A 57,671-nucleotide genomic window follows, 5' to 3' on the forward strand; every position below is an offset into this window, starting at 1 on the left:
ATAATATATGAAAGAGTATACCATATAAACAGACATTACCCCTATATTTGCAATTATATAAGAATAACCTCTAACTTCATTTTTTGATCTTTCCCAATCTTTTTTTAACATAAGTACCAGATATTCTAATAAAGTATTTTTATTATTTTCAAACTCGATTTCTGTTTTTGACTCACTTAGTTTTTTTATTTTATCCCATATGTGCCCATCTCTTATATAATCCTTTCTGTCATTTTTTCCATATGGATTAATATTTACTTCTAATTGAATCAAATACTTATTTACACTTTTATTACCTTTTCCTGCATATTTAACGCTCTCAATTCCAATTATAATTTCTCTAATTTTATCTCTCCATTTCCTTCTTTCATCAGTTATATAATTCAAAGAATAGGATTTTCTATTTGTAAACCAAGTAAATAAAAAAGTGATAACTGCACCAAATGCAGAAGAACCTATTATAGCGATAATTGTATTCATACTCTATTCCCCCCCAATTTATCTCTTCTTCTATTTTACAGCTCTATCTCTTCTTACTCAATAAAATTTTCCATATTTTGCTACATTTCTATAAATAAATGTTCTTATTCTAAGTTTATCTCCGTAAAAAAAGACCTCATACAAAATTAAATCTGCACAAGGTCTTTAAAAATATAATTATATTCTTTTTTAAGTCTCTCTGTGAACGAGTTGATTGCTTTTTAAAGAAATTTCAAATTACCGAAAGGATGTCAGTCTAATTTATTTAAAATAATTTACTCCCGATTCAAAAACCTTCATATCCTGTTCCCCATAAATATTCATGGCAACGCCGTCTCCCCGACGCTCGGAATGTGCCATCTTTCCGAGGATTCTTCCGTCAGGGCTTGTAATTCCTTCAATTGCCATATAAGAGCCGTTTGGATTCCATTCCTCAGCCATGGTGGAGCAGCCGGCATCATCTACATACTGGGTTGCCACCTGTCCGTTTTGCATCAGTTTCTCCAGCCATTCCTCATTGGCAACAAACCGTCCCTCACCATGAGAAGCAGGATTGCAGTAAACGCCGCCTAATTGTGCGCCGGAAAGCCATGGAGACTTGTTGGAAACCACTTTTGTATATACCATCTTGGAAATATGGCGTCCGATGGTATTCATGGCAAGAGTAGGCGAATCCTCTCTCTGCTTTGTAACAGCGCCTTCCGGTACCAGCCCCAGCTTAATCAGTGCCTGGAAACCGTTGCAGATGCCTAACATCAGACCGTCTCTTTCTTCCATCAGCTTTGTGATCTCTTCCTTAATGGCTGCATTTCTGAATACTGCAGCAAAGAACTTGGCAGATCCGTCCGGTTCATCACCAGCTGAGAATCCTCCCGGGAACATGACGATCTGGGATTTGCTGATCTCTGTTTTGTAGCACTCAATGGATTCCCGGATGTCAGCCGCGGTTATATTTCTAAATACACGGGTAACCACGTTGGCACCTGCTTTTTCAAAGGCTCTGGTGCTGTCATATTCGCAGTTTGTTCCCGGGAATACCGGAATGAATACGGTAGGCCTTGCAACCTTATTCCTGCAGACATAGAGCTTTGATGTCTCATATATCTTCTCAGCCACAGCTTCCTCTTTTGCGCCTGAACTGGTGGGAAATACCTCCTCAAGAGTCTTTGTCCATGCGTGGATTGCCTCTTCTATGGAGATTTTTACAGTTCCATATTCAAATAATTCCTGATCTGTCACGGTACCGATTACGGTATGGGGAATCAAAAGCTCTGCCGCCTTACCATCTGCAATCTCACATACAAGATTTCCCCAGCCTGCCTCAAAAATCTGCTCCGGCTTCATTGTTTCATCAAGCTTAACTCCCAGCTTGTTTCCAAAGGCCATCTTGCTCACTGCTTCGCAAATACCATTTCCCTCTACTGCATAGGCGGAAATCACTCGCCGGGCCTTTATATCCTCAAACAATTTTCCGTAAATGTCCATGACCTGTTCATAAACCGGAAGATCATACTCGTCCTTTTGAATTTCAACCAGAACCAGTCTGCTTCCCGGCTGTTTGAGTTCAGGAGTGATAATGTGCTTATGGCTGGCAATATCTACTGCAAAGGAAACAAGGGTTGGCGGAACATCCACATCCTGGAAGGTACCCGACATACTGTCCTTACCTCCAATGGACGGCAGACCAAAGCCCATCTGGGCATGGTAAGCTCCTAAAAGAGCTGCAAACGGCTGGCTCCAGCGCGCAGGATCCTCTGACATGCGACGGAAATATTCCTGGAAGGTGAAACGGATCTTTTTATAATCACCGCCTGCTGCCACGATTTTCGCTACCGATGACAAAACTGCATAGACAGCTCCATGATAAGGACTCCAGCTTGATAAATAAGGATCAAAGCCATAGCTCATCATGGTAACCGTATCAGTAGTGCCCTGTTCCAGAGGAAGTTTCGCTACCATGGACTGTGTTTCTGTAAGCTGATATCTGCCTCCATAAGGCATAAAGACACTTCCTGCACCGATGGAGCCGTCAAACATCTCCACCAGTCCCTTCTGGGAGCATACATTTAAACCGGAAAGCATGCTGAGCCAGGTACTCTTTACATCTGTGACATCCTTCTTACCAAAAGCACTGCCGTCTTTTGAAGGAACTTCCACGATGACCGATGCCTCCTGATGAGCTCCGTTGGTATCTAAAAATCCACGGCTGATATCAACAATGGTTTTCCCTCTCCAGCTCATCACAAGTCTTGGTTCTTCCGTCACCACTGCAACTGCAACCGCCTCTAAGTTCTCCTCTGCTGCATAGGAAAGGAACTGATCCACCTCTTTTGGATCAATCACCACTGCCATACGCTCCTGGGACTCGGAAATAGCGATTTCCGTTCCGTCAAGTCCGGCATATTTTTTCGGAACCTTGTCCAGGTCGATTTTAAGTCCCTCTGCCAGCTCACCGATTGCTACGGAAACACCGCCTGCGCCGAAGTCATTGCACTTTTTAATGATGCGGCTGACTTCTGCCCTGCGGAATAATCTCTGGATCTTTCTTTCGGTAGGAGCATTTCCTTTCTGAACCTCTGCACCGCAGGTTTCAATGGAATCTTCCGTATGAACTTTAGAGGAGCCGGTAGCGCCTCCGCAGCCGTCACGTCCGGTTCTTCCGCCCAGAAGGATAATAATATCACCTGGATCAGACGTTTCCCGGATCACATTTTTCCTGGGTGCTGCGCCCATAACCGCTCCGATTTCCATTCTCTTCGCTACATAGTCCGGGTGATAGATTTCCTTAACATAGCCGGTTGCAAGACCGATCTGATTTCCGTAAGAACTGTATCCCCTGGCTGCTCCTGTCACGATCTTTCTCTGAGGCAGCTTTCCCTTTAACGTCTCCTTTAAAGGCCTGGTGGGATCAGCGGCACCGGTCACACGCATGGCCTGATAAACATAGGTACGTCCGGAAAGGGGATCTCTGATGGCTCCGCCAAGACAGGTTGCCGCACCTCCGAAAGGCTCGATTTCCGTTGGATGGTTGTGGGTTTCATTTTTGAAATTTACAAGCCATTCCTCTTCTTTTCCGTCAATCTCCACCGGAACTACAATGCTGCACGCATTGATTTCATCAGATACTTCCAGATCCTCAAGTTTTCCTTCCAGGCGCAGCTTCTTCATGGCCATCAGGGCCAGATCCATGAGGCAGACAAACTTTCCGCTCTTCCCCTTCAGTACTTCCTCCCTGTCAGTAAGATAGCGGCTGTACGTGTCCTCCATGGGCTTTTTATAGTCCCCGTCTGTAAATTCCACTTCCTTTAACTCGGTCTGGAATGTGGTATGACGGCAATGATCCGACCAGTAAGTATCAAGCACCCGGATTTCCGTCATGGATGGATCTCTGTGTTCTTCATCCCTGTAATAGTTCTGAATATGGAGGAAATCCTGAAACGTCATGGCAAGATTTAAGGAATTATATAAATCCTTTAACTTAGTTTCTTCCAGATTCTGAAATCCGTCAAAAATAATAACATCTTCCGGAATGTCAAATACAGTAACAAGGGTCTGGGGTTTTGTCTCTTCTGCCTGTCTGGAATCCACCGGATTGATACAAAAGGACTTGACTTCCTCTGCCTGAGCGTTTGTGAGAGCGCCGGAAATGACATAGGTGGTTGCAGATTTAATCACCGGTTCCTCATCTTCCCTGAGAATCTTCACACACTGCTCGGCAGAATCCGCTCTCTGGTCAAACTGTCCCGGAAGATATTCCACTGTAAAAACGGTATCCCCTTCTTTTACCGGAACTTCTTCCTCATAAACCAGGTCAACGGCAGGTTCTGAAAAAACGGTAGTAAGAGCCAGTTTATAGGTCTCCTCAGATAAATTTTCCACATCGTACCGGATCAGAACCCGCACATCAGTCACTGTGCCGATTCCCAGATAATTTGCGATCTCCTCTTTCAGTTCTCCTGCTTTTACGGCATAAGCTGCTTTTTTCTCAACGTATACTCTTCTTACACTCATAATTTCCTCCTTGTAAAGAATCCTTATGATCCATCAGGTCAGACTTCCCTGTTATTATCGTACAATTATCATACCATAAAACATATCAATTAGAGAAATTAATATATCTTATGTCATTAATCACTTTAATTAATAAACGGTGCCGAACTTAATCCGTTTCGGCACCGTTTATTTATTCATTAGTATGATCTTTGCAATACAGATGTCTTGGAAGGCCATCCGTCATGATGGGAGTCAGTTCCGCCTGAATTAACGGGCGGATATAACTGATAAACTCTTCTGTCACATAATCACCCGCTTTATTGATCCATTCTCTTGGAACCTTTTTCTCAATGTTTGCAATCTTATGGACATCATATATATCTGTTACGCAGATATAGGGATCATCAGAGATTCTCTTTAGAATTACCATCTTTCCTGTTTCCCCCTCAAAAGCCGCCTTCACAGCAGCTCCTCCTACCTGGTAGGCCTCTGTAATATCCACTCTGGAAACCATATGGGAAGCACATCTTTGAAGGGAACTGAACTCAATGGCTCTCGTCTTGCAGCCGGTTTCCCTTGCGATACGGCCTGCAAGGAATCTGGCCGCTCCGGTAAGCTGCCGGTGTCCGAAGGCATCCACATAATCCACATTATCCGTCAGTTCACAGACATATCTGCCGTCTTCCACCCGGATTCCTTCAGAAATGGCAACCACCACTGATTTTTTCCGTTTGTGAAGCTCCGCAACCTTTTTCATAAAATTTTCTATATCAAAAGAAATCTCCGGAAGGAAAATCATATCCGGCCCTTCACAGTCCTCACACTTTGCCAGCGCCGCGGCTCCGGTAAGCCAGCCTGCATTCCGTCCCATAATCTCAATCAGGGTTACATTCTGCTGATCGTACACAAGGCCATCCCGGATTACTTCTTTTGTAATGGAACCGATGTACTTTGCAGCACTTCCATATCCGGGCGTATGATCCGTGGCAGCCAGATCATTGTCAATGGTTTTTGGAACTCCCATAAAGCGTATCCTGCTGCCGTTTAAAATAGAATAATCGGATAACTTCTTAATGGTATCCATGGAATCATTTCCGCCTATATAGAAGAAATATTCAATCTCCATGTCTTCTAATATTTTAAATATTTTTCTGTAAATCTCCTGATCTTCATGAATTTCCGGCAGCTTATATCTGCAGGAGCCAAGATAAGACGATGGCGTCCGCTTTAACAGCTCGATATCCAGATCACTCTTAATGTGTTCGGACAAGTCCACCACACGGTTCTCAAGCAGCCCCTGAATCCCATGAAGCATTCCATATACGATTTTCGCCCCTCTGTCTTTTGCCGTTTTATACACTCCCACAAGGCTGGAATTAATCACTGCGGTTGGTCCTCCCGACTGGCCCACGATCACATTACCCCTGATTTCCTTCATATTGACAGCTTCCTCCCTGATGCTTTTTTGTAAGTACTTACAATTTTCTGTTAATGCTATCATAATATAGAGAGAACAGAAAATCAACCCTAGATAAATGATTCACAATTTTTCATTGTCTTACAATAAGAACAGGATTGGTCCGTTTGTTCTAAAGAATTACAAATCGACTTATTTTGACATATCTCTTCATCTTTTATAACACCGCTTGAAAAAAAAAAGATTTTACAATATAGTAGTAAAGGATTTTTTTATGAAGGAGCGTTAATTGAATGGAACTTGATCAGCAGTTAAAAGATTTATCCCAGAAATATTTATTTGAAAGCACACAGTATCAGACAGATGAGCAGATTCCCAGTCTGGAGGTCTGCCTGCAGCTTAGGGAAAGCCATATTGATACCTTTATTCAGAAGGCCGGACAGCTTAATTCCATCGTGGAATCCTGCGCCAATATGGTGGGCATATTCGATACCTCCGCCTCCAAAGAGGATATGCTTAAAACGACCATCCGCTGCAGCGGACGTGACAGGCTGTTTATCCGCACCACCCCTTCCATGATGAAGATTCTGGTTGAAACATTGTTTGATTAAAGATCAGGGAAAGCTTTAAAAGGCTTTCCCTTTTTTATATGGCAGACGCTATAAAGATGTCATATGGGATGTATCATTCTTTTCCACTACTGTAAAAATTTCAGTCAGAGGGCTGTAATGAACCGTAGTGATGCTGGCATTCTCTACAATAATGCTTTCATCTTCCACATCCGGTCCCAGCATGACGGAAACCAGCCAGGCAAGAGTCGCTCCATGGGAGACCACTGCGATATCTTCCCTTCCGCCGGTTTGTTTTATTATCTCATTTAATGCCGCCTTGCAGCGGTTTATAATCTCTTTCTGGCTTTCTCCGCCAGGAGGTGCAGCCTGGGCAGGATCGGTTACCCAGTGTCTGTATTCTTTGGGATAAGCTTTTTCAATCTCTTCCCATGTCAGCCCTTCCCACTTTCCGAACTCCACTTCTATGAGCTGGGGCATTGGGATGATTTCTGCCTCCTGCCTGCTTCCAAGAGCTTCTGCCGTTTTCATTGCCCTTTTAAGCGTACTGGAAAATATTTTTTTAACCGGTCTGGACTCCATACCTGCGGCCAGCTTCTCCGCCTGCATAAGTCCAGTTTCATTCAAAGGGATGTCGTGGCTCCCCTGAATCTTTCCCTGTATGTTCCAATCTGTCTGTCCATGGCGTATCAGATATATCCTCATCTTTTTTCTCCTGGTATTTAAACTTCGTAGTCGTAATCTTCCTCATCGGATTCGGTAATTTCCAGATCACTGACCTCTGCCAATGATTCTAAATCCGCATTTTCTGCGTTCAGACTCACCGCGTCCATTGCCATCTTCATAATTCCCTGAATTTCATCCACGCTCATTTTCATCTTATCCGCAAGCTCCTCCACAGTAGCCTCCCGTCCAAGCTCTGCCGCAAGAGTCTGGGAGATCTGGGAAAGAACATTGACTCTGGCCGCCAGTTCCTCTCCTGTCCGGTCTGCAGACAGTTCCTCTTCCACAGCCAGTTCCAAGGCTTTCTTTATTTTCTGGCCCACATAGCTGTCAAATCCGGTTTCTCCGCCTGCTTTTGCATATTCTTCCACTGCCATTAAAAGAGCCATGTTGGCCTCCTGTACCAGGTCAGACAAAAGCACGCCCTTTCCGTCATATTCTTTGGCATATTCCAGAGCAACTCTTAAGTTTCCTTCTACAAGTCTCTTTTTCGCATCCTGATTTCCGCCTCTAAAATCCGCAATCAGCTTTAACTGTTCTTCTCCTGTACAGGGAGTGATTTCTCCCATCTCATCCAAATACATCTGGTAAAAATTATCATGCATATTTTTTCACTCCTTTTTTTATAGTCACCTGATTCCTGTGCCCGTTACTATACCTCAGTCCAACAAATTTGTCAATTTCCTTTACAAATCAATCAATATTGTGATAGAATATCCTTATATTTATAAGGAGGGCTAATGATGGATATTAATTATGAACTGTACAAAGTTTTTTATCATGTTGCCGCTACACTTAGTTTTTCGGAGGCCTCCAAACAGCTCTTCATTTCCCAGTCTGCAGTCAGCCAGTCAGTGAAGGTACTGGAGAAGAAATTAAACCAGACACTCTTTATCAGAAGCACCAAAAAGGTCCAGCTCACTCCGGAAGGGGAGATCCTTCTAAAACACATCGAGCCTGCCATTAACCTCATCCAAAAAGGGGAAAACCAGCTTCTGGAAGCTAATACCTTAAACGGAGGCCAGCTGCGCATCGGAGCCAGTGATACCATCTGCCGCTATTATCTGGTCCCCTATTTAAACAAATTCCATAAATCCTACCCGAATGTGCATATCAAGGTGACCAATCAGACCTCCATTGAATGCGCCCATTTACTGGAGAACGGTCAGGTGGATTTCATCATCACCAACTATCCCAATTCAGGCCTTTTAAGTTCCCAGAAGATTCGGGTGATTAATGAATTCGCAGACGTGTTTGTGGCGAATCAGGAATATTTTCCATTAAAAGGGGCGACAGTTAACCTTCAGAAGCTTCAGACCTACCCCATTCTCATGCTGGACCGAAAAAGCACCACCAGTGAATTTCTCCACCATATGTTCCAGAAGGAGCAGCTGGACTTAGTTCCTGAAATTGAACTCAGCAGCAACGATCTTTTAATCGATCTGGCACGCATCGGGCTTGGAATCGCCTTTGTTCCGGATTTTTGCATCCCGAATAATGATAGAGATTTATTCCAGGTGAGGCTGACAGAAAAACTGCCCACCCGCCAGATGGTTGTGGTCTATAATGAAAATATACCCGTTTCTCAGGCTTCCAGACAATTTATGGACATGCTCTGACCGTAATCCCGCTGCCGGATCATTCTTTCGGCAGCGTTTTTATTCTCATTCTCCATAAACCATAAGGTAGTTCCCCCATTGTTCCTCTTCATAGGCAAAATCTTCTTTTTTAAACTGTTCCTCTTTAAATCCAGCTTTCTCATAGCACCGTTTGGCTCCCGGATTGCAGTCAAATACATTTAACGTGATCCGTTCCATTCCCAGAAATTCCTTCCCGTAGCGGACTGCCAGTGAAACCATCCGTTCTCCAAGTCCCTGTCCCCGCAGGCTCTGGTCAATGACAATAAAACCGAGGTGAACGCTTTTATTCTCATAATCCACTCCGGTCATTCGAAAGCTTCCTACCGGAACTCCCCTCTCATTTAACGCAGTAAATCCAAAGGCATAAGGGTCATTTTCCAACTCTTTGTAATACCGGTCCAGCTGACCGGCTGACAATGGAAATATAAAATACTCTCTGCACCACATCCCAAGCATACGCCGGTCCGTGAGCCAGTTTAACAAATACGTTCCATCCTCTCTTTTATACGGTCGCAATCTCAGTATCTGCTCCATCACCTTTCTCCTCCTCATGCCTGCTGTCCCAGAAATGTCTGGCAACCTCTTTCGCATTCTTTAATTTCACTTCATAAAAGCTGTCCCACTCCCTGGGAAACAGTGCCTGATATTCAGGCCGCATAAAGCGTTCATCAAGAAGGGCGATAATCCCCTCATCCTGGGCGGTGCGGATTACCCTACCGGCAGCCTGCATGACCTTATTCATGCCGGGATACTGATAGGCATAATCAAATCCTTTGAATGATTTTTCTTCAAAATAATCTTTTAAAATCTCCTGCTCCGTACAGACCATGGGCAATCCGGTTCCAACTATGATAACGCCGATCAGCCTTTCATCTTTTAAATCAATCCCTTCGGAAAATACGCCGCCCATAACGCAGAGCCCCACAAAAGAATCTTTCCTCTCCCTGGAAAATTCCATTAAGAACTCCTCTCTGTCCTGCTCGTTCATATGAGACCCCTGGGCAGAGTATGTGACAGAGCCGTCATCTGGGATCCGCTCCGGCAAAATGGCTTCTATTTCTCTTAAATACTGATAAGACGGAAGAAACACCATATAATTTCCTCTTCTTGCAGATACAATCTTACCGATGTAATCTGCCACCTTCCGGTATTCGCTCCTGTTTCTTCTTGTATAGCGGCTGCTCACATCCGTTCCCACCATCAATAGCCGCTTTTTCTGGTCAAAGGGCGAATGGGCATAAACAGCATATTCCTCCTGGTCACCGCTTAAAAGTTCTTTATAATAGGAAACCGGGAGCAGCGTTGCCGAAAAGAATACGGTGCTGTTTCCCTTATTCAGGCACTCTTTCAGATTTTTTGACGGATTTACGCAGAACAGCCTCAGCATAAAACGTCCGTCAGACATGAGTTCCGTATAGATCCGGTAATTTTCATCCAGCCGGTCATAGATATTAAGAAGCTTCCTTAAATCAAAGAAGAAATCCAGCACCAGGTCCCTGTCACCAAATTCAGCATTTTTCTCCATAAACAGTTCCATTTCCCCAAATAAGGTCATGACACTGGTAATAAAGAAACGGATGTCTTCCAGAATGCGGTACCCCTCACACTGCCGTTTCATTTCCAGCAGTTCTTTGTTGCACCGGTCAAGCAGACGGCTTATTTTTTCATCCATGGGCTTTATGATCTTTTTAATAAGAAGAAAGTCCTCTTTCCAGATGGCTGCACTGTACATCTCCCTGGCTCTTGGCACCAGATTATGAGCCTCGTCAACCAAAAACAAATACTCCCCTGTGATGCCTTCAGAAAAATATCTTTTTAACCTGACATCAGGATCAAAGACATAATTATAATCACAGATGACTCCATCCACCCAGTTGCTGATATCCAGGCATAATTCAAAGGGACACACTTGAAATTTACTGGCGTACTGCAAGATCACGTCTCTGGTGATTCCAAATTCGTTGTGGATGATCTCATAGACACAATCGCCAACACGGTCAAAATGTCCCTTTGCGTAGGGGCAGGCATCGGGATTGCATTCCGGTTTATCCTGAAAGCAGAGCTTTTCCTTTGCTGTAATAGTAACGGTGCTGAAATAAAGCCCTTTTTTTCTTAGAATATCAAATGATTCCTCGGCGACTCCCCTTGTAATGGTTTTTGCCGTTAAATAAAAGAGCTTATCTCCCAGCCCCTCTCCGATAGACTTTACTGCCGGAAAGGCTGTGGAAAGTGTCTTTCCGATTCCGGTAGGTGCCTGAATGAATAAATTACGCTTCCTTTGTATACTCCGAAATACAGAGACTGCCAGTTCCCGCTGTCCCTGACGGTAGGGATATGGAAATTCCAGCTCCCGGATGGATTCGTCTCTTCTTATTCCATGGCTGTACAGATACCTGGCCCATTTTACATATTCATGAATCAGCCCCTGAAACCAGGTCTCCAGTTCTTCGAAGGACTTCTCTGTCTGAAAACGGCGTATCTCCTCCGTCTCTATATTACAGTAGGTCACCTGCATGACCGCTCCATTCTTCTGCTTGTCAAAGCAGTAAAAATAGCCATAACACATGACCTGGGCCAGATGAACAGGAAACGGTTCGTCCAGATAGGACAGATCCATATAGATTCCTTTGATCTCATCTATAATCAGCTCTTCCGGTTTATCAATAATCCCATCTGCTCTTCCTTCCACCAGAATCTGAAACTGATCTTCCTCCACCACATGCTTTAATGATACCTCAGCCTTGTAATCTGCTCCCATGCGGCGCTGGATCTTTCTGTGGATCCGGCTTCCCTCCTGCATGGCATTCTTTTCCGCAGTAAAATTATGGCGGTTATCCAGGTCACCGGAACGCAGTACGAATTCCACCAGATTTCTGACGGATATGCTTAATATCTTTTTTTCTTCCTTCTCCATACCGGCTTCCCCTTCTTTTCCTCGTTATCCCAGCCAATCAGCATATGAAAAAAAGGAAACTGCATACCATACGGCTGCAATTTCCTCTTTATCGTTGCTTTATCGTTTATGCTGCTGAGCAATTCTCCGGAGCTAATTTTTTTAAGTATTTTTCAAATTCTTTATCCTCTCCATTCAACTGGACAGTAAGAATCTTGGATAAATCCAGACTTAAAACACCTAATATAGACTTTGCGTCAATAAGAACTCTATTGTAAAAAACGTCTATGTCGAAATCACACCTGGAAGCAGCAGCAACAAACTTTTTGGCCTCAGCAACTGTTGGCAACATAATCTTAAACTGTTTCATAAGCAGACTCCCTTTTCTATAATAGCTATGAAGTACTTATAACATGTTTGACGTCATTTGTCAAATTCTGTTTCAGATCCGATTATATTGCCTGTTTTTGTGCATTTTTTGTTATTTTCGCTAAAAAAGTCCGCAAAAATTAAGCATCTTTTTACTAAGACAAATTTTATATAAGGAATTATCTTTGCATCGCCCTTTTTTACTAATTCAATTTCACGGTTTTGATGTTATATTTTTATCAAAAACGCCAAATAAACCGCCTGCCACGCAAGCGAATTGATAGGTTAATATTACCACAAACATTCGTTTATGAACAGCAGAATAAATTTTTTATTTTTTTCAAAAAACTGTTGCAATATAAAATGTTCTATGCTATACTTTCAAAGTGCTCGGGTGAGCACATAATTTTACCATCTAGGGGAATAGTTCAATGGTAGAGCAACGGTCTCCAAAACCGTAAATGGGGGTTCGAGCCCCTCTTCCCCTGCTAAATTATAAGTCCTGCATAAAGCCTGGAAATCATTGAAATGCGATGATTTCCAGGCTTTTTTGATAGTACAGACAAAGAACGAATAAGCAGGTGCTTTCGGGTACCGGCTATTACATGGTGGATGATAAACTTCGTTACAGCGCAGGCGTAAAAACAATGCAGGGAAAACTAAATACTGCAGGATACAACTGTGGTACTCCTGATGGTAAATTCGGCAATGGTACAGATACTGCTGTTAGAAATTTCCAGAGAGCCAAAGGTCTTACCATAGATGGCAAGGCAGGTAAAGCTACCCTTACAGCCCTTGATGCAGCAGATTCAGGTGATGGTTCAACATATTGCAGTAATAGTTATTTAACAACGAAACAAATGACCGTAAAAGTCTAAAGGAAAACGAATTAAAACGTATTCTGTATGAGGTCCGCGAAAATATTCAGTTTACTTCTACTTCTACTTATAATATGACTTTCTCACAATTCACTCAGTCTACAAAAAGTGCATATTACCTGGCCTGTGCTTTTTTGCATAATTACGAAAAACCAAAAATGCTTTCCAGGATGAGACGCGGAGTAATACACCATAACTAATAAGACAGCCACTATACGAAAAAGCTGAAATTCTTTGTAAACACAAAGGATTTCAGCTTTTTTATCATATCAGTCAAATATTAAAGCAACCTTTTATCTGACATACTTAATGATTTCAGGATTATACTTCACCGGACAGTTTTCATAGTGTATGATTAATCCGCTTTGGATATGGCGGACTTTGTCTTTGTCAACTGCATGCCATCGTTTCATTAAGTCTGAAAATGACAGATAGGCATAATTGCCAAGTATATTAGGATCCATAATATAAAACCCATTGTCATTATAGCCACAAACAATAATGTAATGCGCATTTTTCCAGTCACAGGTATAATCGATATCATCTTCCAGACGCCATGCCTGGATTGTAAGAATCGGAGTTATTCCAATATCAATATAATTCATGAGTTCATCAATACATAAATTTTCTTGCATGGTTGCCTTTAAACCAAGCAATCCTGCAAAGTACAGAATACTTTTATAGTCCGTCCCTAAAATTGGCTGGGAATTGAGGACATCAGCCAAAGAACTTTGTCTGTAATACATACCATAACGTGCTAAAACAGACTGTAAACACGCTATACCGCATGTATATTCTGTCTCCTGATAACAAAGCGGTACAAAAATAAAGTTTTTGCAGCATTTTTTGATAACCGGATCAGCAATAAAATCTTTTGAATTCGACATAAAAAAACATCCCACACAAATAAGATTTTATTTATATATATGCGAATATCTGTTATCATGTTATACTTTCCCTGCCATAAACGTTATAATATAATAATAGAGGTATGGAACGGAGGTTAAAGGGTGGGTATGATAAACGGAAAACGGTTTATGGATGTTTTTACCAGGGTGAAGGTGCTAAAGCAGCTGTACCTGATCTTTTTTATTGCTATTTTCATTCCTGTAACAACGGTGGGAGGCTATCTGATTTATCATACCCGGACCCAGTTGTTCGACCACTATTCAAAACAGACTTATTCCGATAATCTCCGGGTAAAATCCCTGATTCTTGATCTGACAGGCAATATCTACAACAAATCCCAGACACTGGTCTCAGATCCGGATCTGATTGCACTTTTAAGTACCACATACTCATCCCAAAACGCCAGCGAAACAGCCATAAGTGCTTATCATGGACTGGAAACACTTCTTTCCGGTGATGCCTCTCTCCGTGACATCGCCGTATATACCTGGAATCCCACCATAGCAGACAGCCCGCGCATCCATCCCATTACAAACAGTATCCAGACTCAGCCCTGGTTTCGACGCGCCTGCTCCTTTGTGACCCCTTTCTGGACGGAGGAACTGGAGAAAAGTGAGCGATACGGCACTGAAACGCAAAATCTCTGCCTGTATACCCGTATCTTTCTGCCCCAGATTCACAGCTATGCCATATTAAAGCTTACAGTCAGCAGCAATCACATCCGCAACCGGATTGAAAACAGTTCCATGCATACTGTCATATGGCTCAATGACGACGGCATATTTTATACCAGTGACAAGCAGATGAAAACTCCCGGTTTAGAGAGATACCGCAATGAAGCCGGAGGAACCGGCACCTATACAGGAAAAATAGAGTTAGAAAATGAAAAGGTCATCGGCAGCATTTCGTCACTCACTGCTGTCTGCTGCGAAGACAATTTTTACATGGCCTCCTTAAGCTATGATGGCTATCCATATCTCAATCGGATTACCGGTATTTATATGACAATCCTGATAATGGTGCTGATTATAACCAGTGTGTTTATCTGTGCCTTCTCTCATTATTTCAGTCTCCGTATCAACACGCTGCGAGAAAGCATGCACAAGGCCAGTCAGGGAAACTATGAGATTGCAGACAGTTTCCGGGGCGAAGATGAAATCTCTGAAGTATTTTCCGACTTAAAACTGATGATCCATGAGATTGTGGAAAAGGAAACTTCCGTTTATCAGGCACAGCTTAAAACCAGGGACTTAATCAATAAACAGCAGCAAATGGAATTTAAAATGCTCTCAGGCCAGATCAATCCTCACTTCCTTTACAATACACTGGAAACCATACGCATGCGTTCACTGAAAGCCGGCAACCTGGAGGTAGCAAATGCGATCAAGCTCTTAGGCAAATCCATGCGCTATGTACTGGAAAACACCACCACTGCCGTCACCCCTCTTTCCAGAGAGCTGGATTATATTGAGACTTACTTAAGCATTCAGAAATTGAGATTTCACGACCGCGTCAATTATTCCCTTAAAATATGCCCAGGGCTAAATCTCCGGGATTACCAGATTATGCCTCTGCTATTACAGCCCATCGTTGAAAATGCACTTCTCCACGGACTGGAGGATGTAGAGCAGAACGGAAAAATAATCCTGAAGGTCTGCCTGGTAAACGAAGCACTGAGCATTCAGATATTTGACAATGGCTGCGGTATGACAGCAAAGGAACTGGACCTGATAAACCAGCAGATCTGTCAGCACCCCGGCGGCTCCTCCCACGGTATCGGTCTTTATAATATCCAGCAGAGAATTAAACTGTGCTATGGAACGGGGTACGGTCTTTTAATCAAATCAAAAAAATCAATGGGAACCATGGTAACAGTGGTGATTCCGGCACAAAAAAATACAGGAGGGAATTAAAACATGAAGCTTTTAATCGCTGATGATGAAATAGATGTAAGAGAAGGCATCCGCTGTCTGTTAAACTGGTCTTTTCTTGGCTTTACCATCTGCGGAGAAGGGAAAAATGGCCAGGATACTCTGGATCAGATCCGCAGACTGCATCCTGACGTTGTTCTGATGGACATCCGCATGCCTCGTTTAAGCGGTCTGGAAGTAGTAAGACTTGCAAAAGAGGAGGGCTTTTCCGGTAAATTTATTATTGTCAGCGGATTTTCAGACTTCTCTTTTGCCCAGGAAGCCATGCGCTTTGGCGTTACCAGCTATCTCACAAAACCCATTGACGAACAGGAACTGGAAAAGGCGGTGCTTGACGTCAGACAGCTTCTCACAGAAGAACAGGGAAAGCAAAAAAAGCTGGTACAGTACCGGGATCGGGCGAGAGAATCTATTTTATATGACATTCTTAATCATCAGGCCTCTTACCCATTGCCCGACTGCCGTGATCTGCAGTTAGAGGCTGAGGCTTATCAGGTTGTTCTCTATACCAGCTATAATCAGGATTCCACTCAGACTACCTGGGATTTTGCAGGAATCCTCCGGCTGGCTAACCATAACCACAATTCCCTGGACTATATCCGGATCGGAAACCACAACGTCATCATTTTAAAAGGTGATTTTGCTTTAAGACGCTTTGAAGAGCTTGCAGACCACTACATCAGCCAGCCACAAAAAGGTTCCCCTCTGGACGGTTTATTTCTTACTTACGGGCGTCCGGTCTGTTCTATTGAACAGATTCATATATCTTACGACGATGCAAAACGGCTTATGAAACGGCGCTTCTTTTGCAGCTTCAACCAGCATGTACTGTGTTATAAAGATATGCCCGATGAAATTCAGCCTGAGGGAACCGGTTTTATCATGGAAAATACATATTCCCAGCAGCTGTCGGACTCTATTCAGTCTGGAAACCGTCAGATGATGTCTGATGTTCTGGAAAAGCTGCGCCAGGCTCTCTACTGTTCCGGTCTGGAAATTTCAAACATCAGACATTACCTGGCGGATATCATGATCCAGGTGAAATCCGGTATTATTTATGCTTATGGCAATCCTGGAACACTGTTTCCCAATAATGCGGCTATCATTTATACAATTGAGGAGAAATATTATCTTTACGAAATTCTGGATTTCTTCACTCTTCAGTTTGAGATGTGTATGAATGCCATCGGCTCTCCCACCCGTGACAGTGTACTAAATAATATCCTTCAGTATATCCGCCACAATTATCAGGAGGATTTAAAGCTGGGTACTATTGCAGAACTGTTTGGCTATAACAGCTCCTATCTTGGAAAAATTTTCACCAGGGCCACAGGAAGGAATTTTAATGCCTGCCTGGATGAAGTACGGATCGATAACTCCAAGCGGCTCCTGATGGATGATAATTATAAAGTCTACGAAATCGCACAATTGGTGGGGTATGGAAATGTGGACTATTTCCATAAAAAGTTCAGAAAATATACCGGGATCAGCCCTGCAAAATACCGGAAAACCCACGCCGGAGCAGACATAAAAATGTCCGCTCCGTAAGCCACACTGCTCTTTGCAATTATCCTATTTACTGCGGCGGTTATATTCATCCATTGCCGTTTTTCTCGTTGCAGCGCGGTCTTTTGCATTTTTTAAATCCACTTCCAGCACCCTGTCGTAGCCCAGACCCCGCACGGTATCCTGCATATGCTGCAATGCCGAATCAAACTCAGCCTCATCCGCCGCAAAAACCATCTTCCAGGAATCATCCACGATTACTGCCTTGCATTGTCCCCGCAAAGTTGTAATATCAGAGCTTTCCTTAGGCTGGATATAGGAAGTACCTGGTGCTACCGAAAGAGCCCCCTTCTTTTCCAGTAATTCGATGGTTGTTTTCGCTCCTTGTGCATACTGCTGCCAGTCAGTATCCACCGGTGTATGATTCATCTCAAGTACAGAGCTCCACATTGTGGTTAAATATGGCTCATTTGTCAGAGGATCAGTATCCACCACTGCTAACGGCTTGTAATTTAAGGCGCTCACACCGTCCTTCCAGCTGCCGCCGCCCCACTCCTCCGGTACCGGCACATCGTTGTTAGGTAGAGCCTTCCAGCCATAATCCGTATAAACTGCCCTTTTGTCTTTCATCTCCCAGGTCAGACCCTTTGGACCGGCTGCACCATTGGCCTGGCCTACCAGTTCCATTCCTTCCGGAGAATACAGCCAGTCGATAAAATCCGCTAGACGCTCCGGTTCTTTTGCCTGACTGCCAATGGCAATAACGGCCTTGCCGTTCCCCATGGAATAACAGCCATCTGTATAGGGTGCCATATCTTCAATGAAAGCAGGCATAATGGCTTTTCCTTCCTCCCTGCGTTCAAGTGTATTGTAGTAACTCTGTCCCTGCCAGGACCATAAGGATGTGAGCACCTGCCCGTCACGATACTTATCCGACAAAATATCGTAATTCTGAGTCGTGGATTCCGGATCGACCAGCCCTTCCTGGTTGGCGTCAAAGAGGAACTGCAGCGCTTTCACATAATAGCTGTCGGAATCAATGATATTCTGGAAATCGCTTCCATCGTATTTTTCCATTACAAAGCCAATTTCCTGATAGCCATATAAGGAAGCATAATTCTTGGCAATCACCATCATATTGTCATCCCAGTCTTTAAACAGAGACAGAGCATAGGTCTTTTTACCGGAATCACTCTTAGGAATCTGCTCCTGCAGCTGTTTCATCACAGGGATCATGTCCTCCAGGGTTTTCATTTCCGGATAACCGATTGCCTTGTAGCCGTCCCAGCGAAGATAGGGTGCTACCAGAGGCTCGATTCCTTCTGCAGATACGTTGGGGGACTGGCTGGAAATTTCGCTTGGAATGGCATAAACGCCCTCCTTCTCCAGTCCCTTATTCATATTTAAAATGGCATCTTCATAATCTTTATATACATTTTTTCCCTTTAAAAGCGGAGCCATATCCATTAACAACCCGGCTTTTACCATATTTTCAAAACGCCCGTTTTCGGTTTTGGTAATAATTAAATCTCCTAAATTGCCGGCTGCAGAGCGGGTCTGGAACAGTGTATCTCCGCCTCCCGCCACATTGGGGGCAATGATATTTAACTCCATATTGAATTTATCTTTCACAATCTTTGCAAACCATCCGCTCTGGATTCCCTGATAATTGGCAAGGGTATCAAACACATCCACAGTGATGAATTTATCATAGCTGCTGTTGCCTGTCATGTTTCCTGCAGATGCCTCTTTTCCACATCCGGATAAAATGGCGGTGACTGAAATTGCCGTACACAGGATCACACTGATCTGTTTCATTCTCATCTTTTTCTCCTCCTAACCTTTTACAGAACCAATCATAATTCCTTTTACAAAGAATCTCTGGAATATGGGATAAATAAATAAAATCGGAAGCACTACAATCACCGATACCGTCATTCGTATGGAGGACGGTGTCTGCTGGCTGGCAAGAGCCGCCCCGCTTATTGCACCTGTTCCTCCGCTTCTCACCATAGCTGCCAGCGAACTGGCCTGATTAATGTAAGTATACAGTAAATACTGCAGGGAATACAGTTTCTGGTCAGTCACATAGATTAACGTATCCTGAAAGGAGTTCCATTGGGAAACCGCTGCAAAAATGGCGACAGTCGCCATAATCGGCTGTGCTGCAGGCAGAATGATCTTTGTAAAAACAGTAAGAATCCCAGCCCCGTCAATCTCCGCTGCTTCCTGCAGTGATTTTGGAATCGACTCAATATACGTTTTCACCAGAATGATATAAAACGGCTGTACGACGGTAGGGATCACATACACCCAGAAGGAATTGGTCAGATGCAGTGTCTTCATGGTAATAAACATGGGAATCAGTCCTGCGTTAAAATACATGGTAATCACAAAGAAACGGTACCAGAATTTCCTGTGCCACATTTTCTCCTGTGTAAACATAAAGCCTAAATAAGCTGAGGCAAACACTGTACATGCAGTCCCTAAAACCGTTCTGGCAATGGAAACTGCCGCAGCTGCAGAAAGTCCCCGCAGCCCCATCACCTGTCTGTAGTTTTCCAGATGTAATCCCTTTGGCAGGAAATTAACAAATCCATTAGCACTTAAATCATTGGCGCTGACGGTATTAATAATCATGTAATAAAACGGGTATGCACAAATCAGAGTGATGATGCCAAACATCAGATAATTAACAATGTGAAAGATTCCATCCCGCGGTTTTACTTTTCTTCGTTTCTCAGATATTGCTCTCACTTCTCTCTCCTCCTATATAATGGTTTCACCTCTGGTTTTTTTCGAAACAAAGTTTACAAGCAACAGCAGGGTGACACTGACGAGACTTTTTAGCATACTGACAGCCGTTGCCAGTGATAAGCTGCTTCCTGTCATACCTATGTTATATACATAGAGATCCAGCACCTGGATGTGGGTCTTATTAAAAGAATTCTGAAATACATAATACTGGTCCATACCATTGTTTAAAAAATTGGCTATGGACAGCATTAACAATACAAAGAATGTAGGAAGCAGACAGGGAATCGTAATGCGCCTCATCAGCTGGAACCGATTGGCACCATCCACACGGGCTGCATCATAAAGCTCCTGATCAATCCCCGCAATGGCAGCCAGATACATGATCGCTCCCCAGCCAAGTCCTTTCCAGAGATTCCACAGCGTCATCCACAGATAAGTATGTGTATCACTGTCAAGAAATTTGACCGGTGCCTGGATCAATCCGTGATTGAGAAAAAAAGTATTGACCATTCCGCTGTCAGTAAACAGGCAAAACGCCACCGAGTATACCAGCACCCAGCTGATGAAGTTCGGCAGAGTAGTCAGCGTCTGCACAAGATTTTTAAACCACCTGCATTGAATTTCATTCAGAAAAACGGCGAACCCGATGGGCAGAAATGAAGTGGCAATACCAAGAAGACTCATGGCAAATGTATTCTTCATAACCTGTATCATCTGCCCTACCTGGGTCTTGTTGGCGAACAGCGTTGTGAACCATTTCCAGCCGACAAAATCACACTGGGACAGCTTAAGCGGCGGCTTATAGTCAAAATACGCGTAAATCCAGCCGTAAAGCGGAAAATAGGAAAAAAGAAAACATAGAATGATAAATGGTACAATGCAATAAAACAATCTGCGGCTCTGGACCGTACTTTTTGGAGTTTTTCCTGCTGGCGATGATCTCATAGTCCACATTCCCCCCTGCGTTTTTTACTTTAATAATACTATTATAGCGGAAAGGGCTCTTTCCGTTAACCATCATAATCAGCGGAAAACTGCTGTACTTTTTAGAGATTGGGGCGTAAAAAAACGGCCTCCTGCTAAAGCAGAAAGCCATTGTCATAAGCTTTATATAAAAACTATTAAACTATTTGATCTCTTTAAGCGTTTTCTTATCATATTTTTTCTTAACTCGATGAAATAATGAATAGATAAGTATAAACTCATAATAATCATTTGTTTCTAACCGTTTAACTTTAGGTCTGCCGTTTTTAATAACACAGACTTTAACTGGTAAAACGTTTTCCCCTATAATTGTTACTGCACCATTTTTTCCTTTATATTTCATATTTCCTCCATAAAAGGCGGCTTTTTATTGTTGCTGCTTTACTGCATATTCATTTATCAAAGATGAATATCCGCATAATTCAAATAACAATTCCAGTCGTATTCATCCATATCATGATTTCCTGTTTTATAATGATGACCGATCCTCCCCTGATAAAGCGGCTGCTCCGGCAAAGGCTTTTTGTCTGTCTCTAACCCTTCGATCCCAAAAAGGCGGTACACCGGATCTGCCTGTACCAGGGACTCAAACTGTCCCTCCGGATCCGCCCATTTATCGAAGGTTTTAGAAGAGGTATATACCAGTCTGGGAGCAATTAATCCAAGCAGCATATGCTGGTCAAAAGGAAGTGTTTCTTCCTTTTCCATGTACTTCTGATAATTTTTGCAGAACCAGTAAGGAAAACGGGTTAAAATATCTTTAATCCTCTCCCCTTTTGCACCTCTGGAAAGCGCATCTCCGCTGTTACCTGCACAGCTGCTGACAGCCATGGCAAAACGTTCATCCTGGGCAGCGCCCCATAGAGCAGTTTTGCCACCTCTGGAATGCCCCACCAGCGCCACTCTTCTTTCGTCGATCAAAGGCTCCGTCTCGAAGTAATCCATAATCCGGCTTGCTGCCCAGGACCATGCGGTGATTGCTCCCCAGGCATCATCCGGCCTGTCCGTTACAAATTCTGGAAACAGCCTTGAAAATCCGGTTGTAAAACCTTCCTCATAATCGGGGGAAACCTCCTGGGTTCGGAAGGCAGCACAGGCATATCCCCTGGAAATAATGGTCTCAACCGGATAAAACGGACTTAAAAAATGCCTTGCAGGATCGCTGTCCTTAATCCCTCTGTTGCATACGGTTACAAAAGCCGGAACGGGTTTTATGGCATCAGCAGGAATAAATACAACGAAACAGAAGCTGAAATGGATTCCTCTGCGGACTGCTAAAACCTCTACGGTCTTTCTGACCGCCCGCCCCTCCAGAATATCCTCAGACTGCCTGGAATCCGCCACCCGGATCCGGAGCTCCACATCACTCATATCCGGCAGACGGCCGTATTCTTCTCTCTTAAAAAGCTCAAGCAGTTCCGGTCTTCGTTTTGTAAGCCAAATTTCCCAATCCGTCACCTCTGTTCCATCCATACAAGTCAGAACAGAAGGCACATTTCTTTTATTTTCCGGTAATTTCATCTGCTTCTCCTTCTTTCTCACTTACTGTAAAGCTTGATATCACTTGGTGCATAGCCAAACTGCTTTTTAAATACCTGGAAAAAATAGGAGTAATCACGGTATCCCAGCATATGTGCCACTTCATTTACCCGGTTCTGTGGATTTTTAAGAAGAATTCTGGCATTTTCCATTTTCACCATGGTAACGTAATTAACGAATCCGACCCCTGTTTCTTTTTTAAAGCATTTACTGAAATAAGAGGTTGAAATCAACAGCTCACGGCAGATCGCTCCCAGGGAAATATTATGCTGGATATGCTGGTCAACATATTCCAGCGCCTCCGAAACTGCGGTTGAATATTCCTGTTTTTTCTGTCTGATAAAGCGGATTCTTTCTTCCAGCGTATCGGGCACTTTTTCCGTTTCAAACCGGTCTTTTTTGAGAAGCGTACCGACTGCTTTTTCCAGTGCCTGTTCCAATTCTTCCGTCATCACCGGCTTCAGCAGAAAATCACTGGCACCATACCGGATTGCCCGCTGGGCATACTCAAACTGATTGTATCCCGATATAATAATAAACTGAATATCCGGCCTTTGCCGCTTGATCTTCTCAATAATATCCAGTCCATTGAATCCCGGCATCTGAATATCAATAATTACAATATCCGGACATTTTTTATGAATCAGCTCCAATCCTGCAATGCCATCATAGGCAACTCCGGTCACCTCACAATGAAACGCTTCCCAGCTGGTTGATTTTACAATTGCAGTTACTGCGATTTTATTATCATCTATGACGACTACCGAGTACATAACAATCTCCCTCCCCTTAACTAAAGTAACGGAAATTCCAGCCTGACTTCTGTATAATGAAGATATCCTGACTCGATCCATACACCATAATCAGGTCCGTACATCAGCTGAATCCGATCCTTTACATTCTTAATCCCGATCCGTTTTTTTGCTTCATTGGTTTCAAACAGTGTCTTAAGCTTCTCCGGAGGAATGCCAGGACCATCATCCCATACTTTTATGACAAGCCTTCCATCCTCACTGTAAACGGAAATGCGGATTGTGCAAAGCCCTATCTTCTGCTCCATCCCGTGAACAAGTGAGTTTTCCACAATGGGCTGCAAAATACAGCTTGGCACCATTATGTCAAGAAGTGATTCATCTACATCCCATTCCACTTCCAGCCTGTCCGGATAGATATTTTTATAAAGCTCCGTATAGTTTTTAATATATTCCATCTCTGCGTTTAAACTGCAGGTGTTCTTGCTTCTCTCTATGTTTCTTCTGAAAAATCTGGCCAGCAGACCGATCAGCCTGCTCACCTGTTTATCACCGTTAATCTGTGCAATTCCATGGATTGACTGAAGTATATTGAACAGAAAATGGGGATTAATCTGAGCCTGAAGCTCATGATACTGGAACTCCAGTAGCTTATATTCATTTTGCTGCTGTATCTCCTTTGCATTTCTGATCTCATCCATCAGTGTCTGGATGCGGCCCGCCATCTGACTGATATGTTCAGAGATCAGGTCCATCTGGTCCCCTTTGGCAAATGACGTGGGTTCCAGCTCAAAATTTCCTCTTGATACACGGGTGATATTGCGCAGAAGAATCCGGAGATTGCCAGCCATATTCCCGAACATCAGCCATAAAAAAATAATTATCAGCACAAAGATAAACAGTCCGATAAAGGATATAAAATAAAGCAGATCAGAAAACCGTTCATTTTTCGTCTTTAAGTCCACCTCATGTGCGATCTTGATTCTTCCCCGGTTGATCTGGTATTCAGCATATAAATAACCGCCCTTTTCTTCTTTCTGCGCCCCACCGGCTTGTAAATAATTTCTTTCACTGGTTGTAAATAAAAGATTGCCGTTTATGTCATAAAGCGCAAAGTTGCCCACCTTACTGCTGTCTATATCCTGAAAAATTTCTTTTAAAACCGTATTTTTAAGCTCTGCGATAACACAGCCGCTGAATTTCATTGTATTTTCATCAAACAGATACCGCATGACAATTATTCCGTCTTCGCTTGTACTTCTTGTCCATATGGTATTGCCCGGGCGGTGTGATACATCCTCTTTATTATCATAAAACAGCTTCCGCACAGATTCCTCATCAGGCCTTCCCTCTTTCGGTCTGCTGTCCCGGCATGCCAGATATACGGTATCAGACATATCCACAACAGAGATCCAGTTGATGTCATAATTGGTGCTGAGCATCTCTTCCAGCTGTTTTCTCACTCTGGGCTTTAAAAACGGGTCATTTGCTTTGCCCGGTCCGGTCACTGTTCTAAGAAGCGGGGTCAGCCGCTGGTTGGTGGCTGTCAGAGGAATGGTTCCTTCCATCAGCTCCGTTAATGATATATCCACATTTTTACAAATCTGCTCCGTCAATGTATCGGACTGATAGGTCAGTTCAGTCTTAAACCATTTACAGGTGACATGATAGATGCATATGAGAGCTAGAAGAAATGTCAATCCCAGCAATGCTGTTACTGCAATCATTTTAAAATAAAGCGTTTTTCTGAAATGAATGCGTTTTTCCGCAGATTCCATAATTTACCCCCCCCCTGTCTTTTCCCACTATAGCAACTTGGCAAAAGAATGTCAACGCCGGATCAGGGTCAGATTTTGTAACATCATCCTTTCACCGCGCCCTGGGTAATTCCCCCGATTATATATTTCTGCAGCATCAGATACAGCGCTAATATAGGAATAACAGAAAGTATAAACAGCGCGAATGCCAGTCCCAGTTCAATACTGTTTTCACCGAAAAAGAAATACTGGGTCAGGGGAATGTTCCTTACCTGTTTTTGCTGAAGCAGAGTCAGAGACATCTGAAAATCATTCCATACATTGAGAGCGTTTAAAACAATGGAAGTCAGAACAATGGGCTTCATGAGAGGAAACACAATCCGAAAGAAGACGGAATACAAGCCTGCGCCGTCAATGGCTGCAGCCTCCTCTAATTCCTTTGGAATACTTTTTACAAATCCCGATACTAACAGCACCGTAAATGCGATCTGAAAACCGATTTTTGCAAAAATAAAACCATGGAGTGTGTTTAACAGCTTCCACCGTGTCATGTCAATATAAAGCGGTGTCATGATTGACTGAAAGGGAATAATCATCGCACCTACAAAAAGATAGTAGATCAGGTTATAGAATCGGTTATTTTTTCGTGCGATAATATAGGAAGCCATGGTACAGGTCAGCGTGATGAATAAAACTGCCAGTACCGTTGTAACAAGGCTGTTTCTCAGTGCCAGTCCAAAATTCGAAGTTTCAATGGCTCTGGTAAAGTTATCCCAGTGTATGGTTTTCGGAAATGCCAGACGGTCTGTTACCATCTCCTGCTTCGACTTCACAGAATAAATCAAAGCGATATAAAACGGACTGATCACCAGCAGCGTCATTGCCAGCTTTACAAGTACCGACAAATACTTCTGAATTTTTCTACTCATCAGATCTCCACCTCCCTGGCTCTTAAGGTTTTTGAAACCAGCGTGCTGACTGCAAAGATAGAAATGGTAAACACCACTGCAATGGCTTGTCCGTAGCCCGCCTTAAAGTAAGTAAACAGATTATTGTAGATCAGCATTGCTACCGTTTCCGATGCTCTTCCCGGACCGCCTGCAGTGGCTGCCATGGGATAATCAAATACTTTCATTCCCCACGCAAGTAAAAGGGTAAAATTAGCGGTAACTGCCGGAGCAATCATCGGGAATGTAATTGCTTTAAATTTCTGCCAGGAAGTGGCCCCTTCAAGCTCTGCCGCCTCATAATAATCTTTTGATACTCCCTGAATGGCAGCAATATAAACCACCATGCAGTATCCCGCATCCCTCCATATGGAGATGACTGCAAGTCCGATCATAACCCAGGCTGTACTTCCAAGGGGACTGGCAATTCCAAATTTGTCGTAAAACACATCACTGTAAACATATCGCCAGATATAGGAGGAAAGCACCAGACTGAGGCAGTAGGGCATAAAGATACAGGTTCTTAAAACGTTATTAAGTTTTGATTTCTTTGAAATCATCAGGGCAAACAACAAACCGAACAGATTGGAAAAAACCATTGTAACAGCCGTAAACAACAGGGTATTCTTAACGGCATTCGTTACATTTGCATCCTGAAAGATTCTGATATAGTTTTTAAGTCCAACATATGCCTTATCAGGACTCATGCCATCCCATTTGGTAAAAGAGATGGGAAATCCCTGCAGAAACGGATATGCCACAAAGATTGTAAACATAATCAGTGCAGGCAAAATAAAAGTAAACTCCTGAAGCTGTTTTTTCATTTTTCGGTTCATACTGCCTCCAAATTTGAATAAAAAAGCCAGGGAGTCATATAGCTCCCGCTACACTGCCACCCTGACTTTCTGAATTGATATCATTACTTCAAAAAACTACTGTCGAATGGATGCGATCTCATAATCAATGTCCTGAAGCAACTTGGCAACATCACGCTGGCTGTCATCTAATGTGACAAATTCCTGAAGTTTGGTACGGAACGCGGTGCTGTACTCAGATGTATAATCCGGAACCTGACTTTTGGATACTATCATATCGTTATCGATGTAAGATTTGATTTCCTTAATGAACTCATCAGAATCATCCGTTGACACATTCACATTGCTTGTCATAAGCTTTGCTGTTTCCATCCAGATCTTTGAGGACTGCTCGTTAGCGAAAAAGTTCAGTAATGCCATAACTTCATCTTTGTGCTCTGTCTGGGAAGATACGACAAATACATCATCAATACCAACCCAAAGCTTATTGTCCTCCGGCTTATCAGACCATGGGGTCGGGAACATACCGAATTCTCCGTCAGGGCTTGCAGCCATTACATCGCCCATCAGCCATCCGCCGTTCATATACATCGGTCTCTGTCCTGCTGCGAAGTTCTGAATTCCCTGCGTCTGGTCAACAGCGGTATCACCTGGATCTTTATAGGATGCAAACTTGGAGAACATGTCCATTGCATCTTTCACAACTGCGTTGTCAGATAATTCTTTCGTTCCCTCCTGGGAATCTTTCCAGACAGTCTTATTGTCTGTACCCACAGCCATGGCGGTAAAGAAGGAATCTAACTCGTGGAATACTCCGTGAATGAAATTATATGGATGGATAAACGGGTTAATTCCTTTTTCCTTAAAGGTATCGGCAACCTGAAAGAACTCTTCTCTTGTCTTTGGAACCTCTACTCCCGCTTCCTTAAACATCTTTTTATTATAGAAGCATGCCTTTACCTGCGCATCCAGAGGGAACCCGTAAACACCTCCGTTTACTGTACATTCATCCTTTAACATAGGGAGAACGTTTTTCATGCACTCCTCATTGGAAATATCCATGAAATATCCGCCGTCTACGAATTCTTTCATTGTCTGGGGTTTTCCGAACATGATATCAGGAGCTTCTCCTGCTGCAATGTAATTCTTATAAGTAGCAATATAGGAAGAGGAAGCTACTACCTCCACTTCTACATTGATATTTGGATATTCCGCTTTAAATGCTTCCAGCATGGCATCCAGTGCATCCCGCTTGGACTGCTCCCCCATATAGTGTACCAGACGAAGTGTTACGGCATCCCCTCCTGCAGTCTTGCTCTGGCCTTCCGTTTCTTTTCCCTCTGCTTTTGTGGCCTGCTCCGTAGCTGCCACTGTGGTTTCTTCCTTGCTGCCTTTGGAGCATCCGGTGGCAGATGCAGCCATCAGACCGGCCAGCAGGAGCGCAGAGACCCGCTTGAAATACATTTTTCTCATAATACATCCTCCTTATAAACTATCATTTTTGATGTTGCATGATAGTTATATTTTAGCAGACGAAAGCGTCAGATTATATATGAATATTTAGCTGTATTATTATATATCTTGTCATTTCCAGTCACCATACAGCGAAAAAGGGCAGGTTTGGTATCTGCAATGCAGATACCAACGGCTGCCCTCTAAAGCTCTCTGTTTCTTTCATTAATTCGAAATACCCGCAATCGCTTCCCTTACATTTTCCACGCCGATCAGCTTAATCCCCTCAACAGCTCCCATCTTCTCCAGGGAAATCTTTGGCAGAATGCAGGTATGAAATCCCAGCTTCTTAGCCTCATTCACTCTCTGCTGTGCCATGGAAACTGCTCTCACTTCTCCTGATAATCCCACCTCTCCGAATATGATGGTTTTAGAATCAATGGCCCTGTCCTTCATGCTGGAAACGATTGCCATAAGAATTGCTAAATCCAGGGCCGGTTCATTCATGCGAAGTCCTCCGGTAATATTCACATAAGCATCAAAATGGGACAGATCATAATGGCCCCTCTTTTCCAAAACTGCCATCAGAAGATTTACCCGGTTATAATCCGTACCTGCCGCCGTACGCCTTGGCATACCAAAGGCAGTGGGGGTAATGAGGGCCTGTACCTCAATCAGCATGGGCCTTGTTCCCTCCATGGAACAGGCGACTACTGCCCCGGAAGCATCCTCCGGCCTTCCGCTCAACATAAATTCAGAAGGATTCTTTACCTCCGCCAGTCCGCTTTCTATCATTTCAAAAACACCGATTTCGTTGGTGGATCCGAAGCGGTTCTTTACTCCCCGGATGATCCGGTAGGATGCACTTCTCTCCCCTTCAAAATATAAAACGGTGTCCACCATATGTTCCAGAACTCTGGGACCTGCAACCACGCCTTCTTTTGTTACGTGGCCAACGATAAATATGGCAATTCCTTTCCCTTTTGCGATCTGCATGAGCAGATTCGTGGATTCCCTCACCTGGCTTACGCTGCCCGGAGCAGATGAGATCTCTTCCCGGAACATGGTCTGAATGGAATCAATAATCACAACATCCGGTTTTTCCTCATGAATAGCCGTCTCTATGAGATCCAGGTTTGTCTCACATAAAAACAGCAGCTCTCCCTTCACTTCCCCGATCCGGTTCGCCCGCAGTTTAATCTGCTTTAATGATTCTTCGCCTGATATGTATAAAACCTTCTTCTCTGATAATGCCAGATTCCGGCATACCTGCAGCAGAAGGGTGGATTTTCCGATACCCGGATCTCCGCCCACAAGGACTAAAGAGCCTCTTACCACACCCCCGCCTAAAACCCGGTCTAATTCCTCATACCCGGTTTTCATCCGGTCCTGTTCGTCAAGTACAATCTCAGACAGTCTGGCCGGTTTTATCTTCCCGCTTATCCCTCCGTCAGCAGCGATCTTTGAAATCCCCCGTTTTCCGGAAGCTTCTGCCTTTGCCACCGGTTCCTCCACAAATGAATTCCATTCACGGCAGACCGGACACTGGCCAAGCCACTTTGCCGATTCATAACCGCATTCCCTGCAAAAAAATGCAGTTGTTTTTCCTTTTGCCATTCATACCTCCTGGTGAAACAAGAAAAATCCGGGTCCGAATCTCTTTCAGAAAAAGAGCCGGACCCGGACTAAAGTTTCATTACTTTCTGCTGATCTTTACCTTCACTGGTGTTCCTTCGTTCAGTTCCACACTGGCTGACAGCTTCCCGCTCATGTTGGTTCTCATGCCGCCTGCTGCTGCGCCGTCGACAAACACTTCATACTCGGTATCTTCTGCCAGCTGGACTGTAAGCTGAGCATCCTTATCGCCTTCTACTTCAAATTCCACACCATCATCAGATACTGTAAACTTCTCCACTGCAGTACCTGGTACGGATTCGTATACAAACATTCCGTTACGCTCCAGCTTGGTTATCTCATAAAATGTCTTAACTTTATATAAATCACCATCGTGCTCAAAATCCTGTAATTTTGACTTTGTTCCTAATTTGTAATTACCAAAGCTGATTGTACCGTCTTTCTCTGTGCGGATTAATTCTTCAATTACCGGCATCGGTTTGCCCTCCTAGTATTTTCTTTACTTATCCCTGTTGGCGAAGAAAAGATCCTTTCGCTTGTTGTTATTATACACGAATTGCAATCAATTGGCTAGCTGTTTATCAGCTCTCTTACAGAAAATTTCAGTCCGTCATCTCCTGCAGTAACCAGAACTGTATCGCCTGTTTTTACGGTTCCGGAAAGGATCTCTTCTGCAAGCTTATCCTCTAAACTGCTCTGAATGGTACGCCGCAAGGGTCTCGCACCGTATTTTTCATCATAGCCTTTCTGAATCAGATAATCCTTAGCCGCCTCATCAATTTCAATTGTGATGCTCATCTGTTCGGAAGTACGTTTCATAATGTCTTTCATCATAATGGTCACAATATCTTTCATATGAGTCTTATTTAACGGATGGAACACAATAATCTCATCAATTCTGTTAACAAATTCCGGTTTAAACAGCTTCTTGACTTCTTCCATAACCCGGTCCTTCATAAGCTTATAATCGGCCTTTTCATCGGCGGCAGCACCAAATCCCAGACGTTTTGGAGATATGATATTTTCTGCTCCTGCATTGGAAGTCATAATAATTACGGTATTTTTAAAATCAATCTTTCTTCCCTGGGCATCTGTGATATGACCGTCATCAAGCACCTGAAGAAGAATGTTGAATACATCGGGGTGTGCCTTTTCAATCTCGTCAAAGAGAATCACGGAATAAGGGTTTCTTCTTACCTTTTCACTTAACTGTCCGCCTTCATCGTAGCCCACATATCCTGGCGGGGAGCCGATAATCTTGGATACGCTGTGCTTCTCCATATATTCAGACATGTCAACGCGGATCAGAGCACTGTCCACGCCGAACATGGCTTCTGCAAGAGCTTTGGAAAGTTCTGTCTTTCCCACTCCCGTAGGTCCAAGAAACAGGAAGGAACCGATTGGGCGCCTGGGATCTTTGAGTCCTACCCTTCCTCTTCTGATGGCTTTTGCAACTGCAGTAACAGCCTCTTCCTGACCGATCACCCGTTCATGAAGAATGGATTCCAAGTTCCGCAGGCGTTCGCTTTCTCCCTCTTCCAGTTTCTTTACCGGGATCTTTGTCCAGGTTGATACAACATCTGCAATCTCCCCTTCGTCGACGGTGGGAATCTTAGAGGCTTTTTCTTTCTGCCATTTATCACGGATCTTATCGATCTTTTCTCTTTTTTTCTCCTGCTTTTTCTTTATGGAACCAGCCTTTTCGTATGCCTCTGACTTAATGGCAGCTTCCTTCTGGTCTTCTAAAAGCTCAATTTCTGCCTCCAGCCCCTTGATTTCAGAGGGTTCCGTAAAGGTGGCAAGGCGAACCTTGGAGGATGCCTCATCAATCACATCAATGGCTTTATCCGGAAGAAACCGGTCGTTGATATAACGGGAGGATAACTTCACCGCTGCTTTTATTGCCTCATCCGTAATCACAACCTTATGATGTTCCTCGTATCTGCCTTTTAAACCTCTTAATATACCGACTGCAGCCTCTTCAGAAGGCTCTTCCACAGTCACAGGCTGAAAACGCCGTTCCAGGGCGGAGTCCTTTTCAATATATTTGCGGTATTCTTCAATGGTGGTTGCACCGATTAACTGCAGTTCTCCTCTCGCCAGAGACGGCTTTAATATATTGGAGGCATCAATGGCGCCTTCCGCCCCTCCTGCTCCGATGATGGTATGAATCTCATCGATGAACAAAAGTACGTCGCCGTCTTCAATCACTTCTGCAATCACTTTTTTGATTCTTTCTTCAAATTCACCACGGTATTTGGAACCTGCCACCATGCCGGATAAATCCAGGGTCAGAAGCCTTTTGCCTGCGATTGTCTCCGGTACTTCTCCTGATGAGATCATCTGGGCAAGTCCTTCCACCACAGCGGTTTTACCTACGCCCGGTTCGCCGATCAGACAGGGATTATTCTTCGTTCTGCGGCTTAAAATCTGGATGAGACGAGTAATCTCTGATTCTCTTCCGATTACCGGATCTAACTTTCCCTTTACCGCCAGCTCCGTTAAGTCACGGCTGTAGCTGTCCAGAGTCGGAGTACTGCCCTTGCTTTTGCCTGACTTCATTAACTCTTCCTTGTTGGCAGGTGCATCCTCTCCCATGGCAGCCAAAACGTCAATATAGAGCTTCTGTACGCTGATGCCGATGGTATTAAGCAGTCTGGAGGCAACGCAGTCATTATCGCGGATAATGGAAATAAGAAGATGCTCGGTTCCGATTAAATTGGCTTTAAAACGGACTGCTTCCCGATAACTGTTTTCCAGAACCCGTCTGGCTCCTGGTGTGTAGCCGCCGTCTTCCCTCACCCTTACGGCCTGGTCGGGAGCAATCAGCTGGCTGATCAGACCCAGAACCTTATCTTCTCTGACACCGTTCTCAATGAGTACTCTGGCTGCAACACCGCTGCCCTCTTCCAGCAGCCCCAAAAGCAGATGCTCGGTTCCCACATAGCTGTGTCCCAGCCGCCCTGCTGCCTGCTCTGCCAGATTAATGGCCGTTCTTGCCTTTGTCGTAAATCTGTCTATCATAAATGCAATCCTCCTGTCAATTTAATTCCGGCAATTCCTCCCGGATGAATTCCGCCCTTGCCATATCAAGCTCCTCCTTATTCAGAGGACGATCGGAAATCTTCTGTAAATTTGCCGGCCAGATGCCAAGCATCAGGCGGTAAACGTTAAACTCTTCTTTTGTATGAATCAGACCATCCTCCAGTCCCGCCATCATCTGGGATAAAAAAATCATGGCATCTCTGGAAGTCAGCCTTCTGGCATATTTGAGCACGCCGTAAGACTTATAGATCTCATCTTCTCTTTCAATTTTCCGGCGCTGCAGGGATAACTTTCTTACCTGCATCTCCTGATTAGTCAGCTGAATGGCTGCTTTCGTGACAGTATCAATAATTTCCCGCTCCGTTTGTCCCAGTGTTTTCTGGTTGGAAACTTCATAAAGAGCTCCGAAATTATCTTCTCCTTCTCCGTAAACCCCCCTTACCGCAGCTCCGAAACGCCCCATCTCTCCTATCAGGCTTGAAAATTTACGTCCCTGGGAAAGCATGGGAAGATGTACCACGACCGATGCCCGAAGGCCGGTTCCCACATTAGTTGGAAAGGCCGTCAGATAACCATACCGGTCATCAAATGCATAAGGAAAACGTTCATTCATATAATCATCAATACCACTGGCCTGCTCCCACAGCTCTTCCAGATGCAGTCCTGTTTTTAAAACCTGAATCCGGATATGATCATCTCCGTTAAAGACAATCCCGGTATCTTCATTTTCTGAAAGCAGAATTCCCACAGGCGTCTTTTTGGCGATAATGGAAGAATTTAAAACCCTTCTCTCTTTAAATGCCACCCGGTCCAGTTCATTCAATTCATCAAGTATGGAAAAAACCATGGGTTTACCAAGCTCTTCACCCAAATCCTTTAAACCGAATTCCAGGCGGTGAATCATCTCGGTGCTTTCCTTATCATCCAGTTTAGAGGGAAATTTATACTCCTTCCAGTTTCTGACCAGACGGATCCGGCTGCTTATTACGCCAGATCTGCCGCTGTCAGTCTGTTCAAACCATTTAAGCATCGCCTTCATTCCCTTTCCTTAGTTCTTTTATCCTGTCCCTGCAAACGGCTGCCGTCTCGTAATCCTCAAACTGGAGCGCTTCTTTCAGCATTGTATCAAGTTCAAAGAGTTCGTCTTTATGGCTGCTTAAATCAGAACCTGCTTCATCCGGGTTTTGGCTCTGGTCCATATGGTCCATTCTTTGATAGACCGGAGTCTTTCCTGTATGCATAAGACTCCCCTGCAGTTGTTTGATGCTGTCCTCCATAAGAGGACCAAACACACTATAACAGTCTGCACAGCCAAACCGGCTGTCTTTCACAAACTCACTGTAGCTGGTGCTACAGGTGGGACAGGCGATCTGCGAAAGCTTATCCGGTCCTTTTTCTGTATCTTCAATTCCTAAAAGGCCTGATAGCAGCTTGCCAAGGGGGAACTCCCCATCAAATATGGCCGCATATACACCAAAATCCATCTCTTTTGCACATTGGGCGCAAAAATGGTGTTCTTTCTTTACACCATTCACCACTTCCGTATATTGAATATTTGCTTCGCGAATCTTACACTTCTCGCACAACATAAAGAACCTCCAATCCAGGGAATCACTGTTATCTCTGGCTTTTTATAAAAGACTGAAAAATCTCATCAACCAGCTGGTGAACCTCATCACACGAAATATTTTTGCAGATGCCTCTTGCTAACACAACGCTTAAATCCCTGCGCATCTCATCAAGAACCTGTATTTTATCTACATCCAGGGAAACAACCGCTCCTTTCCTGCGGTCCAGTTTCACAAATCCCTCCTGTTTTAAAACAGAGTACGCCTTATTTACCGTATGCATATTAATGCCTATATGATCGGCCATCTGGCGAACGGAAGGCAAGGGGTCTCCTTCTCTGATACTTTCCGTGGCGATTCCTATGATTATCTGGTTCCGAAGCTGAATGTAAATCGCTTCATCACTGTTAAAATCAATTTGCAATATCATCTTTTCACCATCTTTCGTTATATCTGTTATACACATAATAGCACACGATAATGCATTTTTCAATATATAATATATGCCAACACTCAAAACTCTGTTTTTAAAAGGCAATTTTTCTTTTAATCTCAGAGAATTATTATAACAAACCAATTTACTCTTTTCAATAGCATAGACTTTACAGGAACCGATCATTTTCCCTTTTTTAGAAATAAATATCTGTTTTTTCATTTAAAATAAAAGGAAAGCACCCGTGAAAAAGGGCGCTTTCCTTTCTATTTTAATTTATATGATTGATCAGTCATCCAGATCCATGAATTCAAAGTCATCATCCTTATTCTCATTCATCTTTGGATTTCTTCGGGCATTGACTGCCCTTTCCTTCGGCTGCGTCTGATGTACCCTTACTCCAGGCATTAAATTCTGCTCCATCTCTTCCAGGCTTGACTCTTCCATAAAATCATCCTCTTCCTCATAAACAGGGGTCTTGGGGATGAACGAATCAGGCTCGTCCATAATATCATCTTCAAAACCGGAATCCAGTCTGCCGGTCCGTTCTCTTTCGCTGTATTCCTCTCTGCTGTAACGTTTCACTTTCGCAGGCGGTGCATCTTCTGCCCTGCTTTCTCTGCGGCTCTTAGGCTCGTCCTTCCTCTTAGTCTCATGCAGAGGTTCATCAGGCCTTAAATCCGGTCCGCCGCCTCGTTTAATCAGGAAAATTACGATTACCAGTAATGCAAGAGCCAGTACGCTGACTGCAATTAAAATATAAAACTGTAAGTGATAATCCTTAAGCAGATCACTGTAGGTTTTCGCCAGCTCCACATATTTGTCATTGGTGACTCCGGAAGCAAAATATCTCTGAACTGTCTTTTCTGAAAGATCATACCGGTAGAAATTCTTTTCTCCATTCCAGTTCATTCCATAGAACAGGCAGTATTCAGCTTTTGATTCTGTATTGGCAACCCAGCCGGTTACTTTAATTCCGTCAATTTCAATCTGCTGCTCTTTAAAGCCTTCCGGAACCGCTGTGTCTTTATCAAGAGGCATGATCACAACTGCTTTTTCTGTTGTTTTTACCTCAACAAACTGAGACCAGCTGTCCGCACTTTCATTATAGATAAAGAATCCGCCGTTACCGCCCTCATCCTTTAAGTATAATAAAAGAATATCTTTCTCCAGTCCCTTTCCAGCCATCACCTCAGTTCCTTTATACTGATAGGTTTTGGTCTCAAAGCCTTCCGGCAGTGAGGATTCGTCGAATGAAGAAGCGATGCTGTACACTATATCATGAATGGTCACGGAAGCGGAGCTGAACTCAGCTTCACTTGTCTCCCCGCCATCACTGGCTGCAGGAGTGGTTTCTCCGCCTTCCGGTTTCGTGACTTTAATCGTATAATTCTTAATAGTCTGCCCATCTTCTGCCGTAACTTTGACGACGACCTGATTTTCTCCGGCTTTCAATCCTTTTTCACCCTGAAGGGTAACATGTGCTCCCGCATTGGAAGCAACTGCGTTGACAACCAGATCCGCTGTGCCGGCATCAACCTCTGCCGTATAGCTGTCCACAGATGCGGAAAAAGCAGGAGTTAATGTTCCGGGAGAAATCTTTAAGGATTTTAATGTGGCATCCTTTGAAGTTGTTGCAGGTGATGTAACTTTCACAGTGGCGCTTCCCTGCTTTGACAGAGTAACTGCACCGGAATTCACATCATAAATCTCCTGGGAAGTGACGCTTATCTTTCCGCTTCCGGCTTTTAATGTTTTAAATTTCAAAGTAAAATTAAAGGCTTTCTGATCTGCAGAATCCATGGTACCAAGGATCTTGATCGCCCCGGCTCCGCCATTGGCATTGGTTCCGCTTACAAATTCCAGTATTCCGGGATCATAAGACAGCATGATTTCTGCAGTCCCCAGTGCGGTATCGCTGGTCACTTTCATATTCACGGTCACATCATTCCCTACCATAACAGAAGGATCGGAAAATGAAATCTTCGCCTCTGCTGCTAAGGATACCATGTGGCCCCAGGGGCTTAATACAGCCATCATACAAACCAGCATAAAGCTGGTGATCAATTCTTTCAGTTTCCTGTTCATATAATCTCCTATTTCATAAACTTACATTCCAAGTACTTTCTTCTGCAAAAGAAGAAGGTCCTGAGAATTCACTTTTCCGTCGCCGTTTAAATCGGCTGCTGCTTTTCCGGACTCTGATAAGGTCTCCAGACCAAGAAGATATCTCTGCAGCTTCAGCACATCCAGGCTGTTGACTTTTCCGTCACCATTGATGTCGCTGCTACCTTTTGAAGCGGTACCGGCAGAGGCTGACTGGGTCTGCTGCGCCTGAGTCTGAGCCTGTGTCTGTGTCTGAGCCTGCGTCTGGGCAGGGCTGGTAACATCTGCCGACTGCCCTGGTCCCTGTTTCACTACTCCGGTAGATGCCTGTACCGATATATTGGAGGAACCATCCGGCGCTATGGTAATGTTGCTTCCGCCCGGTGTTCCTGCTTCATTTCCCGAAGAAGAACCGGAAGCTCCCGGTCCCCTGCTGCCGGAGGAGCTGTTGCTGCCTGAAGAGCTGCTGCCTCCTGATGAGCTGTTACTGCCTGATGAACCAGGGTTGGCTGGGGTACTGCTGCCGGAACTGTAGGTAGGACCATTTGCCTGACGGACTACATGAAGAATATACTCCCTCACATTACCGTTCTGTGCTGTAACGGAAACTTTAATATCATTATTGCCACTTTGAAGCGCAATAGTCCCGGTTCCGCTTACGGAAGAAGCAGAATACAGTGCAGAAGCGTTCACCTTAATACTGGTCACACCAGAATCCACAATCAGGTTATATTCCCTGGTATCCCGGTCAAAGCTTGGTGTCATAACAAATCCATCCACACTAAGTCCTGACAGCTTGTTATTGGGATTACCGTCACCCGTTGGCTGGCTGCATGGATTTTCAGGCATATTATTATAAACCGGTATTTTAAATTCAAGTGCGCTCTGCTTCATATCACTGTTATAAGCTTTTGAGTATACTGCTGCTTCAGATGCCGCACCCTGTACATTGGTCATATACTGATGCTTATAAAGATTTGACCCCTGTACATTATATTTCTTCAGATAAAATGTATCCTGCCCAACTTTTACGTAGTTATTACCATAATATAACGCACCGCCCAAAATTGATTTTTCCGGTGTATTCCACGGGCGCTCGTAATTGCCTGCCTGAGATGCCCACCACAAGCCTCTTTGCACAGCAGTCATGTTACCGGACTGATATGCTTCTATATTAAAGAAATTGTAATACCCGGCATAGCCTGATTCTGTGCCGGAAATGCTTTTGCCGGTGCCTGCCGATCCCTGTTCCTGTATGATCATGGCAGCCAGTACATAAGGGTTCACACCTGACTGAGTCGCTGCATTCATAATCATATTCGTATAAGCGCCGCTTCCTGTGGTGGTTCCTGTTGAAGGTGAGTCGGCAGAAGGTCCCGTAAGACTTGCTCCCGGTCCATAATCCATAAGAACTGCTGCATGGTTGGGTGTAATGGAGGCCTGGGGTGATTCCAGGCTTACATTGCCGGAAGAGGAACCCTGAGTTTCTGTATTTCCGCCAGGTCCGATATTGGCTCCGGGGCCGGCACTGTTTCCTGAATCCGTAGAAGATCCGCTTTCCGGCGTGGTAACTGCAGATCCCTGGGAGGAGCCGGTATTCGAGGTGCTTCCTGACAGGAATGTCCCCTTAACCATGGTATTTAATCCTTCCAGTGTATGCCTGTTGCTGTCATATGTATGCGACAGGAACTGAAATACATTGGTCTCATCAAGGAAATTCCTTGGATCCATATAGTACTTAACAATATCCTCGGATGCGGTAACCCAGCTGCTGCCATCGAATCCGACCCAGGTGCTGTTATTCCAGTCATAAGCTCCGTTTTCCGTAGATTTCCAGGATGACATGCTGTTGGTATGTACCAGGGTTTTACCCACCAGACTTTCTTCCTTCACTGCGGTATTCCAGTCTAAATTGGTTTTCTGTGCAGTAAACACCCAGTTGGGATATTGGGCATGAAGCGCTCTTAAACGCACCTTATAGCTTTCGGGAAACCCCTGTGCAGACAGTTTTGACTCAAAATCAGCATTGCTGGTATAAACCGCGGCAAATTTCAGATAGCTTTTTGTAACATAACCTGTCACTGCCTGACCGTTGGAATTGTTAAAACTTATCTCATACCAGAGCGCTCCGTCTGATCCGTTCTTTTCATTGACCACAGTGACGGAAGCTCCGTTGGTCAGCTTCGTAACAATTGAATAGGAAGTACCCGGTCCGCTTCTCACATTCAGTGTTGTAGCGTTTACCGTTGCCGCCTTATTCGTATAAGCATACGTATCTATGTATGGTGATATTGGTCCTGTAAAAGAATTAATCACCAGAATACCGGCAAGAACTGCTGCCATCTTACCAGCTTTTTTATACTTTCTCATCTGTTTCTCCCATGATACACTCAAGTATTTTTATTTCCAGTTATATGTAAATCATACATTATTTTATTATAATGACAAATGATACCATGTGTCAACAGAATCAGTTAATCTTCAGCCAATTGGAAATATTTGTAAGAAAATCTTTCATTTTATACAAATGACAAAAACAGCAGGATGCATAAACACCCTGCTGTCGGAAAAACCTGCTGATCTTAATTTATATTGTTCTTACCTGCAGGATTCAATCGCGGATTCCAAAATTGCAAGCCCGCTTTCAAGCTGTGCATCCGTCACCACTAACGGGCACAGAAAACGGATCACATTGGAATATGCACCTGCACTCTCCACAATTAAGCCATGGCGGACACAGTAGTCAACCAGCTCTCTCACCAGAACTGTATGAGGCTGTTTGCTCTGTTTATCCGTAACAAACTCAATTCCCATCATACAGCCGATTCCTCTCACATCTCCTACCTCTTCAAATTTTTCCTTCCACAATTGAAACCGGCTCCTGCATATATCTGATATCTCAATGGAACGGGAACACAGATCTTCTCTCTCCATAATTTCAATCACTTTTAAAGCAGATGCACATGCAAGCGCATTTCCCCCAAAGGTTCCGCCTATAATTCCGCCTTTTACACCGTCAAATATTTCTGCTGATGCAGTGACTGCACTTAAGGGCAATCCCCCGGCTATTGATTTGGCGGAGGCCAGAATATCCGGAGCGCAGCCGGCATCCTTCCAGTAGTTGGAAACAAACATTCTGCCGGAACGTCCAAAACCGGTCTGCACCTCATCAGCAATCAGCAGAATCCCTTTCTCGTCACAGATTTTCCTTAACGCCTTCACCCATTCCATGGGAGCCGGAACAAAACCGCCCTCCCCCTGTACCGGCTCTACCACAATTCCCGCCACAAATTCTGCAGGAGAAGCTTCTTCAAACACCTTCTGCAGCTTTTCCATATAATAGTCAACTGCTGCAGCATCGCTTAATCCCTCCGGCTTTCTGTATAAATACGGGAATTCTGCACGGTAAATTCCATCTGGAAACGGCCCGATCCCAAACGCATATGTTTTTTTCGCAGTCATCGTGGCAGCAAGAAGGGTTCTTCCATGAAACGCTCCGGAAAATACAATAATATTGGGTCTTCCTGTATAGGATTTTGCAATTTTCACCGCATTCTCGATAGCTTCAGCTCCGGAATTTGCAAACATGGTTTTTCTTTTTTCTGATTTGAGGGGAACAATCTCGTTCATTTTTTCGGCAAGCGCTATGTATCCTTCGTGGGTGACAATATTCATCATTCCATGAAAATATTTTTCCGACTGTTCCTTAACCGCTTCTACAATCTCCGGATGGCTGTATCCAATATTCAATACACCCACACCGCCTACCCAGTCAAGAAACCGGTTTCCATCCAAATCCTCCAGCATAGCGCCCTCTCCCCTGCTGATCACGCAGGGATATACAGATTTAATGGCACCTGGCACCGCTTCCTCTCTCCGTTTTAAAACAGCTTCTGCTTTCGGTCCCGGCAGGAGAGTTTTTATTTCCGGCAATGCATCTCTCAGCATAAGATCCTCCTTTTTGCCATCATAAGGCAATTTAAATTGATTTTGTATAAATACTGTTTATCTCTTCCCGGCTTAGTATAACCGGGTGATTGGCAATACTGGCAGCAGATATCTTCATACAGTTTTCTGTCAGCCACGGTACATCAGATTCTGTAATTCCCATATCTCCCAGGGTTTCTGTTAAATGAAGTTCTGATGTCAATTCCCTGATCCGACTGACAAAATCAGACTCATTTTTCCCACCCAGCATTTTTGACATGGCTGCAAATTTATCCGGCGAACCTTTTATGGAGGCTTCATAGACATAAGGAGCCAGAGCTGCCAGACCTCTGCCGTGAACCGCATTTTTAAGCCCGCTGACCGGGTGCTCCATTCCGTGAAGCGCAGTCACTCCCGCTGTGTTAATTACCATTCCGCCTAAAGTGCTTGCAAGACACAGTTTCTCCCAGCTGTCTAAATCTTTACCGTCTACATAGACTTTCTTTAAGCTGTCTGCAGCAAGCCGGATTCCTTCCAATGCCATCAGATCGGTAAGCGGCTGGGATATGGTTGATATATAAGCATCCATGTTATGGCAGAGGGCATCAAAGCCTACCGATGCCAATACAGCTTTCGGCATGGTGGTCATCAGCAGCGGATCAATGATGGAACATGCAGGAACAATGGCACTGCACCGGAGTGATTTTTTATCTGACGTATCCGGGTTTGTCATCACGGCAAAACCATTGCCCTCACTTCCGGTCCCGCAGGTAGTGGGAACTGCCAGAACCGGAAGTGCCTTATCGCTGACCTTTCTGCCGAAAATGTACTCGTTGATATCTCCACCGTTTACTGCCTGAAAGGCAATTCCTTTTGCCGCATCCAGACTGCTCCCGCCTCCAAGAGCTACAACAAGATCACAGCCTTCTAAAGAAGCGATGCCAGCCCCCTCATATACCGTAGTTGTTAAAGGATTGGGCTCCACTTTATCAAAAAGCACGCTGGAAACTCCCTGCTTTTTAAGAAGTTCCTCCGTTCTGGCAAGGAGACCGGATTCCTTTGTACTCCTGCCTCCCGTTACAATAAGCGCCCGCTTTCCAAGTAAAGCCGCTTTTTCTCCGATTAATTCCGCTTTTCCCCGTCCAAATACCAGATTAACCGGCAGGTAATATTGAAAATCCATATAAATGCCTCTCTCTTTCACTACTATTTTACGTTCTTTGTTTTCCCTTCCTCTACTCCAACAAAATAGTCATCAGTCAGACCATAGGATTTTAATATTCCTGATAATGTACCGTCTTCCTTCATTTCACTCAGACACTTGTTGATTTCATTTAAGAAATCCTTATCCTGGAAACGGACTGCGGCACCGATCTGTCCGCTGGCCTCCGCTTCGTAGGGAGCTAAAAGTTTCAGTTTTAAAGAACTGTCTGAAGAAAGTGTATAGCCTGCAACAATTCCGTCAGTCACAACTGCGTCAACCTTTCCCGTGTTAACTGCCGTCATCAGTGTTGCCTGATTGTCGAACGCAAGAAGCTCCCCTATTTTTCCTTCATCCAGCCATTTTTGTGCAGTTTCATAGAATGCAGTACCTGGCTGCGCACCAATTTTTTTGCCTTTTAAATCCTCTTTGCTTTTAATGTCTGAATCAGCGGGTATTACAACCGCCTCACCCTCCTGATACCATTTATCTGTAAACGCTGCAATTTCTAGCCGCTCATCCTTTACATACATGCCATCAACAACCATATCAATATTGTTGTTATTCAGTTCTACCAGAAGATTGGAAAAATCGATCTCCTTCATTTCGATATCTGCAATTCCCATGCGTTTGCAAATTTCTTTTAAGATTTCAATATCAATTCCCTTTAATTGTCCGCTTTCCACATCTTTATAGCAAAATGGTGCGTCATTGGATGAACCAATCAGGATTGATCCCTTCTCCTTTATTTTCTTTAACATGGCAGACTCTCCTGTACTCTGACCGGAAGCGGTGTTTTGTGTCTTGCCTGCTTCTGTGTCTTTTCCTGCTGCCTCCTTCCCGCTGCAGCCCGTCAGTAAAACTGCGGCCATCATTGCCAGCACTGCGATTCTTTTTCCTGTTTTCATTTTTTTCATAATTCTCCTGCCTTTCTTTCCTTGTTGATAGATTCATATAAATTTACGGCATACGCTTGAGTCTGCGTTCCAGAATCCCGGTCATCTGGGAAAGGGGAATGCTGAGTAATAAATAGACAATCGCCAGAAGAGTATACGCTTCTACCGTAAGAAATGTCTGGGAAGCGTAGGTTTTTGTACGAAGAAGAAGTTCCTGCACAGAGATCATTGCCAGCAGGGACGTATCCTTTATCAGCATAACCAGATAATTTCCAAAGACCGGTACGGAATTCCTCAGTGCCGGAGGTATGATAAAATGAAACATTACCTTCGCCTCACTAAATCCCAGTGCCAGCCCTGCCTCTCTCTGCCCGGGGTCTACTGCAAGAATTGCAGAACGGATGACTTCTGACATGTAACAGCCGTAGTTAACGGCAAATCCGATGATTCCGCAGGTGGATGCTTTCAGTTGTATATTGGTTTCGTACCCTGCCATGGCGAGGATTCCGTTTAACAGAGTTGGTATCACATAATAGATATAAAAAAGCTGAACAAGAAGCGGTGTTCCTCTGATCAGTTCAATTAAAACCGATAAAATCCGGCTGAGCACCCTGTTTTTTGAAAGGCGTCCGATTGCAATGATAAGAGCTGCAGTGAGTGCACAGAAAAAACCGGAAAGTGTTATATAAAGAACAATTCCCACTCCTCCCAACAGACTGGGGCCCAGCGTATGAATTGCTTTTCCAAAATTCAGTTCCATCCCTTCACCTCCCTAGAGTACTCTGGACAAGAATGTCCTGGTTCTTTCATTCCGTGGATTCGTAAATATGTCCTGCGGAGCCCCTTCTTCTACCACAAACCCGCCATCCATGAAGATCACACGATCTGCCACATCTTTTGCAAATCCCATTTCATGGGTGACCACAATCATAGTCATTCCCTCTTTTGCCAGCTGTTTCATTACCTCCAGCACATCCCCAACCAGCTCAGGATCCAAAGCGGAAGTCGGCTCATCAAAGAGAAGTATCTCAGGCTTCATTGCCAACGCCCGTGCGATGGCCACCCGCTGCTGCTGACCGCCTGATAATGCGGAAGGATAAGCATGTGCCCTGTTTTCCAGCCCGACCTTTCCAAGAAGATCCATTGCCTGTTCTTTTGCCTCTTTAACAGGAACCTTATTGAGTTTGACGGGTGCATACATTACATTTTCCAGGGCGTTTTTTAAAGGAAATAAATTAAATCTCTGAAATACCATTCCCACCTGTTTTCTGTAATCTGTGACCTTTTTTCCTAAATGCGTGATATCCTCTCCATGATACAGGATCTCTCCTCCTGTAGGGCTCTCCAGCAGATTAACACAGCGCAGAAGCGTACTTTTACCCGATCCGGAAGGTCCTATAATCACCACTACTTCACCCTTTTCTACTGACAGATTGACATCTTTTAAAACTTCCAGATCTTCAAAGCATTTAGACAGATTTTTTATTTGCAGCATGATGAACCTCCTTTTTATCCTTTTTGATACAACAAAAAAGGCAATGTCTTTTTTTCAAAAGCTCCATTGCCCGGAATGTTATATGTGGATATTTTTTTACAGCATATTCTGAAATTTTTTACGGATAATCTCTGTTAAGATTTCACAGGTACCTTCCACGCCCAACAGGCTGGAATCAATCATAACATGCTTATGCTCCTTATCTGACATGACATAACCGCAGTAATGCCTGTGATAGGATTCTCTCGCCTTGTCAACCGAGGCGATCATCTTCCTTGCCTCATCCGGTCTCATGTTCAGACGCTCAACGCAGTTTTTTAATCTTGCCTCATAAGGGGCATATATAAAAATGTGAATAATATTCTTATAATCTTCCAGAATATGATCCGCACATCTTCCTACGATGATACATGATTCTCTCTCAGCCAGATCAATGATTATCTTTTTCTGGACTGCAAAGACAGAATCCTGAATGGCGGTGGTCCCCATTCCAAGAGGATAGTTCATATTAAAGAATGCTGATTTGGCACTTTCTTCCACATCGCTGACAGCAGAGACCGGAAGATTTAAATCTTTCGAAGTCATCTCAACAATGTCTCTGTCATAATATTCGATACCAAGATTCTCACTGACCATTCTGGCAATGGGTCTTCCCAGGCTGCCAAACTGTCTTGTTATGGTAACAACAAACTTTTCTTTCATATGGTACACCTCTTTTCTAAAGGTATTTGTTATAGCGTTTATTATACTCCCTCCCTGTTTCCCCTGCAATGTCTGCAGGTTCCAATCTTTTTACTGGTTATTGTACTTTAAGTACAATGTGTGATATACTTACCCTCAATCAGAAGGGAGGTAACTACTATGAGAACAAGAGTTTCTGATCTCTATCACTCTGGCATTGACCAATACAGTCTCATCCTTCACAGCGGTGAGAACGGACTGTCAAACTCCGTCTCCTGGATCTATCTGGCAGAGGATATACAAAATATGTCTTTTTTAAAAGGCGGGGAGCTGGTTATCACCACAGGTCTCTTTACCCAAAGCGGAACCTGCCTGTTGGATTTTATCCGCTCACTGGTGACTTACAACTGCAGCGGACTTATCATTAATGTAGGTAACTATTTAGAAACAGCAGACATCACGGCTGAAATTCTGGAATTTTGCAAAATCAGCAGATTCCCTTTAATTACCATGCCCTGGAAAGTCCATCTGGTGGATATCATGCAGGATTACTGTAAAGCCCTCCTTCAAAATACACAGAGTGTGGACCATTTAAATGCGGCGTTTCAGGGCGCTCTCTATCAGACCACGCTTCACGAGACCACTCTTATGACCTTAAACCAGAACGGTTTCCCCACTGCATCCGACTACCGGATCATTGTAATTTCCAACCTGCGCAATGCTACCAGAATCACCTTTTCCTTAAACCGTCTTCAGTTAAAATACCACCTTTTTGAACATGATAATCTGCATATCCTAATTTATCTCGCTTCCCAGTCCGCGCCTCCTCTTAGTGAAATCATGGATATTCTTATGTATTATGACGGCATCACACTGGGAATCAGCAATGAATTCTATTCCCTGGAAAAAACAGGGATCTGTTATAAACGCGCCCGATTTGCACTGGCCGCCTCCATATTCTGGAGTATTCCCTCTGTTAATTTTGATGAACTGGGATTTTTTCAGATACTTTTTTCATCTTCTGACCCGGAACTGCTGCAGTCTGTCTGCAAAAAAAGCCTGGGAGTGCTGGAAGACTTTGATTCGGCCCATGATACTGATTACATGGATACGTTAAAAGTCTTCCTGCTGTCTGACTGCAATCTGTTAAAAACAGCCGATAAAATGCACACCCACAGGAACACGGTCATATACCGGATGAAAAAAATCAAAGAATTGTTAGGAACTGAGATGGACGATTCCAAAATTAAATTCGATTTGCTGATGGCTTTTTATATCAGAGAATATTTTGCCATATAATTCATATGAACAGGAAGCAATTTGTTATTCTCCACTGTCTTCAGCACTATAATGCTCCATATTAACGCACATATGCTCCATAACCCTGTAAAATACATCGATATCTGCCTGGGAGATTCCCTCACTGACAATCCCCTCAAACTGCTCAAATACTTTTCGTATTTCCCCCGCTTCCTTATATCCCTTCTCTGTCAGGCAGATGGAAAATGATCTCCTGCAGTCGGGATTGCTTTCCCGGACAAGAAGACCAAGCCCCTCCAGCTTATCAATGTTTCTTGACATCGCTGCCGCATCAATTCTGCAACGGTCTGCCAGCTCTTTCTGGGTAATGCGGTCCTCCTGCCGAAGATGATATAATATTTTCGCCTGCCCCTGACCTGGTGTCAGTCCAAGATCAGATAACAGCGGGAAAAAAATCTGCTTCCTTGCCTTTTCCCCCCGCACCAGCAGTTCCCTGATATTTTGTTTCTTCACAATCTGCCTCCTTCTTATTATTATTCCAATTCAAACTGCCCTGTATAGAGCTGATAATACTTGCCCTGCTCTGCAAGCAGTTCTTCATGATTTCCACGTTCAATGATCTCTCCTCTTTCCAGAACTAAAATGGCGTGGGAGTTACGGACAGTTGAAAGTCTGTGGGCAATGACAAACACGGTCCGGCCTTTCATCAGTGTATCCATCCCCTTCTCGATCAGCTTTTCTGTCCGCGTATCGATGGAGCTGGTGGCCTCATCCATCACCAGCACCGGCGGGCGGGATATGGCAGCCCGGGCAATGGCGATTAACTGTCTCTGCCCCTGGGATAAATTACTGCCGTCATTTTCAAGCAGAGTATCGTAGCCGGCAGGAAGCCTTCTGATAAAGGAATCCGCATTTGCAATTCTTGCAGCCTCCCGTACATCGTCCTCAGTTGCATTCAGCCTTCCATATCTTATATTATCGGCAATCGTACCCGTAAATAAATGAGTATCCTGGACAATCAGGGAAATGGAACGCCTTAAATCATCCTTTTTTATCTGCCGTATATCAATTCCATCATAGGTGATCAGACCTTCATTTAATTCATAGAACCGGTTGACCAGATTGATAATGGTGGTTTTTCCCGCCCCGGTAGAGCCCACAAAAGCAATTTTCTGACCAGGCTTTGCGTACAGACTGATTCCGTTTAATATGGAGTGTTCCCGTTTGTAGCCAAAAATAACTTCATGAAAACGAACATCTCCCTTAAGAGGCACCAGCCGGTATCCTTCTTTTTCATCATGCAGCTTCCATGCAAAACATCCTGTATAAGCCTGGGATTCCACGAGAATTCCATTTTCCCCTTCCTCTGTCTTTACCAGAGTCACGTTTCCTTCATCCACTTCCTGCTCTTCTTCCATCATCAGAAAGATTTTCTCCGCACTTGCCAGCGCAACCATCAGGAAATTAATTTGCATGGTAAACTGATTCATGGGCATGGCGCTCTGTCTTACATATACCAGATAGGAGGCAAGAGTTCCCAGATTAATCAGTCCTGAGATTGCAAACAAACCTCCCACACAGGCAGAAACTGCATAATTAAAATAAGACAGCGCAACAATCGTAGGAACTGTAATACCGGTGTAAATAGATGCCTTTGTAGAGGAAAGCCGAAGTGCTTCGTTTAATTCACAGAACTTCTCAAAATCCTGTTTTTCATGGCGGAAAATCTTTTCCTCTTTCTGCCCTTCCACCATTTCTTCCACAAACCCATTGATGCTGCCAAGATTCCTCTGCTGCTTTGCAAAGTAATTTTTACTTATCTTTCCGTTATGACGGATATAAAGCAGCATGACTGCCAGAAAGAAAACAACGATCAGGGAAAGACGTACATCAAGGACCAAAAGCATGATGATGGTTCCTGTTGAAGTAATAAAGCTCTGAATCAGCAGCGTAAAGCTGTTGTTTAACGCTTCCGATATGGTATCCACATCATTGGTGAAATGGCTCATCAGCTCTCCATGAGTATGGGTATCAAAAAAAACAAGAGGAAGCTTCTGCGTGTGACGGAATAAATCCATCCGGATCTCACTCACTACCTGCTGGGAAACATGAACCATCATTCTGCTGTAAATCAGACAGGAAAGTGCTCCCGCCAGATACAGACAGCCCATGATAAAAATCATGCGGATCAGCCCGGGAATATCTCCTGGAATAATATAGCGGTTTATCACCGGTTTTAAAAGATAGGTCCCCATAATCCCGGAAAAAGCACTGATGCATACCAGAACTGCGATCAGCAAAATGGAAATCCTGTAGTGCCCAATGTAGTTTAACAGATGGATAAGGGTCTTTTTTGCATCCTTTGGTCTTGCACGTCCTGTCTGTTTCATGAGGAAAGCCCCCCTCCTTTCTGCTGGGATTCAAAGATATCCCTATAGATTTCATTATCCCTTAAAAGCTCTTCATGGGTACCCACCGCATTCACCCTGCCGTCATCCAAAACAATAATCTGGTCTCCATGGGAAACGGAAGAGATTCTCTGGCTGATTATAATCTTCGTCATATCCGGAAGTGCATCTTTTAATCCATCATTGATCTTCTGCTCCGTGGCTGTGTCCAGCGCACTTGTTGAATCGTCCAGAATCAGAATCCTTGGTTTTTTTAAGATCGCCCTTGCTATGCACAGCCGCTGTTTCTGCCCGCCGGAGAGATTGACGCCGCCCTGTCCGAGAACCGTATCATATCCATCTTCCAGACGGTCAATGAATTCGTCCACACAGGCAATCCGGCATGCCTCCTTAATCTCATCGTCGGAAGCATTCTCTTTTCCCCAGCAAAGATTTTCTCTCACTGTTCCTGAAAATAAAGTATTTTTCTGTAAAACCATACCAATGGCTTTCCTTAAATGATCCTGGGTATACTGATAAATTCGCTGTCCGTCTATCAGAATTTCCCCCGAATTTATCTCATACAACCGCTGAATCAGCTGGACCAGCGTGCTTTTTGCAGCGCCGGTCTGCCCGATGATTCCCACTGTCTGCCCAGGAAGGATCTCAAAGGATATATCAGAAAGCACATATTCTTTTGCAGTTTCCCTGTATTTAAAATATACATGATCAAATTGTATGCCTCCCATGGTAATCTCTATGTCGGATGCACGGTCATCGCGGATCTGAGGTTCTTCCACAAGAACTTCTGAAATTCTTCTCCAGGAAGTCAGAGACCTGGTAAATAACAGGAACACATTGGAAAACATCATAAGAGAATTCAGAACCTGAAGCACATAGCTTAAAAAGCTGGTAAGTGCGCCCACCTTCATATGTTCTCCAATTACAAGGTTCCCGCCAAACCAAAGAATGCTTAAAATGGTTCCGTACATGACAAACTGCATGGCAGGCATATTGAGAGCTGCCAGTGAAAACGAACGCTCCGAGCTATTCTTTAAATATGTATTGACCTCTCCGAATTTTTCGGTTTCATAATCGCCCCGGACATACGCCTTAACCACACGGACTGCTCTTAAGTTCTCCTGTATGGTACGGTTTACAAAATCCATGGCGCCCTGCATTTTCCCATAAAGAGGTCTAACATTCTTAATGATAAAAAATAAGATCACTGCCAGCAGGGGGGCGGCAATAAAGAACACCATGGCCAGACTGGCATTCAGCCGGAAAGACACGACCAGTGCTGTGAGCATCATCACCGGAGAACGAAATCCAGGACGCATTCCGTTAGTTATGGAGTTCTGGATGGTGGTAACATCACTGGTCAGCCTTGTTACCAGGGATGATGTACTGAAACGGTCTGTGTTGGCAAAGGAGTAGGTTTGCATCTTTTGAAATTCCGCTTTTCGGATCTCAGCACCAATTCCATTGCCGCAGACTGCCGTAAGACGGGCGCAGGCGTGCCCCAGTAAAAGAGCGACTGCTGCAAAGGCAATCATCTGTCCTCCTTTCATCAAAATGTAGCTTTTGTTGCCGTTTGCAACACCCACATCAATAATGTCCGCCATAATCATTGGTATGATCAGTTCAAATACGGTCTCGGCCTCGATGCAGATAATTGCAAGAATCAATTCATTTCTGTACTTTTTGGCATAATGCAGCAGATTATTCATTTTCTTTTCTCCACATTGATTATTACAATAATTGTATTTGCAACTATTGACTATACAACTATTATATTCTCTCTGACGGAAATGTCAATAAATATCCAGCCGTTCTCATAAAAAAATCAGGCCCGGTGCCCCCTTAACAGGGGCATTTAAGGCCTGATTTCTCAATCTGATTTATTAAACCGGATATGTCTTGTTCTGCTTATCAGCCAGAGTGGAATCCACACCTGTCTGCTGTGCTGCACGGTATTCAAAGAATTCCTTGGCAACACTGGGGAACAGGGCATAGGACAGAACATCCTCATCCTGCTGTTTCCACTGTGCACACTCTTTCTCAAACTGAGGAAGCTGTGGTGCAATTAAGTCAGCCGGACGGCAGGTAATCGGTGTTTCATCACCAATAATCTTTTTCTGAACTTCCGGATTAAAGGGTTTTACTGTCTGTCCGAATTCACCCATAAGAATCTTTTTGGATTCTTTGGTTACCATCTTATAACGTTCACCGCTGATTACATTTAAAACTGCCTGTGTTCCAACGATCTGGGAAGAAGGAGTAACTAACGGAGGCTCTCCAAAATCCTTTCTTACTCTTGGAACTTCCTCTAAAACCTGTAAATATTTGTCTTCCTGACCCGCTTCCTTTAACTGGCTCACCAGATTGGAAAGCATACCGCCCGGTACCTGATATTGAAGTGTCTTAATATTAACTCCAAGCACCTTGGGATTTAAACGTCCGCTCTTTAAGGCTTCATCCCTGATCGGCTGGAAATGAGCTGCAATCTCTGCAAGCAGATTCTGATCATAACCGGTGTCATAAGGGGTTCCCTTAAAGGTTTCAACCATAACTTCGGTAGCTGGCTGGCTGGTACCTAAAGCAAGAGGAGACATTGCAGTATCAATAATATCACAGCCTGCTTCCACCGCCTTTAAATAGGTCATGGATGCAACACCCGATGTATAATGGGTATGAAGATCAATAGGAAGCTTTGTCGATTCCTTTAAAGCCCGAACCAGCACATCAGCATTATAGGGCGTCAAAAGTCCCGCCATATCCTTAATGCATATAGAATCTGCGCCCATGTCTTCAATTCTCTTTGCAATATCTTTCCAGTAATCCAGAGTATAAGCATCTCCAAGTGTATAGCTTAACGCAACCTGTGCATGCCCTTTTTCTTTGTTACAGGCTGTTACTGCAGTCTGTAAGTTACGGATATCGTTGAGACAGTCGAAGATACGTATGATATCGATTCCGTTTGATAAGGATTTCTGAACAAAATATTCCACCACATCATCTGCATAATGATTGTATCCCAGAATATTCTGACCGCGGAACAGCATCTGCAGTTTTGTGTTCTTAAATCCGTCTCTCAGTTTTCTCAGTCTCATCCAGGGATCTTCTTTTAAGAAGCGCAGGCATGAATCAAAGGTAGCACCGCCCCAGCATTCAACTGCATAATAACCAACCTGGTCCATCTTCCCCACGATCGGAAGCATCTGTTCAGTTGTCATTCTTGTAGCAAGCAAAGACTGATGAGCGTCACGAAGAACTGTCTCTACAATCTTAACCGGCTTTTTTTCTATATCTGCCATTTTCTTACCTCCTGGTTATTGTTCATTTACTTTGCTGCCGGAAATTGTATTCTCCGGTCATATTATTTCACTCCGAAAATAGCCATAAATGTACCGGCTGCAACCGCAGTACCGATAACACCGGCTACGTTTGGTCCCATGGCATGCATCAGCAGGAAGTTCGTCGGATCAGCCTCAGCACCCACCTTCTGGGATACACGGGCCGACATGGGAACTGCGGATACACCGGCGGAACCGATGAGCGGATTGACCTTGCCTCCTGTCAGCTTGCACATGATCTTTCCAAACAGGACACCTGCAGCTGTTCCAAATGAAAATGCAACCAGACCCAGGAAAACAATTTTAAGTGTATTGGAATTTAAGAACGCTTCCGCACTGGTGGTTGCACCTACTGATGTACCAAGAAGAATAACCACTATATACATCAATGCATTGGATGCCGTTTCTGTTAACTGTTTTACCACACCGGATTCTTTAAATAAATTGCCAAGCATCAGCATACCAACCAATGGAGCGGTCGTTGGCAGGATCATACAAACAACAGTTGTTACAATGATCGGGAACAGAATTCTCTCAAGCTTGGATACCGGCCGAAGCTGTTCCATCTTGATCTTACGCTCCTTCTCTGTTGTGAGAAGTTTCATAATAGGCGGCTGAATAATCGGAACCAGTGCCATATAGGAATAAGCCGCAACTGCAATGGGTCCCATCAGAGAAGTCATTCCCAGTTTACTTGCCAGGAAAATAGACGTAGGGCCGTCTGCGCCTCCGATAATGGAGATCGCTGCTGCTGCTTTATCGCTGAATCCCAAAAAAATCGCCAGAAAATATGCGGTATAAATACCAAACTGGGCTGCTGCCCCTAACAGAAAGCTCTTAGGGTTTGCAATCAGAGGACCAAAGTCTGTCATGGCACCTACGCCCATGAAGATAAGCGGAGGAAGAATCCCCCATTCATCCAGTTTAAAGAAATATTGCAGCAGTCCGCCGCCGGCACCATCCGCTCCAACCTCTTTCATAATATCCGGATAGATATTTACAAGCAGCATACCAAAAGAAATCGGCACCAGAAGCAGGGGTTCAAATCCTTTTTGAATCGCCAGATATAAAAACAGAAAAGCGACCAGGATCATAAGCATGTTACCTGCAGTCAGGTTGAAGAATGCGGTCTGCTGAAGAAGATTGGTGAATGTATTACTAATATAATCCATGTTAATCCCTCCATAAGGAATCCGCGCTATTTATTGTTATAGCGGATCTTTCCGTACTAGTTTAATGTAGCCAAAGTTGCGCCTGCTTCTACGGAATCACCCACAGCTGCCTGAACGCTGGCAATTGTTCCATCGGAAGGTGCTACGATTTCGTTCTCCATCTTCATGGCTTCCAGAACAAGAAGGACTTCGCCTTTTTTTACAGACTGTCCTGCACTTACCTTAACACCAAGAATCTTACCTGGCATAGGTGCAGTTACTTTTACGGAACCTTCCGGTCCTTTTGCGGTCTCTTTCTTAGGTGCTGCAGCGGGAGCTGCTGTTTTAACCGGAGCGGATACCGCTGCCGGAGCAGATGCTGCTGCTGTACCAGTTGTTTCTTCTACGGTTACATCGTAAACATTACCATTCACTGTAATTTTATAATTTTTCATGATGACAATCCTCCTGATTTTATGCTTTTTTCCAATTACCGGCTGCTGCACGTTTAATGGAACGAACAACAAGACCGCTTGGTGATACTCCTTCAGATGCTGCAATCGCTGCTGTTATTACAGCTACCAGTTCCAGATCATCCTTCAGCTCATCTTCCTCTGCAAGGGGTGTGGCAAATACCGGTTCAGCTTCAGCAGCCGCCTTTGTTTCCGAACCCTTTCCTTTATTAAGCATTTTCTCTTCAAATATACTGATATAACGGAACCCGCCAATCAGCAGACTGATAAAGATCAATACTACAAATACCGTTCCCATTCCCATCAGTGTATTAAAACCGGCCTTTTCCATCTTTTCAGCTGTATTATACTGTGGAATAAATGCCACACTGATTATTTTGGAAAGCTTATGGTCAAAGGTTACGGTGAAATCCATATTTCTCTTTTCAAATACGGTATTGACCGTAGCAGTATATCCATCCTTGCTCTCTTCCAATTTCACAGAATCAGAAGCTGAAACAAAACCGCCTAAATCACCCTTTACATTATTCCAGGAATCGATTCCCTCTGCCAGCGCAGCCACCTCTTCCTTTTTTGCCAGGCTCTTTCGCATCTGCTCGGTATCTTTGTCCTCAAGACCGGTGTACAGCTCCAGATACGAGGCGACGGGAATCTGCTCAAGCTGCGCTTTCATATCAGCATCGATGCCTTCGGACTTGGTACTGGCAGCACCGCATGCAGATAATGAAAAGAGGCAGACTGCCATAGTAAGACCCACTACTGCTCGTTTCAAATTTAATTTCATATACCTGTCACCTCATTCTATATCGTGCCATGTTTTTTCGCCGGACGATCCTCTCTCTTTGTGAATAACATCTCAAATGCAGCAATCACTCTGGCTCTTGTCTCACTGGCATCGATGATATCATCAACATATCCTCTTTTTGCTGCTGAAAGTGCACTGGACTGAAGGGCACGGTAACTTTCCGCCTTCTCCTCCATCACTGCCTTTCCGTCTTCTCCCTTTGCGATCTCATCCGCATACATGATCTTTGCAGCCTCAACCGGATCCATCATTCCTATTGCTGATTCGGGCCATGCATATACAATATCTGCACCAATGGATTTGCTGTTCATGGTAAGATAAGCGCTTCCCAGTGCCTGTCCAATCACAACGGTTACTTTCGGTACGGTTGCGTTGGCAAATGCATAGGTGAGCTTTGCTGCTGCCTTTGCAATGGTTTTTTCAGATCCTGTTGTGTTCTCATACCCGGTTACGTTCACCAGAGTGAGAAGGGGGATGTCAAATGCATCACAGAAACCAACGAATTCTGCAGCCTTCTCACAGCCTTGTCCCGTTAATTTCGCTTCATAGGACATGGTCTTTAATCCATTGTCGTCATAGGATTCTGTTCGATTGGCAACGCAGCCCACAGTGATACCGTTTAAACGGATAAAGCCGGTAACCATAGAGGAGCCATATTCTTTCCTGGTCTCCATAAAGAAATGATTATCAGAAATCTGTGTGAGCGCAATTTTCGTATCTCCAACATAGTTTGCCAAATCGGAACATACGCGGTTTAAATCATCCGTGCACTCATCGTAAGACATGTCATCCTCGCTATTGGCAGGTAAAATCGTAACAAGAGTTCTGATATTATCAAAAATCTCTTCTTCCTCTCCGATAAAATCTACCAGTCCTGCTTCCCTGCTCTGAAAACCAGCGGAAGCGGTATTTAGTTTTTCCATATAATTGTTCTGTATGGCGTTGGGTGAATTGACAAACAGCTTTGCAGACTTTCCTTCCATAAAAGTGAAATCTGCCATAGCTGCCGAGACAGCCATGCCGCCGCCGCAGGTGCCGAAGACCGCCACGATCTGGGGTACCACTCCTGATGCTAAAGTCTGGCTCATATAAATTTCACCAAAGCCATTCAGGGCATCTGTTGCCTCCTGAAGTCTTAATCCGGCACAGTCAATCAGACCGATCACCGGTGCTCCCATCTTCATAGCCATGGTGTAAAGTCGTGTGATTTTTTTAGCATGCATCTCTCCTACAGCCCCACCAAAAACAGAAGAGTCCTGGCTGTACACATACACAAGGCAGCCCCCGATGGTACCGTAGCCGGTAATAACACCGTCAGAAGGAGTTTCCCTTGCTGTCATGTTAAAGTCAGTGCTTCTTGCTGTTATATAACCGCCGACTTCAACAAAACTGTTTTCATCAAGCAAAGCGTGAATTCGGTTACTTGCTGATGTTTGTGTTGAATTACTCATTTTGCAATCCTCCATTTTGTAATATTTGCATAGCCTCGTTATAAAAATAACGACAAGACTATATAATAACACCAATTTCTGCCAATTATAATTGTATAATTAATTACGATATATTTCAAGCTCTTTTTAGTAAAAAAAGAGCAAAAAACTATGGATTTCTTACAATCCATTGTCTCTTGCTCCTAATTTCCGTTGGCATTTTATCGATTGGTGTAGATTTTTCCGGCATTTTGTATATTTTTGTCGAACTTATTTGTATGTTGTATACAAAGTCATTCTTTAATCTCCGTGATCCCGATGCTGCCCTCCGGCGATTCCTGGAATATAATCCTGGATGCTCCCTCTCCCAGCACGATACCTTCTTCGGTTTTCTTAAGTGTGGCTGTATCCACCTTGGCCACAGAAACCATTAAATCATCCCCAAACACCATATCCGGATTTTGCTTTAAGAGATCCTCCTGCTTTTTTAAGATTATTGTTTCCTGATCACTGTTAATAAATACACATGGATAGGTAATAAGTTCTGCCAGAGCCTCTAAATTCCGGTCTGAAACTGCTTCCTGTATTTTTTCCGCAAAGGCTTCCGCCTGCTTTCCCGGTCCCTTATAGGTCTCATCAGCCGATTCTCCCTGATCGTCCATAAGTGTGCCCGGCTCCTCTTCCTGTAAAGCAGCCGTTCCTTCTGTGCCGCTTTCCGTCATGGATTTTTCCATAATGCTGGCCGCAGTCTCCGATTCAGTCATCTGCGCAGCTTTGGAACCGGCGGTTAAATCTCCCTTTTTTCCGCAGCCGGCTGCAAAAAATACAGCCAGTGCAATGACAAAACAAATGATACCGAATCTATTCCTGAGCATCTTTTTCGTTCCTCCCTGCGTCCATTTACTGCTTCGGGCACAGTATAGCACCGGTAAAGATTGGAAGTCAATAGAGTTTCAAAAACCGTAAACCTTAGTCATTTTTCCGTAAGATATTTGTCCGCATTTTTAATTATTTGTATTCTTTATGAAGGGTAAAACCTCTTCCCCTCACCTCTGTTACCTGGTTGATAATCATAAAGGCATGAGGATCCATTTCCAGAACCAGTTCATTAAGCTTAGAAAGCTGCCTTCCTGAAATCACAGTGAGAACAGCAAAAGAGGATTCCCTTAAATGGCCTCCCTCACTGGCAAGCAGTGTGGTTCCTCTGTCCATCCGCCTCTGTATCTCCTGGCTGATCTGGTCATACTTTTTACTGATGATCTTAACCTGCATCTGATTCCGGCCAGTCATAAGCACTTTATCCAGAACCATGGTGTATAAAAGAACAAGAAGAATTCCATACAGGATCTGCTCCATGTCGGAAAATATCATCTGGGAGAGAAGTATTAGGCAGTCAAAAACCGACATGGTAAGAGAAATTGACAAATTCCACTTTTTATTAATGATGAGAGGAGGTATATCCATGCCTCCGGTGGACGCTCCCGCCCGTATTACCATGCCGATACCCGCAC

The 57,671-nt window shown here is 44.0% G+C and carries 49 protein-coding genes and 1 tRNA gene (1 of these 50 running past the window's edge); 7 read left to right on the forward strand and 43 right to left on the reverse strand.

The window, feature by feature from the left end; all coding sequences use genetic code 11:
- The 3 genes from V7D18_RS11625 to V7D18_RS11635 all read right to left on the reverse strand — a co-directional run.
- On the reverse strand, window positions 1-480 hold a 480-nt coding region (locus V7D18_RS11625; RefSeq protein WP_426154447.1), incomplete at its 3' end, for a hypothetical protein.
- A 261-nt stretch (window positions 481-741) separates the two neighbouring features.
- Window positions 742-4,491, reverse strand: a complete 3,750-nt coding sequence (locus V7D18_RS11630; RefSeq protein WP_426154448.1) for a phosphoribosylformylglycinamidine synthase — start codon at window positions 4,489-4,491, stop codon at window positions 742-744.
- Window positions 4,492-4,663: 172 nt separating this feature from the next.
- Entirely contained in the window at window positions 4,664-5,911 is a 1,248-nt protein-coding gene (locus V7D18_RS11635) for a 6-phosphofructokinase (RefSeq protein WP_426154449.1), read from the reverse strand.
- A gap of 272 nt (window positions 5,912-6,183) precedes the next feature.
- Between V7D18_RS11635 and V7D18_RS11640 the strand changes: the two genes are divergently transcribed.
- Window positions 6,184-6,501, forward strand: a complete 318-nt coding sequence (locus V7D18_RS11640; protein ID WP_426154450.1) for a hypothetical protein — start codon at window positions 6,184-6,186, stop codon at window positions 6,499-6,501.
- A 48-nt stretch (window positions 6,502-6,549) separates the two neighbouring features.
- On the opposite strand, the gene V7D18_RS11645 is transcribed toward V7D18_RS11640, so the two are convergent.
- Together V7D18_RS11645 and V7D18_RS11650 are read right to left on the reverse strand one after the other, a co-directional pair.
- Window positions 6,550-7,164 (reverse strand): histidine phosphatase family protein, encoded by a 615-nt coding sequence (locus V7D18_RS11645; protein WP_426154451.1) that lies wholly within the window; start codon window positions 7,162-7,164, stop codon window positions 6,550-6,552.
- Between the two features lie 17 nt (window positions 7,165-7,181).
- The gene (locus V7D18_RS11650) at window positions 7,182-7,787 is read right to left on the reverse strand and encodes a sigma-70 domain-containing protein (protein ID WP_426154452.1); all 606 of its coding nucleotides are present in this window, start codon (window positions 7,785-7,787) and stop codon (window positions 7,182-7,184) included.
- Between the two features lie 138 nt (window positions 7,788-7,925).
- Here V7D18_RS11650 and V7D18_RS11655 point away from each other — a divergent pair, with 138 nt between their 5' ends.
- A complete protein-coding gene (locus V7D18_RS11655; protein WP_426154626.1) occupies window positions 7,926-8,801 on the forward strand; it encodes a LysR family transcriptional regulator in 876 nt (291 codons plus the stop codon).
- A gap of 45 nt (window positions 8,802-8,846) precedes the next feature.
- Here V7D18_RS11655 and V7D18_RS11660 read toward each other — a convergent pair whose 3' ends face one another.
- The 3 genes from V7D18_RS11660 to V7D18_RS11670 form a co-directional block, all read right to left on the reverse strand.
- On the reverse strand, window positions 8,847-9,356 hold the full coding sequence (locus V7D18_RS11660) for a GNAT family N-acetyltransferase (RefSeq protein WP_426154453.1): 510 nt from the start codon (window positions 9,354-9,356) through the stop codon (window positions 8,847-8,849).
- On the reverse strand, window positions 9,325-11,736 hold the full coding sequence (locus V7D18_RS11665) for an ATP-dependent DNA helicase (protein ID WP_426154454.1): 2,412 nt from the start codon (window positions 11,734-11,736) through the stop codon (window positions 9,325-9,327). The genes V7D18_RS11660 and V7D18_RS11665 overlap by 32 nt, the downstream gene beginning before the upstream one ends.
- 106 nt (window positions 11,737-11,842) lie before the next feature.
- Entirely contained in the window at window positions 11,843-12,085 is a 243-nt protein-coding gene (locus tag V7D18_RS11670; RefSeq protein ID WP_117415199.1) for an HPr family phosphocarrier protein, read from the reverse strand.
- A gap of 416 nt (window positions 12,086-12,501) precedes the next feature.
- On the opposite strand from V7D18_RS11670, the gene V7D18_RS11675 reads away from it, so the two are divergent.
- Together V7D18_RS11675 and V7D18_RS11680 are read left to right on the forward strand one after the other, a co-directional pair.
- Window positions 12,502-12,572 (forward strand) — tRNA-Trp (locus V7D18_RS11675).
- Between the two features lie 93 nt (window positions 12,573-12,665).
- On the forward strand, window positions 12,666-12,962 hold the full coding sequence (locus V7D18_RS11680; RefSeq protein WP_426154455.1) for a peptidoglycan-binding domain-containing protein: 297 nt from the start codon (window positions 12,666-12,668) through the stop codon (window positions 12,960-12,962).
- Window positions 12,963-13,255: 293 nt separating this feature from the next.
- Here the strand turns inward: V7D18_RS11680 and V7D18_RS11685 are convergent, their stop codons facing one another.
- Window positions 13,256-13,849, reverse strand: a complete 594-nt coding sequence (locus V7D18_RS11685; RefSeq protein WP_426154456.1) for a C39 family peptidase — start codon at window positions 13,847-13,849, stop codon at window positions 13,256-13,258.
- A gap of 129 nt (window positions 13,850-13,978) precedes the next feature.
- Here V7D18_RS11685 and V7D18_RS11690 point away from each other — a divergent pair, with 129 nt between their 5' ends.
- Both V7D18_RS11690 and V7D18_RS11695 read left to right on the forward strand, forming a co-directional pair.
- Entirely contained in the window at window positions 13,979-15,784 is a 1,806-nt protein-coding gene (locus tag V7D18_RS11690) for a sensor histidine kinase (RefSeq protein WP_426154627.1), read from the forward strand.
- Between the two features lie 3 nt (window positions 15,785-15,787).
- Window positions 15,788-17,350, forward strand: coding sequence for a response regulator transcription factor (locus V7D18_RS11695; protein ID WP_426154457.1), 1,563 nt, complete (start codon window positions 15,788-15,790; stop codon window positions 17,348-17,350).
- Window positions 17,351-17,374: 24 nt separating this feature from the next.
- Here the strand turns inward: V7D18_RS11695 and V7D18_RS11700 are convergent, their stop codons facing one another.
- The 24 genes from V7D18_RS11700 to V7D18_RS11815 form a co-directional block, all read right to left on the reverse strand.
- Window positions 17,375-19,132 carry an extracellular solute-binding protein gene (locus tag V7D18_RS11700; RefSeq protein WP_426154458.1) on the reverse strand — a complete coding sequence of 586 codons (1,758 nt, stop codon included), beginning with the start codon at window positions 19,130-19,132 and terminating at the stop codon, window positions 17,375-17,377.
- A 12-nt stretch (window positions 19,133-19,144) separates the two neighbouring features.
- On the reverse strand, window positions 19,145-20,065 hold the full coding sequence (locus V7D18_RS11705) for a carbohydrate ABC transporter permease (RefSeq protein ID WP_426154459.1): 921 nt from the start codon (window positions 20,063-20,065) through the stop codon (window positions 19,145-19,147).
- 12 nt (window positions 20,066-20,077) lie between these two features.
- Window positions 20,078-21,010 (reverse strand): ABC transporter permease subunit, encoded by a 933-nt coding sequence (locus tag V7D18_RS11710; protein WP_426154460.1) that lies wholly within the window; start codon window positions 21,008-21,010, stop codon window positions 20,078-20,080.
- Window positions 21,011-21,191: 181 nt separating this feature from the next.
- Window positions 21,192-21,392 (reverse strand): UDP-N-acetylmuramoyl-tripeptide--D-alanyl-D-alanine ligase, encoded by a 201-nt coding sequence (locus tag V7D18_RS11715; protein ID WP_426154461.1) that lies wholly within the window; start codon window positions 21,390-21,392, stop codon window positions 21,192-21,194.
- A gap of 56 nt (window positions 21,393-21,448) precedes the next feature.
- Window positions 21,449-22,570 (reverse strand): alpha/beta hydrolase family protein, encoded by a 1,122-nt coding sequence (locus V7D18_RS11720; RefSeq protein WP_426154462.1) that lies wholly within the window; start codon window positions 22,568-22,570, stop codon window positions 21,449-21,451.
- A 17-nt stretch (window positions 22,571-22,587) separates the two neighbouring features.
- Window positions 22,588-23,361 carry a response regulator transcription factor gene (locus V7D18_RS11725; RefSeq protein WP_426154463.1) on the reverse strand — a complete coding sequence of 258 codons (774 nt, stop codon included), beginning with the start codon at window positions 23,359-23,361 and terminating at the stop codon, window positions 22,588-22,590.
- Window positions 23,362-23,381: 20 nt separating this feature from the next.
- Window positions 23,382-25,118, reverse strand: a complete 1,737-nt coding sequence (locus tag V7D18_RS11730) for a sensor histidine kinase (protein WP_426154464.1) — start codon at window positions 25,116-25,118, stop codon at window positions 23,382-23,384.
- 83 nt (window positions 25,119-25,201) lie between these two features.
- Window positions 25,202-26,026, reverse strand: coding sequence for a carbohydrate ABC transporter permease (locus V7D18_RS11735; protein WP_426154465.1), 825 nt, complete (start codon window positions 26,024-26,026; stop codon window positions 25,202-25,204).
- On the reverse strand, window positions 26,026-26,880 hold the full coding sequence (locus V7D18_RS11740) for a carbohydrate ABC transporter permease (protein WP_426154466.1): 855 nt from the start codon (window positions 26,878-26,880) through the stop codon (window positions 26,026-26,028). Before V7D18_RS11740 ends, V7D18_RS11735 begins: the two co-directional genes overlap by 1 nt.
- 96 nt (window positions 26,881-26,976) lie before the next feature.
- On the reverse strand, window positions 26,977-28,332 hold the full coding sequence (locus V7D18_RS11745) for an ABC transporter substrate-binding protein (RefSeq protein ID WP_426154467.1): 1,356 nt from the start codon (window positions 28,330-28,332) through the stop codon (window positions 26,977-26,979).
- Between the two features lie 204 nt (window positions 28,333-28,536).
- A complete protein-coding gene (gene radA / locus V7D18_RS11750) occupies window positions 28,537-29,928 on the reverse strand; it encodes a DNA repair protein RadA (RefSeq protein ID WP_426154468.1) in 1,392 nt (463 codons plus the stop codon).
- 79 nt (window positions 29,929-30,007) lie between these two features.
- Window positions 30,008-30,421, reverse strand: a complete 414-nt coding sequence (locus tag V7D18_RS11755; RefSeq protein WP_426154469.1) for an endosialidase — start codon at window positions 30,419-30,421, stop codon at window positions 30,008-30,010.
- A 95-nt stretch (window positions 30,422-30,516) separates the two neighbouring features.
- Window positions 30,517-32,970 (reverse strand): ATP-dependent Clp protease ATP-binding subunit, encoded by a 2,454-nt coding sequence (locus V7D18_RS11760; RefSeq protein ID WP_426154470.1) that lies wholly within the window; start codon window positions 32,968-32,970, stop codon window positions 30,517-30,519.
- 16 nt (window positions 32,971-32,986) lie between these two features.
- Window positions 32,987-34,021, reverse strand: a complete 1,035-nt coding sequence (locus V7D18_RS11765) for an ATP--guanido phosphotransferase (RefSeq protein WP_426154628.1) — start codon at window positions 34,019-34,021, stop codon at window positions 32,987-32,989.
- On the reverse strand, window positions 34,014-34,580 hold the full coding sequence (locus V7D18_RS11770) for a UvrB/UvrC motif-containing protein (RefSeq protein ID WP_426154471.1): 567 nt from the start codon (window positions 34,578-34,580) through the stop codon (window positions 34,014-34,016). The genes V7D18_RS11765 and V7D18_RS11770 overlap by 8 nt, the downstream gene beginning before the upstream one ends.
- Before the next feature lie 28 nt (window positions 34,581-34,608).
- Window positions 34,609-34,989 (reverse strand): GntR family transcriptional regulator, encoded by a 381-nt coding sequence (locus V7D18_RS11775; protein WP_426154472.1) that lies wholly within the window; start codon window positions 34,987-34,989, stop codon window positions 34,609-34,611.
- 291 nt (window positions 34,990-35,280) lie between these two features.
- Window positions 35,281-37,080, reverse strand: a complete 1,800-nt coding sequence (locus V7D18_RS11780) for a cadherin-like beta sandwich domain-containing protein (protein ID WP_426154473.1) — start codon at window positions 37,078-37,080, stop codon at window positions 35,281-35,283.
- Between the two features lie 21 nt (window positions 37,081-37,101).
- The gene (locus V7D18_RS11785; RefSeq protein ID WP_426154474.1) at window positions 37,102-39,468 is read right to left on the reverse strand and encodes a dockerin type I domain-containing protein; all 2,367 of its coding nucleotides are present in this window, start codon (window positions 39,466-39,468) and stop codon (window positions 37,102-37,104) included.
- Window positions 39,469-39,696: 228 nt separating this feature from the next.
- Window positions 39,697-41,046 (reverse strand): aspartate aminotransferase family protein, encoded by a 1,350-nt coding sequence (locus V7D18_RS11790; RefSeq protein WP_426154475.1) that lies wholly within the window; start codon window positions 41,044-41,046, stop codon window positions 39,697-39,699.
- A gap of 31 nt (window positions 41,047-41,077) precedes the next feature.
- Window positions 41,078-42,208 (reverse strand): iron-containing alcohol dehydrogenase, encoded by a 1,131-nt coding sequence (locus V7D18_RS11795; RefSeq protein ID WP_426154476.1) that lies wholly within the window; start codon window positions 42,206-42,208, stop codon window positions 41,078-41,080.
- 23 nt (window positions 42,209-42,231) lie between these two features.
- On the reverse strand, window positions 42,232-43,143 hold the full coding sequence (locus tag V7D18_RS11800) for a substrate-binding periplasmic protein (RefSeq protein WP_426154477.1): 912 nt from the start codon (window positions 43,141-43,143) through the stop codon (window positions 42,232-42,234).
- 43 nt (window positions 43,144-43,186) lie between these two features.
- The gene (locus V7D18_RS11805) at window positions 43,187-43,882 is read right to left on the reverse strand and encodes an amino acid ABC transporter permease (RefSeq protein ID WP_426154478.1); all 696 of its coding nucleotides are present in this window, start codon (window positions 43,880-43,882) and stop codon (window positions 43,187-43,189) included.
- 12 nt (window positions 43,883-43,894) lie between these two features.
- Window positions 43,895-44,617, reverse strand: coding sequence for an amino acid ABC transporter ATP-binding protein (locus V7D18_RS11810; RefSeq protein WP_426154479.1), 723 nt, complete (start codon window positions 44,615-44,617; stop codon window positions 43,895-43,897).
- 96 nt (window positions 44,618-44,713) lie between these two features.
- On the reverse strand, window positions 44,714-45,319 hold the full coding sequence (locus V7D18_RS11815) for an AAA family ATPase (protein WP_117415231.1): 606 nt from the start codon (window positions 45,317-45,319) through the stop codon (window positions 44,714-44,716).
- A 159-nt stretch (window positions 45,320-45,478) separates the two neighbouring features.
- On the opposite strand from V7D18_RS11815, the gene V7D18_RS11820 reads away from it, so the two are divergent.
- On the forward strand, window positions 45,479-46,597 hold the full coding sequence (locus V7D18_RS11820) for a PucR family transcriptional regulator (RefSeq protein WP_426154480.1): 1,119 nt from the start codon (window positions 45,479-45,481) through the stop codon (window positions 46,595-46,597).
- A 24-nt stretch (window positions 46,598-46,621) separates the two neighbouring features.
- On the opposite strand, the gene V7D18_RS11825 is transcribed toward V7D18_RS11820, so the two are convergent.
- The 10 genes from V7D18_RS11825 to V7D18_RS11870 form a co-directional block, all read right to left on the reverse strand.
- Entirely contained in the window at window positions 46,622-47,071 is a 450-nt protein-coding gene (locus tag V7D18_RS11825) for a MarR family winged helix-turn-helix transcriptional regulator (protein WP_426154481.1), read from the reverse strand.
- Between the two features lie 20 nt (window positions 47,072-47,091).
- Window positions 47,092-48,948: an ABC transporter ATP-binding protein gene (locus tag V7D18_RS11830; RefSeq protein ID WP_426154482.1), complete on the reverse strand. Its 1,857-nt coding sequence runs from the start codon at window positions 48,946-48,948 to the stop codon at window positions 47,092-47,094.
- Window positions 48,945-50,675 carry an ABC transporter ATP-binding protein gene (locus V7D18_RS11835; protein WP_426154483.1) on the reverse strand — a complete coding sequence of 577 codons (1,731 nt, stop codon included), beginning with the start codon at window positions 50,673-50,675 and terminating at the stop codon, window positions 48,945-48,947. Before V7D18_RS11835 ends, V7D18_RS11830 begins: the two co-directional genes overlap by 4 nt.
- A 174-nt stretch (window positions 50,676-50,849) precedes the next feature.
- The gene (locus V7D18_RS11840; protein WP_426154484.1) at window positions 50,850-52,262 is read right to left on the reverse strand and encodes an oxaloacetate decarboxylase subunit alpha; all 1,413 of its coding nucleotides are present in this window, start codon (window positions 52,260-52,262) and stop codon (window positions 50,850-50,852) included.
- A gap of 62 nt (window positions 52,263-52,324) precedes the next feature.
- Window positions 52,325-53,473, reverse strand: a complete 1,149-nt coding sequence (locus V7D18_RS11845) for a sodium ion-translocating decarboxylase subunit beta (protein WP_426154485.1) — start codon at window positions 53,471-53,473, stop codon at window positions 52,325-52,327.
- A 56-nt stretch (window positions 53,474-53,529) separates the two neighbouring features.
- Window positions 53,530-53,907: a biotin/lipoyl-containing protein gene (locus V7D18_RS11850; protein WP_117415238.1), complete on the reverse strand. Its 378-nt coding sequence runs from the start codon at window positions 53,905-53,907 to the stop codon at window positions 53,530-53,532.
- A 19-nt stretch (window positions 53,908-53,926) separates the two neighbouring features.
- Window positions 53,927-54,709: an OadG family transporter subunit gene (locus V7D18_RS11855; protein WP_426154486.1), complete on the reverse strand. Its 783-nt coding sequence runs from the start codon at window positions 54,707-54,709 to the stop codon at window positions 53,927-53,929.
- A 17-nt stretch (window positions 54,710-54,726) separates the two neighbouring features.
- Window positions 54,727-56,181 carry an acyl-CoA carboxylase subunit beta gene (locus V7D18_RS11860; RefSeq protein ID WP_426154487.1) on the reverse strand — a complete coding sequence of 485 codons (1,455 nt, stop codon included), beginning with the start codon at window positions 56,179-56,181 and terminating at the stop codon, window positions 54,727-54,729.
- Window positions 56,182-56,453: 272 nt separating this feature from the next.
- The gene (locus V7D18_RS11865; protein ID WP_426154488.1) at window positions 56,454-57,035 is read right to left on the reverse strand and encodes a hypothetical protein; all 582 of its coding nucleotides are present in this window, start codon (window positions 57,033-57,035) and stop codon (window positions 56,454-56,456) included.
- Window positions 57,036-57,168: 133 nt separating this feature from the next.
- Window positions 57,169-57,671 carry the 3' portion of a YitT family protein gene (locus V7D18_RS11870; protein ID WP_426154489.1) on the reverse strand. It continues 343 nt past the right edge of the window, so the window shows 503 of its 846 coding nt (coding positions 344-846); its start codon lies off the right edge, out of view; the stop codon is at window positions 57,169-57,171.

It is taken from the genome of Lacrimispora sp. 38-1 (assembly GCF_049890855.1).
Classification (GTDB): domain Bacteria; phylum Bacillota; class Clostridia; order Lachnospirales; family Lachnospiraceae; genus Lacrimispora.

Bases quoted from the DNA above. Each gene is read 5' to 3' on its own strand.
- V7D18_RS11630 (WP_426154448.1), bottom strand. From the start codon at position 4,491: ATGAGTGTAAGAAGAGTATACGTTGAGAAAAAAGCAGCTTATGCCGTA.
- V7D18_RS11635 (WP_426154449.1), bottom strand. From the start codon at position 5,911: ATGAAGGAAATCAGGGGTAATGTGATCGTGGGCCAGTCGGGAGGACCA.
- V7D18_RS11640 (WP_426154450.1), top strand. From the start codon at position 6,184: ATGGAACTTGATCAGCAGTTAAAAGATTTATCCCAGAAATATTTATTT.
- V7D18_RS11645 (WP_426154451.1), bottom strand. From the start codon at position 7,164: ATGAGGATATATCTGATACGCCATGGACAGACAGATTGGAACATACAG.
- V7D18_RS11650 (WP_426154452.1), bottom strand. From the start codon at position 7,787: ATGCATGATAATTTTTACCAGATGTATTTGGATGAGATGGGAGAAATC.
- V7D18_RS11655 (WP_426154626.1), top strand. From the start codon at position 7,926: ATGGATATTAATTATGAACTGTACAAAGTTTTTTATCATGTTGCCGCT.
- V7D18_RS11660 (WP_426154453.1), bottom strand. From the start codon at position 9,356: ATGGAGCAGATACTGAGATTGCGACCGTATAAAAGAGAGGATGGAACG.
- V7D18_RS11665 (WP_426154454.1), bottom strand. From the start codon at position 11,736: ATGGAGAAGGAAGAAAAAAAGATATTAAGCATATCCGTCAGAAATCTG.
- V7D18_RS11670 (WP_117415199.1), bottom strand. From the start codon at position 12,085: ATGAAACAGTTTAAGATTATGTTGCCAACAGTTGCTGAGGCCAAAAAG.
- V7D18_RS11685 (WP_426154456.1), bottom strand. From the start codon at position 13,849: ATGTCGAATTCAAAAGATTTTATTGCTGATCCGGTTATCAAAAAATGC.
- V7D18_RS11690 (WP_426154627.1), top strand. From the start codon at position 13,979: ATGATAAACGGAAAACGGTTTATGGATGTTTTTACCAGGGTGAAGGTG.
- V7D18_RS11695 (WP_426154457.1), top strand. From the start codon at position 15,788: ATGAAGCTTTTAATCGCTGATGATGAAATAGATGTAAGAGAAGGCATC.
- V7D18_RS11700 (WP_426154458.1), bottom strand. From the start codon at position 19,132: ATGAGAATGAAACAGATCAGTGTGATCCTGTGTACGGCAATTTCAGTC.
- V7D18_RS11710 (WP_426154460.1), bottom strand. From the start codon at position 21,010: ATGAGATCATCGCCAGCAGGAAAAACTCCAAAAAGTACGGTCCAGAGC.
- V7D18_RS11715 (WP_426154461.1), bottom strand. From the start codon at position 21,392: ATGAAATATAAAGGAAAAAATGGTGCAGTAACAATTATAGGGGAAAAC.
- V7D18_RS11720 (WP_426154462.1), bottom strand. From the start codon at position 22,570: ATGAAATTACCGGAAAATAAAAGAAATGTGCCTTCTGTTCTGACTTGT.
- V7D18_RS11725 (WP_426154463.1), bottom strand. From the start codon at position 23,361: ATGTACTCGGTAGTCGTCATAGATGATAATAAAATCGCAGTAACTGCA.
- V7D18_RS11730 (WP_426154464.1), bottom strand. From the start codon at position 25,118: ATGGAATCTGCGGAAAAACGCATTCATTTCAGAAAAACGCTTTATTTT.
- V7D18_RS11735 (WP_426154465.1), bottom strand. From the start codon at position 26,026: ATGAGTAGAAAAATTCAGAAGTATTTGTCGGTACTTGTAAAGCTGGCA.
- V7D18_RS11740 (WP_426154466.1), bottom strand. From the start codon at position 26,880: ATGAACCGAAAAATGAAAAAACAGCTTCAGGAGTTTACTTTTATTTTG.
- V7D18_RS11745 (WP_426154467.1), bottom strand. From the start codon at position 28,332: ATGAGAAAAATGTATTTCAAGCGGGTCTCTGCGCTCCTGCTGGCCGGT.
- radA (WP_426154468.1), bottom strand. From the start codon at position 29,928: ATGGCAAAAGGAAAAACAACTGCATTTTTTTGCAGGGAATGCGGTTAT.
- V7D18_RS11755 (WP_426154469.1), bottom strand. From the start codon at position 30,421: ATGCCGGTAATTGAAGAATTAATCCGCACAGAGAAAGACGGTACAATC.
- V7D18_RS11760 (WP_426154470.1), bottom strand. From the start codon at position 32,970: ATGATAGACAGATTTACGACAAAGGCAAGAACGGCCATTAATCTGGCA.
- V7D18_RS11765 (WP_426154628.1), bottom strand. From the start codon at position 34,021: ATGCTTAAATGGTTTGAACAGACTGACAGCGGCAGATCTGGCGTAATA.
- V7D18_RS11770 (WP_426154471.1), bottom strand. From the start codon at position 34,580: ATGTTGTGCGAGAAGTGTAAGATTCGCGAAGCAAATATTCAATATACG.
- V7D18_RS11775 (WP_426154472.1), bottom strand. From the start codon at position 34,989: ATGATATTGCAAATTGATTTTAACAGTGATGAAGCGATTTACATTCAG.
- V7D18_RS11780 (WP_426154473.1), bottom strand. From the start codon at position 37,080: ATGAACAGGAAACTGAAAGAATTGATCACCAGCTTTATGCTGGTTTGT.
- V7D18_RS11785 (WP_426154474.1), bottom strand. From the start codon at position 39,468: ATGAGAAAGTATAAAAAAGCTGGTAAGATGGCAGCAGTTCTTGCCGGT.
- V7D18_RS11790 (WP_426154475.1), bottom strand. From the start codon at position 41,046: ATGCTGAGAGATGCATTGCCGGAAATAAAAACTCTCCTGCCGGGACCG.
- V7D18_RS11795 (WP_426154476.1), bottom strand. From the start codon at position 42,208: ATGGATTTTCAATATTACCTGCCGGTTAATCTGGTATTTGGACGGGGA.
- V7D18_RS11800 (WP_426154477.1), bottom strand. From the start codon at position 43,143: ATGAAAAAAATGAAAACAGGAAAAAGAATCGCAGTGCTGGCAATGATG.
- V7D18_RS11805 (WP_426154478.1), bottom strand. From the start codon at position 43,882: ATGGAACTGAATTTTGGAAAAGCAATTCATACGCTGGGCCCCAGTCTG.
- V7D18_RS11810 (WP_426154479.1), bottom strand. From the start codon at position 44,617: ATGCTGCAAATAAAAAATCTGTCTAAATGCTTTGAAGATCTGGAAGTT.
- V7D18_RS11815 (WP_117415231.1), bottom strand. From the start codon at position 45,319: ATGAAAGAAAAGTTTGTTGTTACCATAACAAGACAGTTTGGCAGCCTG.
- V7D18_RS11820 (WP_426154480.1), top strand. From the start codon at position 45,479: ATGAGAACAAGAGTTTCTGATCTCTATCACTCTGGCATTGACCAATAC.
- V7D18_RS11830 (WP_426154482.1), bottom strand. From the start codon at position 48,948: ATGAAACAGACAGGACGTGCAAGACCAAAGGATGCAAAAAAGACCCTT.
- V7D18_RS11835 (WP_426154483.1), bottom strand. From the start codon at position 50,675: ATGAATAATCTGCTGCATTATGCCAAAAAGTACAGAAATGAATTGATT.
- V7D18_RS11840 (WP_426154484.1), bottom strand. From the start codon at position 52,262: ATGGCAGATATAGAAAAAAAGCCGGTTAAGATTGTAGAGACAGTTCTT.
- V7D18_RS11845 (WP_426154485.1), bottom strand. From the start codon at position 53,473: ATGGATTATATTAGTAATACATTCACCAATCTTCTTCAGCAGACCGCA.
- V7D18_RS11850 (WP_117415238.1), bottom strand. From the start codon at position 53,907: ATGAAAAATTATAAAATTACAGTGAATGGTAATGTTTACGATGTAACC.
- V7D18_RS11855 (WP_426154486.1), bottom strand. From the start codon at position 54,709: ATGAAATTAAATTTGAAACGAGCAGTAGTGGGTCTTACTATGGCAGTC.
- V7D18_RS11860 (WP_426154487.1), bottom strand. From the start codon at position 56,181: ATGAGTAATTCAACACAAACATCAGCAAGTAACCGAATTCACGCTTTG.
- V7D18_RS11865 (WP_426154488.1), bottom strand. From the start codon at position 57,035: ATGCTCAGGAATAGATTCGGTATCATTTGTTTTGTCATTGCACTGGCT.